General features: G+C 68.7%; 51 protein-coding genes and 1 pseudogene. 29 read left to right on the top strand and 23 right to left on the bottom strand.

Features of this window, described 5'->3' with window-relative positions; translation table 11 throughout:
* Window positions 1–183: 183 nt before the first annotated feature.
* The 7 genes from ACIA77_RS49970 (at window position 184) to ACIA77_RS50000 (ending at window position 5,745) form a co-directional block, all read left to right on the top strand.
* On the top strand, window positions 184–492 hold the full coding sequence (locus ACIA77_RS49970; RefSeq protein ID WP_395893283.1) for a hypothetical protein: 309 nt from the start codon (window positions 184–186) through the stop codon (window positions 490–492).
* 855 nt (window positions 493–1,347) lie between these two features.
* Window positions 1,348–2,334: a ferritin-like domain-containing protein gene (locus tag ACIA77_RS49975; RefSeq protein ID WP_395893284.1), complete on the top strand. Its 987-nt coding sequence runs from the start codon at window positions 1,348–1,350 to the stop codon at window positions 2,332–2,334.
* A gap of 176 nt (window positions 2,335–2,510) precedes the next feature.
* Entirely contained in the window at window positions 2,511–3,110 is a 600-nt protein-coding gene (locus tag ACIA77_RS49980; protein ID WP_395893285.1) for a VOC family protein, read from the top strand.
* A 275-nt stretch (window positions 3,111–3,385) separates the two neighbouring features.
* A complete protein-coding gene (locus tag ACIA77_RS49985; RefSeq protein ID WP_395893286.1) occupies window positions 3,386–3,712 on the top strand; it encodes a hypothetical protein in 327 nt (108 codons plus the stop codon).
* Window positions 3,713–3,809: 97 nt separating this feature from the next.
* A complete protein-coding gene (locus ACIA77_RS49990) occupies window positions 3,810–4,442 on the top strand; it encodes a hypothetical protein (RefSeq protein WP_395893287.1) in 633 nt (210 codons plus the stop codon).
* 512 nt (window positions 4,443–4,954) lie between these two features.
* A complete protein-coding gene (locus ACIA77_RS49995; protein WP_395893288.1) occupies window positions 4,955–5,509 on the top strand; it encodes a hypothetical protein in 555 nt (184 codons plus the stop codon).
* Window positions 5,506–5,745 carry a hypothetical protein gene (locus tag ACIA77_RS50000; protein ID WP_395893289.1) on the top strand — a complete coding sequence of 80 codons (240 nt, stop codon included), beginning with the start codon at window positions 5,506–5,508 and terminating at the stop codon, window positions 5,743–5,745. Before ACIA77_RS49995 ends, ACIA77_RS50000 begins: the two co-directional genes overlap by 4 nt.
* Before the next feature lie 273 nt (window positions 5,746–6,018).
* On the opposite strand, the gene ACIA77_RS50005 is transcribed toward ACIA77_RS50000, so the two are convergent.
* Together ACIA77_RS50005 and ACIA77_RS50010 are read right to left on the bottom strand one after the other, a co-directional pair.
* Entirely contained in the window at window positions 6,019–6,360 is a 342-nt protein-coding gene (locus ACIA77_RS50005) for a hypothetical protein (RefSeq protein WP_395893290.1), read from the bottom strand.
* 511 nt (window positions 6,361–6,871) lie between these two features.
* Entirely contained in the window at window positions 6,872–7,159 is a 288-nt protein-coding gene (locus ACIA77_RS50010; RefSeq protein ID WP_395893291.1) for a hypothetical protein, read from the bottom strand.
* Window positions 7,160–7,438: 279 nt separating this feature from the next.
* Here ACIA77_RS50010 and ACIA77_RS50015 point away from each other — a divergent pair, with 279 nt between their 5' ends.
* Window positions 7,439–8,659, top strand: coding sequence for a pyridoxal phosphate-dependent aminotransferase (locus tag ACIA77_RS50015; protein WP_395893292.1), 1,221 nt, complete (start codon window positions 7,439–7,441; stop codon window positions 8,657–8,659).
* Window positions 8,660–8,964: 305 nt separating this feature from the next.
* On the opposite strand, the gene ACIA77_RS50020 is transcribed toward ACIA77_RS50015, so the two are convergent.
* The gene (locus ACIA77_RS50020; protein WP_395893293.1) at window positions 8,965–9,438 is read right to left on the bottom strand and encodes a helix-turn-helix domain-containing protein; all 474 of its coding nucleotides are present in this window, start codon (window positions 9,436–9,438) and stop codon (window positions 8,965–8,967) included.
* 165 nt (window positions 9,439–9,603) lie between these two features.
* Window positions 9,604–10,401 carry an IclR family transcriptional regulator gene (locus ACIA77_RS50025; RefSeq protein WP_395893294.1) on the bottom strand — a complete coding sequence of 266 codons (798 nt, stop codon included), beginning with the start codon at window positions 10,399–10,401 and terminating at the stop codon, window positions 9,604–9,606.
* Between the two features lie 160 nt (window positions 10,402–10,561).
* On the opposite strand from ACIA77_RS50025, the gene ACIA77_RS50030 reads away from it, so the two are divergent.
* The 10 genes from ACIA77_RS50030 to ACIA77_RS50075 are packed head-to-tail and all read left to right on the top strand — an operon-like array spanning window position 10,562 to window position 18,649.
* Window positions 10,562–11,884 carry an MFS transporter gene (locus tag ACIA77_RS50030; RefSeq protein WP_395893295.1) on the top strand — a complete coding sequence of 441 codons (1,323 nt, stop codon included), beginning with the start codon at window positions 10,562–10,564 and terminating at the stop codon, window positions 11,882–11,884.
* Complete coding sequence (locus tag ACIA77_RS50035) at window positions 11,884–12,693, top strand: N-acyl homoserine lactonase family protein (protein ID WP_395893296.1); 810 nt, start codon at window positions 11,884–11,886, stop codon at window positions 12,691–12,693. The genes ACIA77_RS50030 and ACIA77_RS50035 overlap by 1 nt, the downstream gene beginning before the upstream one ends.
* Entirely contained in the window at window positions 12,694–13,521 is an 828-nt protein-coding gene (locus tag ACIA77_RS50040; protein WP_395893297.1) for an SDR family NAD(P)-dependent oxidoreductase, read from the top strand.
* The gene (locus ACIA77_RS50045; protein WP_395893298.1) at window positions 13,518–14,420 is read left to right on the top strand and encodes an NAD(P)-dependent oxidoreductase; all 903 of its coding nucleotides are present in this window, start codon (window positions 13,518–13,520) and stop codon (window positions 14,418–14,420) included. Before ACIA77_RS50040 ends, ACIA77_RS50045 begins: the two co-directional genes overlap by 4 nt.
* On the top strand, window positions 14,417–14,809 hold the full coding sequence (locus ACIA77_RS50050; RefSeq protein ID WP_395893299.1) for a cupin domain-containing protein: 393 nt from the start codon (window positions 14,417–14,419) through the stop codon (window positions 14,807–14,809). Before ACIA77_RS50045 ends, ACIA77_RS50050 begins: the two co-directional genes overlap by 4 nt.
* A gap of 23 nt (window positions 14,810–14,832) precedes the next feature.
* Window positions 14,833–15,228 carry a 4-carboxymuconolactone decarboxylase gene (pcaC, locus tag ACIA77_RS50055; protein WP_395893300.1) on the top strand — a complete coding sequence of 132 codons (396 nt, stop codon included), beginning with the start codon at window positions 14,833–14,835 and terminating at the stop codon, window positions 15,226–15,228.
* Window positions 15,225–16,112, top strand: a complete 888-nt coding sequence (locus tag ACIA77_RS50060) for an NAD(P)-dependent oxidoreductase (RefSeq protein ID WP_395893301.1) — start codon at window positions 15,225–15,227, stop codon at window positions 16,110–16,112. Before pcaC ends, ACIA77_RS50060 begins: the two co-directional genes overlap by 4 nt.
* A 4-nt stretch (window positions 16,113–16,116) precedes the next feature.
* Window positions 16,117–16,887, top strand: a complete 771-nt coding sequence (locus ACIA77_RS50065) for a carboxymuconolactone decarboxylase family protein (protein ID WP_395893302.1) — start codon at window positions 16,117–16,119, stop codon at window positions 16,885–16,887.
* Window positions 16,884–17,672 (top strand): N-acyl homoserine lactonase family protein, encoded by a 789-nt coding sequence (locus ACIA77_RS50070; RefSeq protein WP_395893303.1) that lies wholly within the window; start codon window positions 16,884–16,886, stop codon window positions 17,670–17,672. The genes ACIA77_RS50065 and ACIA77_RS50070 overlap by 4 nt, the downstream gene beginning before the upstream one ends.
* The gene (locus tag ACIA77_RS50075; protein ID WP_395893304.1) at window positions 17,672–18,649 is read left to right on the top strand and encodes an Ldh family oxidoreductase; all 978 of its coding nucleotides are present in this window, start codon (window positions 17,672–17,674) and stop codon (window positions 18,647–18,649) included. Before ACIA77_RS50070 ends, ACIA77_RS50075 begins: the two co-directional genes overlap by 1 nt.
* Here ACIA77_RS50075 and ACIA77_RS50080 read toward each other — a convergent pair.
* From ACIA77_RS50080 to ACIA77_RS50095, 4 genes are all read right to left on the bottom strand, one after another.
* Window positions 18,646–18,939, bottom strand: a complete 294-nt coding sequence (locus ACIA77_RS50080; RefSeq protein WP_395893305.1) for a hypothetical protein — start codon at window positions 18,937–18,939, stop codon at window positions 18,646–18,648. The two genes, ACIA77_RS50075 and ACIA77_RS50080, sit on opposite strands and share 4 nt — an antisense overlap.
* 839 nt (window positions 18,940–19,778) lie before the next feature.
* Window positions 19,779–20,312 (bottom strand): helix-turn-helix domain-containing protein, encoded by a 534-nt coding sequence (locus ACIA77_RS50085; protein WP_395893306.1) that lies wholly within the window; start codon window positions 20,310–20,312, stop codon window positions 19,779–19,781.
* A 25-nt stretch (window positions 20,313–20,337) separates the two neighbouring features.
* Entirely contained in the window at window positions 20,338–21,846 is a 1,509-nt protein-coding gene (locus ACIA77_RS50090; RefSeq protein ID WP_395893307.1) for a sodium:solute symporter, read from the bottom strand.
* A 9-nt stretch (window positions 21,847–21,855) separates the two neighbouring features.
* Window positions 21,856–22,083, bottom strand: coding sequence for a DUF3311 domain-containing protein (locus ACIA77_RS50095; protein ID WP_395893308.1), 228 nt, complete (start codon window positions 22,081–22,083; stop codon window positions 21,856–21,858).
* A 154-nt stretch (window positions 22,084–22,237) separates the two neighbouring features.
* Here ACIA77_RS50095 and ACIA77_RS50100 point away from each other — a divergent pair, with 154 nt between their 5' ends.
* Both ACIA77_RS50100 and ACIA77_RS50105 read left to right on the top strand, forming a co-directional pair.
* On the top strand, window positions 22,238–23,524 hold the full coding sequence (locus ACIA77_RS50100; protein WP_395893309.1) for an amidohydrolase family protein: 1,287 nt from the start codon (window positions 22,238–22,240) through the stop codon (window positions 23,522–23,524).
* Window position 23,525: 1 nt separating this feature from the next.
* The gene (locus tag ACIA77_RS50105) at window positions 23,526–24,686 is read left to right on the top strand and encodes an aminotransferase class V-fold PLP-dependent enzyme (RefSeq protein WP_395893310.1); all 1,161 of its coding nucleotides are present in this window, start codon (window positions 23,526–23,528) and stop codon (window positions 24,684–24,686) included.
* Window positions 24,687–24,723: 37 nt separating this feature from the next.
* Here ACIA77_RS50105 and ACIA77_RS50110 read toward each other — a convergent pair whose 3' ends face one another.
* Entirely contained in the window at window positions 24,724–24,873 is a 150-nt protein-coding gene (locus tag ACIA77_RS50110; RefSeq protein ID WP_395893311.1) for a hypothetical protein, read from the bottom strand.
* A gap of 388 nt (window positions 24,874–25,261) precedes the next feature.
* Between ACIA77_RS50110 and ACIA77_RS50115 the strand changes: the two genes are divergently transcribed.
* A complete protein-coding gene (locus ACIA77_RS50115) occupies window positions 25,262–26,638 on the top strand; it encodes an amino acid permease (protein ID WP_395893332.1) in 1,377 nt (458 codons plus the stop codon).
* A gap of 1,399 nt (window positions 26,639–28,037) precedes the next feature.
* On the opposite strand, the gene ACIA77_RS50120 is transcribed toward ACIA77_RS50115, so the two are convergent.
* Both ACIA77_RS50120 and ACIA77_RS50125 read right to left on the bottom strand, forming a co-directional pair.
* Window positions 28,038–28,676, bottom strand: a complete 639-nt coding sequence (locus tag ACIA77_RS50120; protein ID WP_395893312.1) for a CE1759 family FMN reductase — start codon at window positions 28,674–28,676, stop codon at window positions 28,038–28,040.
* A 194-nt stretch (window positions 28,677–28,870) separates the two neighbouring features.
* Window positions 28,871–28,993, bottom strand: a complete 123-nt coding sequence (locus ACIA77_RS50125; protein ID WP_395893313.1) for a hypothetical protein — start codon at window positions 28,991–28,993, stop codon at window positions 28,871–28,873.
* Window positions 28,994–29,427: 434 nt separating this feature from the next.
* Between ACIA77_RS50125 and ACIA77_RS50130 the strand changes: the two genes are divergently transcribed.
* Window positions 29,428–30,099 carry an integrase core domain-containing protein gene (locus ACIA77_RS50130; protein WP_395893314.1) on the top strand — a complete coding sequence of 224 codons (672 nt, stop codon included), beginning with the start codon at window positions 29,428–29,430 and terminating at the stop codon, window positions 30,097–30,099.
* On the opposite strand, the gene ACIA77_RS50135 is transcribed toward ACIA77_RS50130, so the two are convergent.
* Both ACIA77_RS50135 and ACIA77_RS50140 read right to left on the bottom strand, forming a co-directional pair.
* On the bottom strand, window positions 30,026–30,649 hold the full coding sequence (locus ACIA77_RS50135) for an NADPH-dependent F420 reductase (protein WP_395893315.1): 624 nt from the start codon (window positions 30,647–30,649) through the stop codon (window positions 30,026–30,028). The two genes, ACIA77_RS50130 and ACIA77_RS50135, sit on opposite strands and share 74 nt — an antisense overlap.
* A gap of 134 nt (window positions 30,650–30,783) precedes the next feature.
* Window positions 30,784–31,518 (bottom strand): SDR family NAD(P)-dependent oxidoreductase, encoded by a 735-nt coding sequence (locus tag ACIA77_RS50140; RefSeq protein ID WP_395893316.1) that lies wholly within the window; start codon window positions 31,516–31,518, stop codon window positions 30,784–30,786.
* Window positions 31,519–31,658: 140 nt separating this feature from the next.
* On the opposite strand from ACIA77_RS50140, the gene ACIA77_RS50145 reads away from it, so the two are divergent.
* The gene (locus ACIA77_RS50145) at window positions 31,659–32,300 is read left to right on the top strand and encodes a TetR/AcrR family transcriptional regulator (protein WP_395893317.1); all 642 of its coding nucleotides are present in this window, start codon (window positions 31,659–31,661) and stop codon (window positions 32,298–32,300) included.
* Window positions 32,301–32,528: 228 nt separating this feature from the next.
* On the opposite strand, the gene ACIA77_RS50150 is transcribed toward ACIA77_RS50145, so the two are convergent.
* Genes ACIA77_RS50150 through ACIA77_RS50160 form a run of 3 tightly spaced genes read right to left on the bottom strand, consistent with a single transcriptional unit; the run spans window position 32,529 to window position 34,793 of the window.
* Window positions 32,529–33,197 carry an NADPH-dependent F420 reductase gene (locus ACIA77_RS50150; protein ID WP_395893319.1) on the bottom strand — a complete coding sequence of 223 codons (669 nt, stop codon included), beginning with the start codon at window positions 33,195–33,197 and terminating at the stop codon, window positions 32,529–32,531.
* 14 nt (window positions 33,198–33,211) lie between these two features.
* Window positions 33,212–34,147 (bottom strand): SDR family oxidoreductase, encoded by a 936-nt coding sequence (locus ACIA77_RS50155; RefSeq protein ID WP_395893320.1) that lies wholly within the window; start codon window positions 34,145–34,147, stop codon window positions 33,212–33,214.
* Between the two features lie 25 nt (window positions 34,148–34,172).
* Window positions 34,173–34,793, bottom strand: a complete 621-nt coding sequence (locus ACIA77_RS50160; protein ID WP_395893321.1) for an NADPH-dependent F420 reductase — start codon at window positions 34,791–34,793, stop codon at window positions 34,173–34,175.
* Window positions 34,794–34,927: 134 nt separating this feature from the next.
* On the opposite strand from ACIA77_RS50160, the gene ACIA77_RS50165 reads away from it, so the two are divergent.
* Window positions 34,928–35,839, top strand: a complete 912-nt coding sequence (locus ACIA77_RS50165) for a LysR family transcriptional regulator (protein ID WP_395893333.1) — start codon at window positions 34,928–34,930, stop codon at window positions 35,837–35,839.
* Window positions 35,840–35,855: 16 nt separating this feature from the next.
* Here the strand turns inward: ACIA77_RS50165 and ACIA77_RS50170 are convergent, their stop codons facing one another.
* Window positions 35,856–36,479: a hypothetical protein gene (locus ACIA77_RS50170; protein ID WP_395893322.1), complete on the bottom strand. Its 624-nt coding sequence runs from the start codon at window positions 36,477–36,479 to the stop codon at window positions 35,856–35,858.
* A gap of 337 nt (window positions 36,480–36,816) precedes the next feature.
* Here ACIA77_RS50170 and ACIA77_RS50175 point away from each other — a divergent pair, with 337 nt between their 5' ends.
* Window positions 36,817–37,614 (top strand): SAM-dependent methyltransferase, encoded by a 798-nt coding sequence (locus tag ACIA77_RS50175; RefSeq protein ID WP_395893334.1) that lies wholly within the window; start codon window positions 36,817–36,819, stop codon window positions 37,612–37,614.
* An 85-nt stretch (window positions 37,615–37,699) separates the two neighbouring features.
* Here ACIA77_RS50175 and ACIA77_RS50180 read toward each other — a convergent pair whose 3' ends face one another.
* The 3 genes from ACIA77_RS50180 to ACIA77_RS50190 form a co-directional block, all read right to left on the bottom strand.
* On the bottom strand, window positions 37,700–38,110 hold the full coding sequence (locus tag ACIA77_RS50180; protein WP_395893323.1) for a 3'-5' exonuclease: 411 nt from the start codon (window positions 38,108–38,110) through the stop codon (window positions 37,700–37,702).
* 247 nt (window positions 38,111–38,357) lie between these two features.
* Entirely contained in the window at window positions 38,358–38,723 is a 366-nt protein-coding gene (locus tag ACIA77_RS50185; protein ID WP_395893324.1) for a DUF4326 domain-containing protein, read from the bottom strand.
* A 211-nt stretch (window positions 38,724–38,934) separates the two neighbouring features.
* Window positions 38,935–39,546, bottom strand: coding sequence for a TetR/AcrR family transcriptional regulator (locus ACIA77_RS50190; RefSeq protein WP_395893325.1), 612 nt, complete (start codon window positions 39,544–39,546; stop codon window positions 38,935–38,937).
* Window positions 39,547–39,620: 74 nt separating this feature from the next.
* Between ACIA77_RS50190 and ACIA77_RS50195 the strand changes: the two genes are divergently transcribed.
* Together ACIA77_RS50195 and ACIA77_RS50200 are read left to right on the top strand one after the other, a co-directional pair.
* Window positions 39,621–40,058: a nuclear transport factor 2 family protein gene (locus tag ACIA77_RS50195; protein WP_395893326.1), complete on the top strand. Its 438-nt coding sequence runs from the start codon at window positions 39,621–39,623 to the stop codon at window positions 40,056–40,058.
* On the top strand, window positions 40,055–40,894 hold the full coding sequence (locus ACIA77_RS50200) for an NAD(P)H-binding protein (protein ID WP_395893327.1): 840 nt from the start codon (window positions 40,055–40,057) through the stop codon (window positions 40,892–40,894). Before ACIA77_RS50195 ends, ACIA77_RS50200 begins: the two co-directional genes overlap by 4 nt.
* A 990-nt stretch (window positions 40,895–41,884) precedes the next feature.
* Here ACIA77_RS50200 and ACIA77_RS50205 read toward each other — a convergent pair.
* Window positions 41,885–42,214 (bottom strand): annotated as a pseudogene (locus ACIA77_RS50205) (dihydrofolate reductase family protein); the annotation flags it as partial.
* Window positions 42,215–43,137: 923 nt separating this feature from the next.
* Here ACIA77_RS50205 and ACIA77_RS50210 point away from each other — a divergent pair.
* Entirely contained in the window at window positions 43,138–44,307 is a 1,170-nt protein-coding gene (locus ACIA77_RS50210) for a molybdopterin-dependent oxidoreductase (RefSeq protein ID WP_395893328.1), read from the top strand.
* A 2-nt stretch (window positions 44,308–44,309) separates the two neighbouring features.
* A complete protein-coding gene (locus tag ACIA77_RS50215) occupies window positions 44,310–45,125 on the top strand; it encodes a hypothetical protein (RefSeq protein ID WP_395893329.1) in 816 nt (271 codons plus the stop codon).
* Between the two features lie 418 nt (window positions 45,126–45,543).
* On the opposite strand, the gene ACIA77_RS50220 is transcribed toward ACIA77_RS50215, so the two are convergent.
* Both ACIA77_RS50220 and ACIA77_RS50225 read right to left on the bottom strand, forming a co-directional pair.
* Complete coding sequence (locus tag ACIA77_RS50220) at window positions 45,544–46,377, bottom strand: LLM class F420-dependent oxidoreductase (protein WP_395893330.1); 834 nt, start codon at window positions 46,375–46,377, stop codon at window positions 45,544–45,546.
* 2 nt (window positions 46,378–46,379) lie between these two features.
* The coding region (locus ACIA77_RS50225; protein WP_395893331.1) for an SDR family oxidoreductase at window positions 46,380–46,563 on the bottom strand (184 nt) is incomplete at its 5' end.

A 46,563-nucleotide genomic window follows, 5' to 3' on the forward strand; every position in this document is an offset into this window, starting at 1 on the left:
TCCGGAATCGCACACTTGCACAACATCCTCCTCGCTGGCTGACCGCAACACCCAGCAACACCAACAACAGCATCAGTTACGAGACATCACTTAGGCCGGCCGCCAACCGGATTCGTTGACGTAGTTCACCTGCCCCGATCCGTCGACCAGTGGCCGGGCATCGGCACTGTTACCGAGTTCGAGGTGGTCCAGCACACCTACCACCAGGTTCGCCTTTGGCCGCTCGACGACGCATTCCGGTCGGACACGGCCGACTTCTGGAGAAGTGAGCCGGAGTGGCAGGCGGTGAAGCACAGGTATCCCGTTGGTTCTGAAGTGATCGCCGAGATCACCGAAGTCTTCACGTCGAACCGTGAATACGTCGTCAGGTTCGGTGGCGTCTGGTCAGTCCTTGAGTGGACGGGCACCCCGCCCGTGGTCGGCGCCAACGCCCGCTTCGTGGTAGATCGCCACCTCGACGCCACCCGGCGGGTGCTGCTGCGCCGAAGCTGACCACTCACCGACCGGCGCATGACACACCCGAGTGAATGCCATAGTGCGGTTAAGCACGAACGTGACCGGCCGCTCGTGCAGGTGTGGCAGCAGGACCGGGGCGACGTGGCTGTAGTCCATCCTGCAAATTGTGTTCGCGGGACGGGGGGACACCACCTGCCCGAGGAGCGTCCCGACCTCGTCGCCGCCAAAATTCGAGACCACCTGAATCGGACCTGACACCCCGGATGTGCCAACCGAACCGATCAGCACCGTTACGGTGACCTCGGGTTCGTCGGCGAGCTCGGCGAACTGGGTCGGCTGGGAACACGTCAGCGCGGGTGACGTAGTAACCGGGATCGACGAACGCCACGTCCGCCGGTGCCACGGTGAAGAACCGGAGCTAGTCCTCCCGGACGATCTCCGGGCACCGCTGCAGCCCCTCCGGCTCGTCGTCCGCGAACACCAAAGCCACCACCGGCAACCTCCCACCAGAACCCCAAGAATCCCCTGGCCAGGAGCCTACTCAGCCACCGCCGACCGGGCGGCCCGTCATCGCCGCGTGACCCCTGTGCCGCTGTCGCCGGGCGAGCGGTGGCTATCGGCACGGTCGTTGGTAAGAACCGCCGTCCGCACGGCGCGAACCAGCCAGCGCGTGTCCCGATCGACGATGAGCACCCCGACGCACCCTGGAGGTTTGGCTGATGATGCGGAGATCACAGGGATGCCGAACAGGTGCTCGTGGACCCGTCGCTGATGCGTGATTGGTAGCCCACTCGACCGCACAACGGTCGTGTCTGCGGCTGCCCCAGCCTTGAACCAGCAATGTCCGTTAAGGACCCGCCTGCCATCCGCGGGCGGGAGAGGAGTTCGCCCGTGTTTGGGAAACGCTATGCCGCGTCGATGATTGCCCGGAGTGCCGAGAACGTCCGGGATCGTCGCCGCTTCCTGCGAGCGGCAGGGATGGCCGGCTTGGGTGTCGTCGGCGCTGGAGCCGTTGGCGGGCTCGCGGCAAGACCGGCGACAGCGGCGGCCGCTGCGGCCGCAGATGGTGCGGTCAGTGACAGTGCGGTGCTCAACTTCGCCCTCAACCTCGAGTATCTCGAGGCCGAGTTCTACTTGCACGCCGTCACAGGCGAAGGACTCGCTGATTCGATGACCACCGGCACCGGGACCCGTGGCGGTGTCACGGGCGGTCGCGCGGTGAAGTTCACGACCAAAACGACCCGCCAGTTCGCCCAGGAGATCGCGTCGGACGAGAAGGCCCACGTCCAGTTCCTGCGGACCGCGCTGGGCTCTGCGGCGGTGAGCCGGCCGCCGATCGATCTGCAGTCCAGCTTCACCGCCGCTGCCCAGGCTGCCGGTCTGGTCAAACCCGGCCACAGCTTCGACGCTTTCGCCTGTGAAGAGAACTTCCTGCTCGCCGCGTTCCTCTTCGAGGACGTCGGCGTCACCGCGTTCAAGGGCGCGGCGCCCCTGATCAGCAACAAGACGTACCTCGAAGCCGCCGCCGGCATCCTCGCAGTCGAGGCGTACCACGCCGCTGGTATCCGCAGCGCGCTTTACCAGCACAGCGGCAGCCTTAGCGGTCCAGGCCACCTCGGCCACGACCTGAAGGAGGCCAGCGTCAAGCTTTCCAACGCCCGTGACAGCCTCGACGGCTCGGTCGACGACGACCAGGGCGTGGTCGACAGCCAGGGCAATGTCAACATCGTCCCGGCCGACGCCAACGGCATCGCCTACAGTCGCTCGCCCGGCCAGGTCCTCAACATCGTCTACCTCACGCCGAAGGCAGCCACCTCAGGCGGGTTCTTCCCCCAGGGCCTCAATGGCGAGGTCAACACCAGCGCCGCCAACGGCTGATCCCAACACCACAAGGCGGGCGTCGGAGCGTCTTGGAGGACGCCCTGGCGCCCGTCGCCTGTTTATGACATCGGAATTGGAAGTCGTTCGGGTCGGCGACCTCGCCGCCGCACCCGGCGAATCGGCAGTAGCGCGGTTCGCGGCTACTGCGGGCGCTCGTCTCACCGGGAGGATGGATGACTACTGAGGACGTGCGGCGCGTCGACATGAAAATCGAGGTGCTGGTGCTTCCCGTCGCCGACGTGGAGCGCACGAAGGAGTTCTACGGGCGGCTCGGCTGGCGGCTGGACGCGACCTCGCCCGGGGTTGTGCGGTTCACGCCGCCCGGATCGGCGTGTTCGGTGCAGTTCGGGGAGGCGCTGACGGATGCCGAGCCGGGATCGGGCAAGGGGTACCTGGTCGTCGCGGACATCGTGGCGGCGCGGGACGCGCTGATGGCCGCGGGGGTCACGGTGGAGGAGATCTTCCACGACGGACCGGGTGGGCGCGAGGCGGGCCTCGATGCGGACCGCGGGATGTACCGGCCGCGCGCGACGTTCGCCGATCCGGACGGCAACCAGTGGCTGCTGCAGGAAAACAGGAGCCGCTTGCCGGGGCGGGTGGACCCGGCGGAGGCGACGTTCTCGTCGGCCGGCGACCTCGCCGCCGCTCTGCGCCGCGCGGAGGCCGCGCACGGTGAACACGAGAAGCGCACCGGCGAGCGAGACATCAACTGGCCCGACTGGTACGCCGAGTACATGATCGCCGAACGGACCGGCACGGAACTGCCGACCTGAGATCGAGACGGAGGCGATCACGACGAAGCGGGAACTCGCGGGCCAGACAGTCGCCCCACGCCGACGCCGCCGGCACCAGCGGCCGGGGGCCGCACCTACAGCTACGACCTCGCCGGCAACATCATCCCCGGCGACGGGCAGACCTACATCCTTGACGACGCCGACCAGATGACCGGGATCGACCCGACCACCGTCACCGCCGCCGGGCAGCATGACGGTGCAGGGCCGGTTGTCCGTAGTGGTGTGCTCGAAGATGTGGGCGCACACGTGCGCGGGTGGGTGGCGACCTCGTCGAAGCCGCGGACGTGGGGCCGGAAGAGCCGGCGCGGCGCCTAACGGGGCCGGTGGGCGTGGCGATCTTCCTCACCGCGCCGGCTGGTCAGAAGGTGCAGACGGTGGTCAAGGACACGAGCGCCCTGGCCGGCGCCTTGGCAGGTGGCGAGATCGGCGCCGAGCGGGGAGCGGCGATCGGAACCTTCATCGAGCCCGGCGGCGGAACGGTGGTCGGCGGGGTCGTCGGCGGAATCGTCGGTGCGGTGGCCGGCAGCGGGATCGGTGACGCCATCAACAGCATCGGTGGCACCATCAGCAGCTGGTTCTAGCCGAAAGGCTGGTGGCCGGGTCCCCGTTGCGGCGCTCGCCGGAGCGGCGACCCGGTACGTGCGTTGGTCAGGGCAGGGACAAGCAGCGGGAGCGCGTGTGGGATCCGAGTCGGTCGACGGTGGGGTGGATCCAGAGTGGTTCGAGTTCTACGACGACACGATCACGGTTGACCCCAGCACCCCTGCCGACCGTGTCTTTTTGTCGGGTTTGCGAGCGCGTGCGGTGTCCTGTAGATGGCCGTGCGAGCCGTATGACACCTGGGCTTATCACGCCATCGACGACGATCAACACGTGCTGAGGGTCGGCGTTTGGTTGGACGACGAGGAAAACGAGCGTCGCCTGCTCACCTGCGGCGTGGAATTCGACGGGACGCACATCGTCGGGGGCGAGTGCTACCACGACATCCCGTTCGATTTCGAGGGGGCGCCTGAGAAAGAGATCGTGTACTCCGGGCCGGTGGAGATCCTGGTGCAGCGGGCCGGTGAATATTTCGAGCGGGTGTTGAGCCGGCCGATCGAGCTGCGCGAGTGGTTCGAGAACGGAGACGAAGTCTACCGGGAGTGGGTTTTGGCTCATACCGAACGGGCACTCACCGCGCAGCTGAAACCGAAGCCGGACCGATCGGCAGACCGGGTCACCCTGGTCCGCGGTGTCCGAGAGCCTGAGGCCCGCAGCGGTGGCGGTCGGAACCGCTGGTGGGAGTTCGGCAACCGAGGGGGCAGTAGTTGAGTGGGGAAGACGAGAATGAGCGACCACCCGCTGCGGGACGACGACGCTGATCCGGCCGAGGTGCTGGCGCTGGCGGACCGGGTCCGGGAAACGCCGGGCGAGGGCACCGTCGCGCTGCTGGCCGAGCGCAGCCGAGGCCGGTCGTGGCTGGGCGAGATCCCGGTTGCCACCGAGGCAACCGTCGGCACGCTGCTGGAGTTCCTGGAGCAGTACCCGACCGGCTCCGACTCACCGATCCAGCTCGTGCCATCCACGATCGAGCCGCCCAGCGCCCAGCTCGCGTTCCACTCGATGTTGCCACAGGCCGAGTTCCATCCGCGGGAAGTGGAGGAGCCCGACGCCCGCGCGCCGCTGTACCCGGGCACGTGCGCGGTGTGGCGGTACGCGGGCACGCTGCCCCGCCCCCGCGGTCGCCCCCCTCCCCGGAGGCCGCGGCTCGAGTGCGGGCTCTCGCCGTACCGGCGTGGCCGCACATTCTCGCCATCCACCGGCGGGCGGGCGCACTGGCCGACGTGCCCCTTGACGACCTCCTCGGCGTGCTGGTGCACCCGCCGGCGCCGCCGGAGGAGCCGCGCTGGTGGCGGCCCGACGTGTGGGTCAGGGCGGTGCAGGTCATGGCCTGCCTCGGCATCTCGTGGCACCGGCTTGACCAGCCGTGGCGTGGGTCGGAACGGGCCCGGGTGCTGTCCGAACTGTGTTTCGGGCCGGAGGACTGGGTCACCGAGGCAGCGGCCTTCGCCATGGTCGCCGCGGCCTGGATGGACCCGCAACTGCGGCAGGACGTGGGTGCGACGGTGGCGGTGCGGTGGTCCCAGGCCGAGAAGGCCAGCCACAGGCGGGCGGTGACCATCCTCAGCTCCCTGACCGAACTGGTCCTCGCCTGCCCCTGGCTCGGCGACCAGGTCGGCGACGTCGCTCGCGCCCTGCGCGCTCACCTCCGGTCCGCGGAGCCAGAACCCGTCCCTGAGGATCGCATCAAGGAGTTCGACGACATCGCCCGCTCCCACGCTCCTGGCCACCTGCCCCGCCGCCTTTTCGGCTTCGGCCACCGCTCACCTCGTGAGTGAGAAGAGTTGATATCGGGCAACGGCACGGTGGTCGCCACTGCGACGAAGCCGAACGGGATGTCTTCGCGACGTCGTTGGCGCCCATCGAGCAGGCGATCGCCGACAGCGCCGCGTTGCCGGGAAAGGAGAACGACGAGGAGCAGCATGCCGCGGAGAACTTGCTGCGGCTCAAGGCCGACCGGGACCGCGTCGAGCAGGTGCGGGCCCTCGGCTTCACCGGCCTGCAGTTGAGGTGACGCGGCCATCCCGCGGGCAAAATCCAGCGTTGAGGCAGGGGTGCTTCACGGCTGTCGGTGCGGCAGACTCAGCCTGACGGAAGCGTCCGTGGCCGGCTACTGGCAGGGTCCCGTATTCGATCGTTGCGTATTCCCCAGGTCTCGGGGGAGATGGAGCGACTGTCTTGCCGTGGCGTAGCGGGGCTCGGGGCAGCACGCGCGGTTTCGTGTAGCACCTCGAGCCCGTGCTTGCTCGCCAACTGACAACGACAGCGCTCTCCAGCGGTGCGGAGTCTAGGACTCCGAACGCAATCCCAGAGCACTGTGCTCCACGACGCCCGAGGGAAGATCACTCCTTCCTGAAGCCCGGCCAGTCAGCTCCCGTAGGCCAGCCCGCAGGTCGGCGGCCGGTTCGCCGAGGACGATCGCGCTGATGACCAGTTCCAGCATCAGACGGTCGTACTCGTCGCCCATGCTCCGATAGCGCTCCGTGTCGCCTTCTACCACAGCGGAGGCGATCTTTCTCCCGCCTTTAGGCACTTGGGCAAAGGACGCCTCATAGATGCCGTGTCCGGTCCAGCTCCGGTGGATGAAAAGCACGTCGCCTTCGCAGAAGACGTTCCACTTCTCGTCCATGTTCCGCGCTCGATATCCGCGCCGGATCCGGTCCCAGTCCTCGTCCGTCCAGACCCGGTCCGGCAGCCGAGGCAGCGGCCTGGGTGTAGTTATTGGTTGGAGACGCCGGAACGAGTCTCCGGTGAGCGGGGTATCGGCAGCCATGACGGTACGACGGCCGTGACGACATCACCGCAGCCGTCCGGGCTCTGCTCGACGACGAAGTTCTCCATGGTCGCACGTTGCACGAGGCAGCCGAACGAGTCTGCGTGGACAGCATCGCCGCCCACTTCTCCACCAACGAGCTGCCCGCCCCCGACCTGATAATCGGGTCGCGACGTAGCGGTTCCAGGTGCCGCCTGCGTTCCGAAACCAGTGGTTTCACCCTGGGCGCGCCAGTGTGAACAGCGCGAACGCAACCGAAGTTGATCTTGAAAACACTTCAGTGACGATGAAGTTACGCAGGAATTTGAGCTTAGGTATCGCAACGCGCTGTGGCCCGAGGGGCGCATGTTCAGCGTGGCGCAGCTGGTCATGCGTCGTGGACGATCCGCAGGTTTGGGCGTGCCGGCCGAAGTGCTCGCCCGGCACGGTCGGCGCATGCGATCTCGTATTGGACCTGCGCGATGCGGAAGAACGCAGGCGGCTCGTCGGGGTCGATGTTCGGGTAGGCGGGGAGCCCGCGGCCGGGCGAGTCTTCTTCGCTGTCGTCGTCTTCGGTCATGAGGTACTGGAGCTGGCCGAGGACCTCTTGCGGATCCATCTCCCACGCCCTGCCGAGCCAGACGCCGGTCACCGTGAGGTTCGCGAGCAGCCTCATCGTTGTCCACCTCCTCGCGCAGGATGGCGAGGCGCTGGCGGATAAGGCTCAGCGCGGTGAGCCGATCGGCGATGAAGTCGGTCGCGGACACGAGCGCAGTGTGCCGGGCTGGGCCGCTGCCGCGATCAGGTGACGTCCGTCACCGAGCGAGCCTGCGGCCCGTGCTCGCAGGCGGCCACACCGTCAAAGGACTGACAAAGGAAATCAACTACTTTCTGCACCTGTTCGGGGAGACCGCGCCGGGAACACCCTCATGAGCCGATCGCAGGCTCTGCGATGATGCGGGCCATGACCGCAGAAACTCGGGTGTCCGATCGCGTAGCCGCCATCTCGGAATCCGTGACGCTCAAGGTCGACGCCAAGGCCAAAGCGCTCAAGTCCGCCGGCCGACCGGTGATCGTCTTCGGGGCGGGCGAGCCGGACTTCCCGACGCCGGACTACATCGTCGAGGCTGCGGCGAAGGCCTGCGCGGACACCCGCAACCACCGCTACACCCCGGCTGGCGGCCTGCCCGAGCTGAAGGCGGCCATCGCGGAGAAGACGCTGCGCGACTCCGGCTACGAGGTCGATGCCGCCCAGGTGCTGGTGACCAACGGTGGCAAGCAGGCCATCTACGAGGCCTTCGCGGCCATCCTGAACCCCGGCGACGAGGTTGTCGTGCCGGCGCCGTACTGGACCACCTACCCGGAGTCGATCAGGCTCGCCGGCGGTGTCCCGGTGCCAGTCGTGGCCGACGAGACCACCGGCTACCGGGTGTCGGTCGAGCAGCTGGAGGCGGCCCGCACCGAGCGCACCAAGGCGCTGCTGTTCGTCTCGCCGAACAACCCCACCGGCTCGGTCTACACCCGCGAGGAGGTCGAGCGGATCGGCCGTTGGGCCGTCGAGCACGGGCTGTGGGTGCTCACCGACGAGATCTACGAGCACCTGGTGTACGAGGGCGCGGAGTTCCACTCGATGCCGGTGGTGGTGCCCGAGGTGCGCGAGCGCTGCATCGTTGTCAACGGGGTCGCCAAGACGTACGCCATGACCGGCTGGCGGGTCGGCTGGGCCATCGGCCCGAAGGACGTCATCAAGGCCGCCGCCAACTACCAGTCGCACGCCACCTCCAATGTCGCCAACGTCTCCCAGGTCGCCGCGCTGGCCGCGGTCTCGGGCGACCTGTCCGCGGTCGCCGAGATGCGGTCCGCCTTCGACCGTCGCCGCCGCACCATCGTGCGGATGCTCAACGAGATCGACGGCTTCGTGTGCCCGAACCCCGAGGGCGCTTTCTACGCCTACCCCGCGGTCAAAGGTGTGCTGGGCAAGGAGATCCGCGGCAAGCGCCCGCAGAGCTCGGCCGAGCTCGCCGAGCTGATCCTGGACGAGGTCGAGGTCGCCGTGGTGCCCGGCGAGGCCTTCGGCACCCCGGGCTACCTGCGCATGTCGTACGCGCTCAGCGACGAGGACTTGGTGGATGGCGTCTCCCGCATCCACAAGCTGATCGCGGAGGCCAAGGACTGACCCTGGGGCGAAGCACTGGCCGCAATCCCAGCAGGCCCTTGTCCAAGCCGCTTACCCCTGCGTGGCCTCGCTGCTCCCGCACGAACGCCGCTACGCCAACGCAGCTACGACAACTTCGAGAATTCCGCGCCGGACGCCGCTGCGGCAGCGGGCACCGGCGGTTCAGCACCGCGCGCTTGTTCATCAGCCGTATCCGCATGCGGGCGGAGCAGAAGCCTGCTTGCTGATGGGCGTCCTTGATCCCGGGGTCGCCGACTGGGGAGCCTTCGCGGTGATGTCGTCTGCCAGCTTGGTCAGCGCGTCGATCATGTCCTGAAACCGTCCCTGGCGCTTGATCCAGGCGCCGGCGCCGGCCTTCTGCTGCCCGATCGCGTCGAGTGCTTTGTGCTTACTGGCACGCGCAGCCGGCTTTCCTGGCCGCAGCGCGAGCAGGTGTAGGACGGCCGGACGCCGGCGTTCTCCGCGGTGATGGCCACCAGGTCGGCCGGGGTGCGGCCGAGGGTGTCGCAGAACGCGGACAGCACCTGCAGAGACAACCGTTCCGGGGTGCCTGGGACCAGGCGGTGGACCTGGGACGCGGACAGGTCGATGCCCCGTTCCTGCAGCAGCGGAACCAGCTCGGCGGCGGTGAAGACCCCGCGGGTGGCCATGATCTCCCGCAGCCGCCAGGTGTAGCCGACTTTTCGCTTCACGAGTGCTGGCCAGGGCCGCGGCGACCACGTTGTCGAGGTGACCGCGAAGCGTGCGCTCGCGTCAGGGGTCCAGTCCCAGACGGTCATCACGCTGCGCTGCTTGGGTGGTGAGCCCTTCTGCGCTTTGCCGAACCGGACCCGGCACAACCCGTACTCACCGAGTTCTGGTCCGGCCACGTTGCGGGCGAAGGCGGCCGCGTCCAGCTCAACCGCGGATTGCTGCGCCGGCTCGGCTGCCGATCCGGAACGTCGTCAGATCGAGGCCGCGCGGGGCACCTGGTGCCCGAGCATCGTGCTCAGCTTCGCGGCGCCGTTCATCACCATCTCCGCGAGCTGCTCCTTCGCCTCCTCGCGAAAGCGCATCTCCGGGATCGTGAGCGTGAGGCTGCCGACGGCGATGCCGTCCGCACCGAGGATCGGAGCCGCGATGCCCCGCGAACCGACGATCTTCTGCCCCCGCGAGAACGCGAACCCCGTCTGCCGGATCGACTCCAGCTCGCGGCGCAGGACGCTCGCGGTGGGCGCCTTCTCTCCCGATACCGGGGCCGGTGCGCGCTCGGCGAGGATCGCCTCGATCTCGTCATCGGAGAGGAACGCCAAGATCGAGCGGCCGGACGCGCCCCAGTTGACCGGCACGGGCGAGTTCAGCTCGATCCGGTAGGACAGCGGGTTGGGCGAAGTGTGCTCGGCCGCGTAAATCATCTCCCGCCGTCGCGGCAGGTACACGCCCAGCAGGCAGGCTTCCTGGCTGCGCCCGACCACCTCCGCCATCACCGGGCGGGCCAGCTTCACCAGATCGCGCCGGGCGGCCAGCAGCGCGCCGAGCCGCTGGCACTCCGCGGTCGGGCCCCAGCGCCGGGTTGCCGGGTCGGGCTCGACCATATCCTCCTTGGCCAGCAGGTCCAGCAGCCGGTGCACGGTCGGTCGGGGCAGTCCGAGCGTCTCGGTGAGCTCGGCGACGCTCACGTCCTCGCGGGCCTCAACCACGGCGCGGAACACCGAGATGACGCGGGCGACCGTGCCCGTGGGGGGTTCCGATCCCTTTCGCATAGTGGATCACTTTATCACTCAGCGGACAGAAGTAGAGGCCCCGGATCATTGACAACCCGTTGTGCCACAGCCTAGCTTGGTCGGCAACACGTCCACTCAACGATTAGTTTGTCCACTCAGTGGACTCTTCTCGAACCCGGTTGATCGTAGGAGTCGAGTGATGACAACGCTGTCGCCAGTCGCAGGCCGGATACGGCATCGTGCGGCGCTCGCCGCCGGTGTCGGCAACTTCATGGAGTGGTTCGACTTCGCCGTCTACGGCTTCTTCGCACCCACCATGGCCGAAGTCTTCTTCCCTGACAGCAGCGCCACGGTCGGCCTGCTGTCGTCGCTCGCCGTGTTCGGCGTCGCGTTCTTCTTCCGCCCCATCGGCGGCCTGGTCCTCGGTTCGCTCGGCGACCGGCGGGGCCGCCGGTTCACGCTGTCGGTCTCGGTGGTGATGATGGGCGCGACCACGACGCTCATCGCCGCACTGCCCAGCTACCACACCGCCGGTGTGCTCGCCCCGGTCCTGCTGACGATCCTGCGCTGCCTGCAGGGCTTCTCCGCGGGCGGCGAATGGACCGGGTCCTCGGCGTTCCTGCTGGAGATGACCCCGGCCCACCGCCGAGGCCTCTACGGCAGCGTCATCTCCTCGACCGCGGCGCTGGCCACGGTCGCGGGCAGCTTCGTCGCGCTGCTCGTGCAGTCGGTGGTGAGCGCCGAGAGCCTGCTCTCGTGGGGCTGGCGGCTCCCGTTCCTCATCGCCGCGCCGCTCGCCCTCATCGGGCTCTACGTGCGGCTGAAGCTGGACGAGACCCCGGTCTTCGAGGAGCTCAAGGCACTGGGCAAGGTTGCCGACAAGCCGCTGCGTGCCGCGGGGAAGCGGGACCTCAAGCCGGTGCTGCTCACCCTCGCCATCGCGGCGGTGCAGGGGCTGGGCTTCTACTATCTGGCAACCTACGTGGTGAACTACCTCTCGCAGACCGTTCACCTGTCACGGATCAGCGCGCTGGTGCTCAGCGCGATCGGGCTGGCCATCTACATGGGACTGTGCCCGGTCGCCGGCATGATCTCCGACCGGTTCGGCCGCCGCCGGGTCAACCTCACCGGCAGCATCGGCTACGTCGTGCTCGGGCTGCCCGCGTTCGTGCTGATGGGCCAGGGCGGCGTGGCGCCGGTGCTGATCGGGATGTTGCTGCTGATCCTGCCGCAGACGCTGGTGAGCGTGACCACCGTGGTCATGCTGGTCGAACTGTTCCCGGCGGCGACCCGTTCCAGCGGCAGCGCCACCGGCTTCAACATCGCGCTGGCCTTCGTGGCCGGGCCGGGGCCGTTCGTCGCCAGTGCGATCGCGAGCGCCACCGGCAGCAGCGTGTGGCCCGCCTCGTACATGGTGCTGGTCGCGCTGGTCGCCACCGCGTTCCTGATCAAGTTCCTGCCCGAGACCGCGGGGCGGAACATCGGCACGCCGGAGCGGGCGGTCGTGGCGGAGGTCGGCTGATGGACACCTGGGAGGTGCTGGCGATCCGGTTCGCCACCAGGCAGACGGTCGCGAGCCAGGTCTACCTCAACTACCACGTCTACGGCGAGCCCGACCGTCCACTCGGGATGGACTACTTCTTCTGGGTCCTGCGCAGCGGCGAGCGCACCATCGTCGTCGACACCGGCTTCACGCCCGAGGTCGGCGCCCGCCGGGGACGCACGACGACGATCCCGGTCCCGGACGCGCTCGCCCGGCTGGGCATCGCTCCCGCGACGATCGAGCAGGTGGTGATCACCCACGCGCATTACGACCACACCGGCCATGTCGATCTTTTCCCGCACGCGGAGATCCTGATTTCGGCCAGGGAGCTGGACTTCTGGACCGGCCCGTACGCCGAGCGCGTCCAGTTCGGGCACTCCGCCGAGCCGCCGGACATCGCCGAGATCGTCAAAGCCGACCGAGACGGGCGGGTTACCCGGCTGCCCGAGCGGCACCAGCTCGCGCCCGGCATCGAGCTGCTCGAGGTCGGCGGGCACACGCCGGGTCAGCTGGTCGCCCTGGTGCGCACCGAAGGCGGCACGGTCGTGCTGGCCTCGGACGCGGTGCACTACTACGAGGAGGTCGAGCTCGACCGCCCGTTCCTGGTGGTCGCCGACCTCGAGGCGATGTACCGAGGCTTCGACGAGCTCTCCACCATCGCCGCACAGCCCGGCACGGTGCTGCTGCCCGGGCACGACCCGCTGGTACTGGAGCGCTTCGAGCCGCTGGACCCCGCCGTCCCCGGCTTCGCCGTGCGGGTCGGGCCCACCACAGAGAGGAAGAGCTGAATGCTGGAAGGCAAGGTCGCCGTGGTCACCGGCGCCGCCGGCGGCATCGGGGCGGCGAGCGCACGCCGCCTCTCGGACGAGGGCGCGAGCGTCGTCGTGGTGGACCTCGACCAGGACGGCGCGGAGAAGGTCGCGGCCGAACTACCCGGGCCGGCGGTCGCCGTGGGCGCGGACGTCTCGCGCGAGGAGGACGTCGAGCGCTACACCCAGGTCGCCCTCGACCGTTTCGGCCGCCTCGACTTGCACCACCTCAACGCCGGCATCACCGGCCCCTTCGCCGAGCTGCCCGACCTGAGCGTCGCCGAGTTCGATCACGTCATGGGCGTCAACCTCCGCGGACCCTTCCTGGGCGTGCGCGCGGCCTTCCGCCGGTTCCAGGTCCAGGGCGGCGGCGGAGCGATCGTCATCACCGCGTCGATCGCCAGCCTGCGCGGCAGCCACGACCTGCTCGCTTACCAGACGTCCAAGCACGGCGTGCTCGGCCTGATGCGCGGCGCGGCGATGTACGGCGGGCCGATGGGTGTGCGGGTCAACGCCGTCGCTCCCGGCCTCGTGCCGACCGGGCTGTTCACCGCCGCGAAGGACGAGTCGGGCGGTGGCAACGACATGCTCCAGCGCGGCACGACAGTTCCGTTGCGCCGCACGGGAACCCCGGACGAGATCGCGTCCGTCGTGGCCTTCCTGCTCAGTGACGGCGCTGCCTACGTGCACGGTGAGGTGGTGTCGGTGGACGGCGGCTCGGCGATCGTCAGCACGGTCCGCCCCTCGGGCGGCGCGGGCGCGTGGGACACCACGGCGGTCGACCGGCGCGGAAAGGAGAACGCATGAGTAAGCCCAGGATCGGGGTGATCGGGCTCGGCAACATGGGTGGCCGGATCACCCGCCGGATCGTCGGCAGCGGGCAGCCGGTCATCGGGTACGACCCGGTGCCGGGGCGCGCCGAGGAGGCGGGCGCGACGGCCGCGGCCTCGATCGCCGAGGTCACCAAAGCCGCCGATCACCTGTTGCTGTCCCTGCCGGACAGCGCCGTCATCGAGAAGGTGGTGCTCGGTGCGGACGGCGTGCTCGCCAACAGCCGGGACGGGCAGATCGTGGTCGACCTGAGCACCGCGGCGCCTTCCTCGACGGTGAAGCTGCACGAGGCGTTCGCCGCGCGCGGGGTCGAGTTCGTCGACGCCGGCATCTCCGGCGGGGCCGCCGCGGCGGACAAGGGCACGCTGACGCTGATGGTCGGTGGCTCGGCCGAGGCGCTGGCCCACCTGGAGCGGACGCTGGAACCGTTCAGCGCCAAGGTGTTCGCGATGGGCGGCACCGGCGCCGGGCACACCACCAAGGTGCTCAACAACTTCCTCAACGCCGTGAGTCTCGCTGCCACCGCCGAGACGCTGGTCGCCGGGAAGAAGGCCGGCCTGGACATGCACCGCTTGCTGGAGGTGCTCAACGCGAGCACCGGCGTCAACTTCGCCACTCTCAACCGGTTCCCGCACATCGTCGACGGCGACTACCTCGAAGGCGGACTGACCAGCACGCTGATGATGAAAGACGTCGTGCTGTACGTGAACCGCCTGCGGGAGCTGGGCGTGCCGACGCTCAATTCCGCCGGGCCGATGGCGAGCTTCGCACTGGCGCAGTCGCTGGGCTACGCCGACCAGATCAGCAATCGTGTCGTCGACGCGATCGGTGACGCCGCCGGCGGGGTCCGGCTGCACGACGAGGAGGCAGGGTGAAGATCGTCCACGGCAGGCCGGACAAGGCCGAGACGGAGGAACGGGGTGCGACGTTCGACGGCACCGTGTGGGCCGACCCGGTGCTGCCCGCCACCGACGGGGTCACGATCAACTCGATCTATTTCACCCCCGGCGCGCGCACGCACTGGCACCGCCACGAGCGCGGTCAGATCCTTCAGGTGACGACCGGCAGCGGCTGGGTGTGCAGCGAAGGCGAAGCACCGCAACGGCTTCAGGCCGGTGACGTGGTGTGGGTGCCGCCCGGCGAGCGGCACTGGCATGGCGCGAGCACCGGCTGCGCGCTCGCACACGTGGCCATCTCGCTCGGCACGACGCAGTGGGAGACACCGGTCGGCGAGGACGAGTACCTCGCCGCGGAACAGCAGTGAACGACGAACGGGGATTGAAGAACATGGATCAGGCAAGGTTCGAAGCGGGACTCGCGACACGGAAGGAAGTCCTGGGCGCCGAACACGTCGAGCGGTCGCTCGCGAAGGTCACCGACTTCTCGAGGCCCGTGCAGGAGCTCGTCACCGAGTACTGCTGGGGCGAGGTGTGGACGCGCGACGGGCTGGAGCACAAGACCCGCAGCATGCTCAACCTGGTGATGCTCACCGCGCTCAACCGCATGCACGAGCTGGCTGTGCACGTGCGGGGCGCCGTGCGCAACGGCTGTACACAGGCCGAGATCCAGGAGGTACTGCTGCAGACGGCTGTCTACTGTGGAGCCCCGGCCGCGCTGGAGTCGTTCCGCGTAGCCGAGCGGGTGCTGACCGAGCTGCAGGCCGAAGGGGCCGAGGTCCCGTGAGTACCCCGCTGGCGCCTGGCGCTGTGCTCGGATTCGTCGGGCTCGGCAACATGGGCACGCCGATGGTCCGTCGGCTCGTGGAAGCCGGTTACACCGTCCGCGGTTTCGACACCGACCCGTCCGCGCGGGAGCGGATCGCGACTCCGGTCGCCGAGCTGACCGCCGTCGCTGAGACCGCGGACGCGATCCTGCTGATGCTGCCGAGCTCCGACGTCGTGGAGCAGGTGCTGTTCAAAGGTGGGCTGCTCGAAGCCGCCCGCCCCGGCACGGTTCTCGTCGACATGGGCTCCTCCCGCCCGCACTCGACGCGGACGGTGGCCGAGTGGTCGGCCAGCCGCGGCGTGCCGATGGTCGACGCGCCGGTGTCCGGCGGGGTCCTCGGCGCCGAGGCCGGCACGCTCGCCGTGATGGCCGGTGGTGCGGCGGAGGACGTCGAGCGTGTCCGCCCGCCGCTGGAATGCCTGGGCAACAAGGTTTCTCACGTGGGCGGGGTCGGCGCCGGGCATGCGCTCAAGGCGCTGAACAACCTCATGTCCGCCACGCACCTGCTGGTCAGCTCCGAGGCGCTGTTGGCGGGGCAGGAGTTCGGGCTCGACCCGGCGGCGATGCTGGAGGTCGTCAACGGCTCCAGCGGGCGCAGCGGGTCCACGGAGGCGAAGTGGCCGAAGTTCGTGCTGCCCGGCACGTTCGACTCCGGGTTCGGCCTGCGTCTGATGCTCAAGGACATGCGCATCGCGGTCGACCTGGCGCGCGAGATCGGGTGGCCCTCGGTGCTCGGCGAGTCGGCGGTGGAGCTGTGGGCCAAGGCAGCGGAGGAGCTGCCGGCCGATGCCGACCACACGGAGATCGTGAGGTGGCTGCAGAACGGACACGGGAAGGGATGAGCAGATGACGACGGTCCTGAGCAGCAGGCAGGAGGAGCTGAAGGCGGAGTTCCAGCGCGTCCGCGGCACCTGGAGCGACGCGTGGGAAGCCATCCTGCGCCACGACCCGGACTTCCTGGCCGCGTACCTGAAGTTCTCCGCCGTGCCGTGGCAGAAGAACCACCTGGACGACAAGGTCAAGGAGTTCGTCTACATCGCCGCCGACTCCGCCGCGACCCACCTGTACTCTCCCGGCACCCGCCAGCACATCCGGGCCGCGCTTGCGTTCGGCGCGACCAAGCAGGAGATCATGGAGGTCATCGAGCTGACCTCCACCCTCGGCATCCACGCCTCGAACATCGGCGTGCCTCTGCTGCTGGAGGTGCTCGAGGAGGAAGGCGTCCGCAAGGGGCCGAAGCCGCTGGATGCGAACCAGGAGCGGATCAAGGCCGAGTTCACCGAGAACCGCGGCTACTGGCACTCGTTCTGGGACGGGCTGCTGGAGGTCGACCCCGAACTGTTCGAGGCATACACGGAGTTCTCCTCCGTGCCGTGGCGGACTGGGGTGCTGGAGCCGAAGGTCAAGGAGCTGATCTACACGGCCTTCGACGCCTCGGCGACACATCTGTACGTACCCGGACTGAAGCTGCACATGCGCAACGCCGTGCGTTACGGCGCCACGCAGGAGGAGATCATGGAGGTGCTGGAGATCGTCAGCGTGATCGGCATCCACGCCGCAACGGTCGCCGTGCCGATCCTGGACGAGGAGCTCGCGCGCGCCGAAGAGGCGAAATGAGCGGGTTCGAGGTCGTCCAGGTCCGCTACGGCGAGCGGGTCACGCGAAAGAGTGCCGTCCTGTACGACTACTCCTCCTACGGCGAGCCGGACGGCGACCTGCACATGGACTACAACTTCTGGGTCCTGCGTGACGTGTCGAAGACCATCTTGCTGGACACCGGGTACGACATCACCGAGCGCGACTGGCTCGGTGAGCAACCGGTCATCCCCACGGCTGACGCGTTGGCGCTGCTGGGCATCGACCCGCTCGAAGTGTCCACAGTGGTCACTTCGCACTTCCACTACGACCACATCGGGCACCTGGGCCTGTTCTCGGGCGCGGAGGTGGTCGCGGGGGCGGCCGAGTACGAACATTGGTTCGGCAAATGGGGCCGTGGCGAGCTCGCGGGGGAGTTCGCCACGGCCGCGCACCTGGAGGCGGTCCGGCTCGCCGAGCGGGAGGGCCGGCTGCGCCTGGTGCGCGAAAAGACGGAAGTGTGCCCGGGCGTGACGGTCCACCCGGTCGGCGGGCACTCTCCCGGTGAGCTGCTGACCGTGGTCGAGGCCCGGTCGGGGCCGCTGATCCTCGCCGCCGACGCGGCGCACTTCTACGAGCAGATCGAGCACGAGTGGCCGTTCTTCGCCTTCACCGACCTCGGCGAGATGCGCCGGGCGCTGTCGCTGATCAACCGCCTCGCGGCCGAGACCGGGGCGGTGGTGATCCCCGGGCACGATGGCCGGGTGCGCGAGAAGTTCCCCGCGGTGGCCGGTTCCGCCGCGGAGATCGCGACGGTGCTCGGCTGATGTTCGTGGCACTGGAGGAGGCCCGGGCCGTCGCGGTGCGCGCGCTGCAACGGCTCGGGCTGGACGCGGCGGAGGCCGACGCCACGGCCGGCCACCTGCTTGACTGCGAGCTGCGCGGCCTGCACTACGCGGGCCTCGCGCGCATCCTCAGCATCGCCGACCGGCTCGCGAAGACGCCGGAGCCCCCGCGGCCGATCGAGGTCGTGCGGGAGACCGGGGTGTCGGCACTGCTCGACGGCGGCGACAAGCTCGGTTACCTGGTGGGCCGCCGGGCGACGGAGCTGGCGATCGACAAAGCGGAAGCCAATGGGATCGCGCTGGTGGGCGCACACAACACGTATTACACCGGGATGCTCTCGTACTACGCCGAGATGGCGACGCGGCGTGACCTGGTCGTGCTGATCGCGTCCAACGCGACGCCGTGGGTGGCGCCGCACGGCGGGAACGAGGCCCGCTTCGGCACGAACCCGATGTGCTTCGGATTCCCCAGCACCGGTTCGCCGGTCATCTGGGACATCGGGACCTCGGAAATCATCCACGCTCAGGCGGTGCTCGCGGGGCGGCTCGGCCAGTCGCTGCCGTCCGGTGTGGCCTACGACGCGGCCGGCGCGCCGACGACGGACCCGGTGGCCGCGCTCGGCGGGGCGTTCACCCCGTGGGGCGGGCACAAGGGCAGCGGGCTGGCGATCGTCGTGCAGCTGCTGGGGACGCTCGCGGGCTCCCCGATCCTGCCCGGCGAACTGACGGATTTCGGGTTCCTGATCATCGCGCTGCGCCCGGATCTCCTCCGGTCCACTGAGGACTTCAAGCGCGATGTCCGCGGTTACGCCGACGCGATCCGTGGCACCCGGCCGGTCAGGGCGGACTCGCCCGTACGGATGCCCTTCGACCGCTCCGCCGCTCAGCGGGAGGAGACCTTGGCGCGCGGAGGTTTCGAAGTTCCGGAACCGGTCCTTGCGGCGGTGCGGGCCCTTTAGGGCGTCATGAGCCGGCGGGCGCTGATCGCCAGCTTCGAGAGCGGACGCGAACTGTCGGCGGCGAGTAGACCGAGCATGTCCCATGCGGGCGCGGTGGCTTCGACCTCGACGGCGGCGGCCAGCCAAGGCAGGTTCAACATCCGCGCAGTGTGGATGCGGTGGTTGCCGTTCAGGTCGGTTCCGCAGCCCGTGAGATCGCCTTCCCGGCACCGCAGCGCCCGCTGCGCGGTCCGGCGCGCGGCCAGGTGCTGGTCGTAGATCGGACCGCGGAGCTCAAGCAGGTCATGCACCCCGGGACCTTCCTGGGACCGATCGGAGTCTGGACCGGTGCTGACCCGGTGTGGCCGTTCCGTAGAGCGGGCCGACCCACCCGGGGGCCCGCATCAACGAGATCTCCTCGCGGAAAGCTCGTGGGTGGAGGCGTTCATGTCGGTGGCGCGGAGCAGTCCTTCTGCGATGTCGAGGGGTACCTCGGGGCGCTGGGAGCCGAACTCGCCCCACCTGGGGTGGCCGGTGTGCACGAGTTGGTCGGTGCGCACCCATTCACGGTGTTGGCGAAACCGCCGTGGTCGTGATTCTTCGGCAGCCCGCTCGGCGAGGTCAGCGTCGCGACGCGGCCGGCGTGCGTGGCCGCGTCGTTTGGTGCGTTCCACACGTACGGCCAATCCGGCGCGCGCCCGCCTGCGGTGTTCTTCGGCGGAGCGGCGGTGACGGTGTCGGGGTTGTGCGAGCCCTCACCGAGTTCGAGGCCCGATCGTTTCGCGTTCGTCCTCCGGAACCAGGCGGGCCAAGACCCGGACAAGCGCCCCGAGCACGCTCACGAAGCGGCCCACACAGTGCCGGCCCTGCCGGCACGCGACGGCCGATGCCGGTGCGCCGGATCGGCAGGTCGAACTCGCCCGGGATGCCGCTCCTGAACCACGTTCCTCGTCACTCAGGCGCGATACGCAGTCAGAGTGACACTCTGGGCTCATCTCCGATCGTCCATCCCCGTGATCTACGAACCAGCTTGTGTGCGGCGGCGTGGGCTGGGCGGTTGCCGTTGGAGGGCCGGCCCTGTCGCTCGCCCATCGACAGGCCGACGGTCCGGGTGATCTCGTCGATCGCCTGAGACGCCTGCCGGAACGGCTCAGTAGCTGGGCGGGGTGATCGAGATGATGAAATCAGAGGCTTTGCGATGGGGGTTGACGTAGCGGTGCGGCAGGCGCGAGTCGAAGTAGCAGCTGTCGCCGACGTCGAGCGCGCGTTCAGTACCGGCCACCTCGACCACGAGCTTGCCCGCGATGACCACCGCGCACTCCTCGCTGGGATGCGACCACGGTTCGTCTGCCGATGCCGTGCCCGGCGCGAGCGTGCCCTGCAGCACTTCCAGCCGTCCGCGTCCAGCCGAGATGCGGGAGTACACGATCCCGCCCGGTGACTGGATCTGCATGCGGGTGTCCCGGCGCACCACGGCGACATCGTCGGTCTCGGACTCCTCGAACAGGCTGAACAACGGCACGTCGAGCGCCTTGGCGATCTTGCGGATGGTGACCAGGCTCGGGTCCGCGAGCTCCCGCTCCACCTGGCTGATCAGCCCGGTGGACACCTCGGCGCGCCGGGCCAGCTCGGTGACCGTCAGGCCGCGCGCCGCCCGCAGTTCTCGAATCCTGCTGCCTACCACCTGGCCATCCTCGCACGCAGCCGGATCAACCGGGCTCGCTGACGGGCTTCGGCGTCGCCGTGTCGGCCGTCTCAGGGGGCAGGCCGACGGCGATCGCGGCCGGGCCCGGCGCCCGGGTGACCAGACTGACGAGCACGGTCACCACGGTGTTGACGACGAGCGCGGGCAGCCCGATCACGGTGCCGGGCGGGCACAGCGACAGCAGCGCAGCGTTCAACGGCGGGAGGACGATGCCGGCGGTGCCCACGATCACCCCGCACAGCGCGCCGAGCGCGGTGATCCGCCGCCACAGCAGCGACAGGAACAAGGCCGGCGCGAGCTGGCCGATCGCGTTGTACACGTTGACCATGACGTTGACCAGCGCACTGTTCTGCGTCGCGGTGACGGCCACGGCCAGCACGGCGAGCACGACGACGGCGATCCGGCTCACCCGCAGCTGCTCGCGGTCGCCGGGCTCCTTGCGCAGCAACGGGTATACGTTGCGGGTGAACAGGCTGCCGCAGGTCAGCAGGAGCACGCCGGTCGGCACGAGCGCGACCAGGATGCCGGCGCCGGCCAGCAGACCGACCAGCCAGCCGGGGGAGTGGTCACGCACGAACAGCAGCAGCGAGCCGTTGGCGGCCGCGCCCTTCAGGCCCGGTTGGGCGAGCAGCGCTGCCAGCGCGATCACGATGATCAGGATGTAGAACAGGGAGTACAGCGGCTGCACGATCTGGTTGCGTCGAATCGTGCCGATGTCCTTGGCCGTGTAGGAGACCTGGAAGGAGTGCGGCAGCACGAACGCGCCGATCGGCGTGAGCAGCAGGAAGCTCATCCACCACCAGGTGTTGGTCGAGGTTCCGCCGGCCAGGCCCGGCAGTGTCGCCGCCGACGGGTGTTTCCGCGCCACCGCGTCGAAGATGCCGCCCCAACCGTCCACATGCGCCGCATTGGCCGCCGTCACCGCGATCACCAGCAGCACGACGAGCAGCAGCAGATCCTTGACCACCGAGCCGAACGCGACGCTGCGCATCCCGCCGGCCAGCACGAACGCGTCGACCGCGGCGCCGGCGACGATCACGTACCAGGTGTTGGACATGCCGTCGCCGAACAAGGTGCGCAAGATCAGGGCCAGCCCGGTGAGCTGCACCTCCGAGTACAACAGCAGCCCGACGATGCCGAACAGCGCCAGCACCGCGCCCAGCCACGGCGCGTCGAAGCGGCTGGTGAAGTAGTCGCCCTCGGTGAGCAGGCCGTGCCGATTGCCGGCGCGCCAGATCCTGGGCACCACCCAGTAGCCGATGGCCGACGTGAGCACAACCGTGCCGAGCACGTAGTAACCCGGCGCGCCGTCGGCGTAAACCGTCTGCGACGCGCCCAATAGCGCGAAGGTGGTGAAGGTTTCGCCCGCGAGCACGAACCAGAACAGGTAGCTGCCGAAGCGGCGGCCACCGACCGCCCACTCGGTGACGTCGACGCGCCTGCCGCGGGCCGCGAGCACGGCGCCGGCCGCGATGGAGCCGACGCTGACCACCAGTGCGATGAGGTACGTCATCGGAATCGCCTACGGCTGATCGAGGACGCCGTGACGGCGGTCGATGAAGTAGACGCCGCCGATGGCGGCGCTTCCGACGATCACTCCGGCCACCATCCACACCAGCAGGAACGGCACGTGGCCGAAGGCGTAGGGCACCGCGCCGGCCCACGGCACCGCGGCGATGCACCACACGAAGGGCACCAGGAGCAGAAGCCGGTGCCGGCGGCGGCCACGGATCGGTGGTTGCTCGGACATTGCCTGCACGGTGGCCTCCCGGGGTGCCCGCGCCGCGCCGATGGGGTACCTCAGGGTGCGGCGCTCGCCCGCCGATGTCAATGGGGTTGAACGCGTTGACCGGTGTTAAAGGCCGCCCTATGCTCGGACGCGAGCTTGGTGCGGGAGGAGCTGAATGCCAGCCGAAAAAGCCGACCTCGTGGTGCGTGCCGGCCGGGTGCTGCCGGACGCGGACGCCGAACTGATCTCCGACGGGACGCTGGCCGTGCACGGCGGAAGGATCGTCGCCGTCGGTCGCTTCGCCGAACTGCCGCGCGAGCTGACCTCGTCCGCGCGCCTGCTCGAACTGGGCGATGTGACGCTCCTGCCCGGCCTCATCGACTGCCACGTGCACCTGGCCATGGACGGTTCGGCCTCGGCCACCGGCAGCGAGCTGACCGGCAGCGACGCCGAACTGGCCTGCCGCATGATCAACAGTGCGCGCAGGCTGCTCGACGCGGGCATCACCACCGCCCGTGATCTCGGCTGCCGGGGCGAGGTCGCGAGCACCGTGCGCGACGCCGTGCGGGCCGGCCTCGTGCCCGGCCCCCGGCTGCTCGTGGCCAACGCACCGATCACCGTGACCGGCGGGCACGCGTGGCGGATGGGCGGCGAAGCCGACGGCGCGCTGGAGGTCGCGCGGCAGGTCCGGATCAGGGCCAAGCAGCGCTCGGACGTCGTCAAGATCATGGCCACGGGCGGTTTCATGACCGCGGGCAGCAGGCCCTGGGAGGCCCGCTACACCGAAGAGGAGCTGCGCACCTGCGTCGAGGAAGCGCACAAACTCGGCTTGCCGGTGACCACCCACGCGCTCGGCGTCGAGGGGATTCGCCGCGCGGTCGACGCGGGCGTCGACATGATCGAGCACTGCGGCTGGGTCACCGAAGAGGGATCGCGGTTCGATCCGGGCATCGCCGCGAAGATCGCGGCCGCCGGCATCGCCGTGTGCCCCACCATGAACACGGCCTGCCTGGCCGACCCGTACTTCTGCCCGTGGGACGAGCGAGACGCGCTGCTCGCGAACCTGCGGGGGATGCTCGCCGCCGGGGTTGAGCTGGTCGCCGGCACCGACGCCGGCATCGGCCTCGTCCCGTTCGAGAACTACGCCGACGGCCTCGACGTGCTGGCCGACGCCGGCATGTCGCCGCGCGCGGTGCTCGCCGCGGCAACGCATCGGGCCGCGACCGCACTCGGCCTCGGCTCGGTCACCGGCCGGCTTGCCGTTGGGCTGGCCGCCGACGTGGTCGCCGTGCGGGGCGATCCCACGGAGGACCTGAGCGCGCTGCACCGGCCCGTCCAGGTCATCACCCGAGGCCGCACCTACGAGTGCGTTACACCGTCCGAAGCCGACCGCGCCGAACAACGCGTTGCGGCACAACACATCCACGACGAACTCACCGTCGGATCGGGGCGCGGTCGCTGACATGAACGACACCTCCACAGGGCTGGGCGAAAGCATTCGTCACCGGTTCCCGATCTTCGAAAACCGCGTCTACCTCAACAGCTGCTCCCAGGGCGCGCTGGCCGACAGCGTCCGCGCCGCCTACACCAGCTACCTGGACAGCCTGGAAGCGGAAGGCTCGCTGTGGAGCCACTGGGTCGAGCAGTCCGAACGCGCGCGAGGCGCGTTCGCGCGGCTGCTGCACACCGACCCGGACTCGGTCGCCGTGACCACTTCGGCCTCGGCCGGCGTCGCCTCGCTGGCTTCGGCCCTGGACTTCGGTGAGCGCGACACCATCGTCACCACCGATCTGGAGTTCCCGACCATCGGCCAGATCTGGCACGCCCAGGCCCGGCGGGGCGCGCGCGTCGTGCACGTTCCGGCCGAGCCCGACAACACGCTTTCGCTCGACCGGCTGGCCGCCGCGATCGACGAGCGCACGGCGATCGTGTCGGTGACGCACGTCTGCTTCCGCAACGGCAGCCGCCTCGACCTGGCCTCGATCGCCGAGCTGGCGCACTCACGTGGCGCGCTCGTGCTGGTCGACGCCTACCAGTCGGCCGGCGCGGTGCCGATCGACGTCGGCGCGCTGGGCGTCGACTTCGTGACCGGAGGCGCGCTCAAGTACCTGCTGGCCTCGCCCGGCATCGGCTACTTCTACGCCAACCCGGCCACCACCGGCCACCTCGTGCCCACCGTGACCGGCTGGTTCGCCGACATCGACGTCAACGCCATGCAGATCAGCGAGTACCGGCCCGCGCCCAACGCGCGGCGGTTCGAGTCGGGTACCCCGCCGATCCCGTCGGTCTACGCAGCGATCGCCGGGGTGGAGCTGATGCTGGAGATCGGCGTCGAACGCACCGCGGACCACGTCGGACGGCTCAACGACCGGCTGATCGACGAGGTCGCCGGCATGGGCGGCATCATCGCAACGCCGAAGGACCGTGCGCACCGCGGCCCACTGATCGCCATCGCGTCCACCGACGCCGAGCAGCTCGTCGACCGGCTCGGTACCGAGGGAATCGTGACCTCCTCGCGTGGCGGCAACCTCCGCGTGTCCCCGCACTGCTACAACACCGACGGGGACATCGACCGGTTGCTCGCCGCGCTGCACACGCACAAGGATCTGGTGCGTACAGCCTGATCAGTGCTCGTGGAACGCTCCCGCGCGCTGGCAGGCGTCACCGCCCGCGGCGTGCCGCGATTCCCGGCCGGCCACTCGCCGACGGGCGCGAGCTCGTCGTCGTGCTGTCGGCGAAATAGTGCACCTCGGACGCGTCGGCGTTGTCGTTGTACACCACCACGACCGTCGTCGAACCCAGCTGTACCACCGTGTCGAGCCTCGGCCACGCCCATCAGGAAGGCGTCCGCGGCGCAGTGTCCACAATGGACTTATCCTCAGGCTGGAACGGGTCGCGGTGGGGAAGGGCTCCGACGACCACGGGACGGGCGTGCTCGACGTGGGTGGCCGTGAGACCGGCGATCTCCGGCCCCATCGCCGCGAGCAGGGCTGTGCGCACTGGCGTGGCCAGCCTCCGGTGTTTAGTGGAGATGAAGGATTTTCAGCACCACTATTGACACCGGCACCCTGACCGCGAATGCTGCCAAGCACCGTTCGACGCAGTCACAGACGATAGCGGCCGGCAGACGGAGGAACGAGTGTCCACGGTGGAGGAGCCCGATTCCGGCGGACTGCGCAGGTCGTTGACGGGCCGGCAGATGTCGATGATCGGCCTCGGCGGCGCGATCGGCACCGGCCTGTTCCTCGGTTCGGGCCTGGCCATCTCCGAGGCCGGCCCGGGCACGATCATCGCCTACGCGATCTGCGCACTGGTCGCGCTCGTCATCGCCTGGGCGCTGGCCGAGATGGTCGTCGTGCACCCGACTGCCGGCGCGTTCGGCGCCATCGCACACACCTACCTCGGCCCCTGGGTGGGCTTCGTGCAACGCTGGACGTACTGGACGATCCAGGTGATCGCGGTCGGTGGCGAGGTCATCGCCGCCGGAATCTACATCCAATTCTGGTGGCCCTCGCTGCCGTTGTGGTTGCCCGTCGTGGTGTTCTCGGTCGTCGTGCTGGCCGCCAACGCCGCCGCGGTCAGCTTCTTCGGCACCGCCGAATACTGGCTGTCCGCGGTCAAGGTGGCCGCGATCATGGTGTTCATCCTGCTCGGCCTGGTGCTCGTGTTCGTCGGCCTGCCCAAGGCCCCACCGACGGGGCTGGCCAACCTCGGCGCACAGGGCGGATTTCTCCCGCACGGCATCGGCGGCCTGTTCCTGGCCATGGTGTTCGTGCTGTTCAGCTACATCGGCACCGAGGTCGTATCGATCACCGCCGCCGAGTCGGCCGATCCCGTGCGCGACGTGCCGCGCGCGGTGCGCAGGATGGTGCTGCGCCTGGTGCTGTTCTACGTGCTGGCCATCGCCATCGTGCTGACCGTGGTGCCGTGGACGGCGATCTCGCAGAACGGCACGGTCACCGCGAGTCCGTTCGTGCGCGTCTTCGCGGGCGCCGGCATCCCCGCTGCCGCCGCGATCACCAACTTCGTCGTGCTCACCGCTGCGCTCTCCAGTGCCAACACCAATCTCTACCTGACCACCCGCATGCTCCACTCACTCGCACAGGACGGCTACGCTCCGGCCAGGGTCGGGAGGCTCAGCCGATCCGGCGTGCCGAGGGACGCGCTGGTCCTGTCCGCGCTCGGCCTCGCCTTGGCCGCGATAGTGTCGGCTGCGGCCGCCGACAGCGCCTACGTGGCCCTGTTCGGCGTGTCGATCTTCGGTGCACTGGTGGTCTGGATCCTGATCCTGGTGACGCACTGGAAGTTCCGCCGCGACCGCCGTGCCCAGGGCCTGCCCGACTCGTCGGTGCGGCTGTGGGGAGCGCGTGTCACAGTCCCGCTGGCCATCCTCTTCCTCGTCGCGGTGACCGTGTCCACGCCGTTCATCGACGGGCTGCAAGCGGCCTGGGAGGCCGGTGTACCGTTCTTCGTCCTGCTCTCCGTTGCCTACCTGGTCGTGCGCCGCCGGCGTGCCGCTGCCTCCGTCGGCGCGAATGACAGCGGTCGCCAGCGGCGCGGCCAGGGCGGGTCCTGAGCCGATCGTCCTCGCTTCGGTTTCGAGGGCCTGGTGTGCGGGCACTGGCGGAAACCATCGATTCTGGCACCTGCCCCGCCCGCGCGCCCGACTCCTCGACCAGGGGGCCGACGATCTGCCGGCCTGCCACAGAATTGGGCCAGCAGTACGACGATGTTGAGGAGCAACTGGAACAGAGACCCCCGCGCCTGCGGCCAAGCGGCGAATGCGCACGACACACCGATGTCGGCCGCCACTCACGGGCGCGGGCTGACCATCGGCTCGGTCGCCGGTCAGCCTCATCCACCCTCGAGCTGTCTTGACCTCAGCCTGATCACCGCCCGGTTCGGCGGGTGGAGGCGGACTGTGCGCCCTCGGGACCGCACAAGCACACCAGCCGAACCGCCCGGGATCGACGCCGTGGAGGCGGATGTACGCCCTGCCGAACTCGTCAAGTCAGCCGCAGCATCCAACGAGAGGTGCCTCGTGAACCACGTCTCGATGACCCGTGCTGACGTCGCCGAGCTGTGGGATCAGTTGTGTCGCATCAACGGACCGCGGTCCAACCCGTTTCCCGATCGGCTCAGCGATGAGCAGTGCAGTGATGCGTGGTGCACCATGGCGCAGCGGTGCGCGTGATCGCGGTTGGCGCGAAGTGACGGCGACGCGGTTGTGAAGTTACACGGAGGTACCCGCGATCGGGAGGCGAGATCAGGAACTTGCCGCCGCACGAGGGGTGAATCGAGAGCTGATCGCCCAGTTCAACACAGGACTTTACTCGACACAATCACTGTTATCGGCCATGAACATGGACGCAGGCACTGAACAGCCCGGTAATCGGTGGAGCTCATACTCGGCCATGCAGGGCGAGAGCGCAGCCAAGGGCTCGTCCTCGCACCGGGCGGGTCGTGGACAACTGAACTTGACGACGCCGGTACCAGTCGACGCGCACGTGGCGCCCGCGCAGATCGACGGTCCGACGGTCACCCGAACGCAGCCAGATGATCGTTTGATCGAGGAGCCCACGGAGTCGAACCGGGCTTGTGATCGGCGGTCGGCATCCGCTGTATCTGATCACCCTGAGGTCGCGCCCTGCGGGCACCGTGCTGCTGCCCGGCAGCGGGTCCAGGCCGCCGTCATGATCAGCAGACGAGCAGCATCGCCGACGCGGACGAGGCCTTGGCCGCGCACCTCCGCGATGCCGAACCGACGGCGACCTGCGCGATGTGATCGGCAGGCGAAGACGGCAACAAGTCCGCTTACGTGATGCGCTGCCGCGCCAGTCACCCGGTCTACACCAAATCCCCGGAGCCGGGACGTCGTCGAGGCGGCCGCGCTCCGGGGATCTTGGTCGCTGGATATGATCATGGTGCGGGCAGGTGATCACCGCGGGCTCGGACGGAGTTGATCACTCCGTTGGTCAACGAGACCCCGCCGCTGCCGGCAGAACGCGACCGCCGCGTCGAGCGTGGACACCAGGGGGACGGGTCCGTCGATGACGTCGGGCCTCGCACGTGCTCGGGCGGCGATCGATGAGGGCCGCGAACTCACCCACCGCGCGCTCGACGAGGTCAGCCGGGGCGCTGCTCTCACCCGCGCAACCCCGATCCTCGGACGCCACGTACACCGCCGTCGGCACCACCTCCGCGCCCAGGTCGCTGAACATGGGGCGGATCCCGCGTTCGAGCGCCCGTGCGTGACGGGGCGCCCCATCGATGGCGCCGATCAGCACCGGCTTGCCGGCCACGGCATCGGTGTCCACCGCGTCGAAGAACCACTTGAACAGGCCACCGGGGGAACTCTGCAAGAGCGGAGTCACGGCGATCACGCCGTCGGCGGCGGCCAACTGGTCGAGCACCGTCCGCAACTCGCCGCCGGGGACGCCGGTGGCCAGCGTGTTCGCCACGTCCGTGGCGTAATCACCGACGGCGAACTCCTCGATGCGTGGCGGCTCGGCCAGCGCGCGCACCGCCGCCGCGGCCAGCTGATCGGCCAGCAGCCGGGTCGAGGACGGCCAGCTCAGCCCAGCCGACAAGACGACCAGATTCCGTTCACTCATGTCGCTACCTCTCCACCTTCGTCGTCTCGGCCACAGCCACGACGTCATCGGCGTTTGAGCAGTAGCTTCCCTCTACACTGTAACGAGTCAAGTTAGACCAAGTCTTCCCCGGACGTCAGTGACCCTGCCCACCGGGGTACTGATGGAGGTGCATCGCTCGCCCCGAAGTCGGGCGGGCCCGGAACTGGGATCCTTCAGCGGAGGGCTTGAGCGTGATCGGTTGACAGTGGGAACTCCAGGTAGGTGAAGTTCTCCGGGCCGCCGCCGATGGTCGTGGCTGGCCAGGAGGTCTCGACCGTCAGCACGTCGTCGTCCACGGATTCAGCGTGCGGCCGCTGGAACCGTCCGCCACGGTGTTCGTGTGTACGTGCGGCTACGTACCGACTTGACCCAGCGTGCACGGACAACATGACCAGGCAGGAGTCAGCCAAGGCTCCGGGAGCCGTGCCGCTCCCGGGGTCTTCAACTGTTCGACGTGCCGGGGTTTACGCCGGGCAGACGAATCGCAGCGCCGCGTCGTAAACGCGCCACGCCCGCTCGGAACGCCGCGGTCGTCACGTGTCCCCACGGGTAGACAGCTTCCACAGTCGCTGTGACTGCGCGCGGATCCTGTCTCGTTCGGCGCGCCCCGCGGGGGTGAGCGTCCACCCGTGCGTGAACCCGCCGCGCCGTAGCCGCGTGAGCTCGTGCAGCGGGCAGCTCGTACGGGTTTCGGGCCGATTGCAAGTCTTGGGCCGCCCTGCGCCGCAAGGTGTTCCACGGACCGCCCACCGAACGCATCCGGGTCTGGCAGACCGACTTCAGCGAGTTCGAGACCACCGGCGGCGGCATCTGGCGCATCTGCGCCGTCATCGACTACGCCACCCAGTACTGCCTCGCCATCACCATCACACCGACCGGCACCGACGCCCTCGCGTGCTTTGACGCCGCCGTCGTCGAGGCCGTAAGCGTGCTCGGCCTCGACGACCTACGAGCGGAGCGTGGTGAGCTCGAACTGGTCGACGAGACCACCGGCGAAATCATCGACGTCGTCCCGGTGCCGACGCCGTCGTCTCTGACGACGGCTCCTGCTTCCGTGGCGAGACCTACCAGACCGCGTTCGCCGGCGAGGACCCACTGCCGCGCCACGTCCACCCGCGTCCGATCACCGCAGACCAACGGCGTCATCGAACGCTTCTTCGGCACCCTGAAATACGAGCATCTGTGCCGAGCGCCGATCCACGACGGCGGGGCCCTGGCGATGGAGACCAGCCGATTCCGCGACATCTACCACCGCATCCGACCCCACCGGTCGCTCGGCGATCGCACTTCTCATGAGGCCTACAGTGCCGGCGACTGGGCGGTCGCGCTCAGCCGGAGAACTCGTTGGCGCCGAGGGCGAAGTCCCAGTGGCCGACCCCGTTGCCGGCGAGGCCCACCGTGATTACGCCTGCGCCTTCCAGCCAGTGCGCCATTTTCAGGCCGCCGACGTCCAGTGGGCGCAGCCCGAGGCTCTTGATGAATGCCGTCACGTCCGCCTTGGCCTGTGCGTTGTCGCCGGAGATGAAGACGTTGGGCCGGCCCTTCTCCAGGACGTTGCGGAAGATGGTGTTGAAGGCCTTCACCACGCTGGCGCCGGCCGGGGCCACCTTGGCGACTTCCTGCGCGATTGAGGTCTCCTCGCTGTGGGCCAGCCCGTCGAACGTGGCGTTGAAGGGGTTGCTGATCTCGACGATGACCTTGCCTGCGAGGGCGTCGCCGAACTGGGTGATGGCCGGAACGACAGCGTCGTACAGCAGGGCCGCGATGACGATGTCCCCGGCCGGGACGGCACCCCACTTTCCCGTCGTGGTGCCGCCGCCGAGAGCCTGGGCCAGGTCGGCGGCCTTGGACTCATCGCGGCCGATGATCTCGACGGTGTTGCCGCCCGCTACCGCCCGGGTGCCGATGGTGCGGGCCATGTTCCCGGTGCCGATGAAGCTGATGCTGCTCATGAGGTGTGCTCTCTTCCTTCTTTTCGCGGCCACGCAACACTTCATCGTTGTTGCGGTGCCCGCGTCCGAGAACGGTTTCGCCCGTGGTGGCTGTGTTCTTGCGGGCGTGCCCGCACATACCGGGGTTTTTCCGCTCAGATCGCCGTGGCGCCGCCGTCGGTGACCAGTTCCAGGCCGTTGACGTAGCTGGAGTCGTCGGAGGCGAGGAACAGCGCGACGGTGGCGATCTCCTCGGGGCGGCCCATCTTTCCGCGCGGGATCAGGGATTCGAACGCGGCCTTGGTGGCCTCGTCGAACAGTTCTTCCTGCTTGGCCGTGGCGACCTGGCCGGGGGTCAGGACGTTCACCCGGATCTTGCGGTCCTTCAGCTCGTTGAGCCACACGCGGGCCCATGCCTGCTGCACGGCCTTGCTACCGGCGTACAGGCTCCATCCGGGGAAGGCCCCGAGTGAGGCGTTGGAGCCGGTCATGAAGATCGAGGCTCCGTCGTTGAGCAGCGGCAGTGCCTTCTGCACGGTGAACAGGGTGCCGCGCGCGTTGAGCCAGAAGGCGCGGTGGAACTGTTCCTCGGTGATCTCGCCGAGGACGGCGGGTTCGCCCATCCCGGCGCTGGCCCACAGCACGTCGATCGAGCCCTTGTCCCGCTTGACGGTGTCGTACAGGCGGTCCAGGTCGGCCAGTTCGGCCGCGTCACCCGGCACGGCGGTCACGTTCCGGCCGATCAGCTTGACGGCATCGTCCAGCGCGTCCTGCCGCCGGGCCTGGATGAAGACGTGAGCTCCCTCGTCCACGAACAGTTTGGCGCCGGCCAGCGCCATGCCGGTTGATCCACCTGTGATCACCGCTACCTTGCCGTCGAGCTTTCCCACGATCATTCCTTCGCATCGCCGAGTGTTCGGAACCAGCCGGTGCGTTATGTACACCGCCCTGTGTGCTTAACGTATCGGGTGACCGGCCGGAGGGCAAGTTATGTACACCGGTCGGTACCCAACTCGGCTATGCTGGCGGCATGACGGAGTTGGAGAAGGGGCCCCAAGGCCGCCGCCGGGGCAGGGGCGCGCGCGAGCGGATCCTCGGCGCGTCACAGCAACTGTTCCGCGAACAGGGCATCAACCGCACCGGTATGGACCAGCTCTGCGCGGTGGCCCAGGTGTCGAAGCGCACGGCCTACCAGCACTTCGCCGGCAAGGACGAAGTGGTCGCCGAATACCTGCGCCGCTTCGATCCCGACGTCTTACCCGGGGTCTTCGACCGCACCGACCTCACACCCCGCGAACGACTCCTCGCCGTCTTCGATGTGCCGGCATCCACCCCGCTGTGCCCCTACATCGGGGCAGCCGTCGAACTCCACGACCCGCATCACCCGGCATCCGAATGCGCACGCGACTACAAGAAGGCCATCGCCGCGCGGCTCGCCGAAACCGCCCGCGAAGCAGGCGCCACCAACCCCGAACAACTCGGCGAACAGCTCGCCCTGCTCATCGATGGCGCCTCCGCCCGCACCCGGGTCCTCGACAGCGAATGCTTCCCCACCGCCGCCGGCATCGCCGCCGTCCTCATCGACAACGCCATCCCTGCGTCATCTCCTCGGCAGCCCACCGATGACCGCGAAACCACCGCGTCTGCTCCCGTTCGGGCGGGAGACCAATGACGGCCCGATCACGCCTCGTCGCCCGGAAGACGGCACCGAGTTCGGCGAGGCCGGATTGTTCCTGGGCTGCCATGCGGCTCGCGCGTTCCACGATCAGCTGCTCAACGTCAGCGACGGCTGCTGCGCTTGCGCGCGTCGGGCACTGAGACGGTCTGGTCGCAGGGGCTGGGCCAAGGCTTGCTGTCCTTTGTGGACCAGACGCTGTCCGCGGCGGCCCCCACCTTGCGGTTACCGCGTCGCGGTGGCCAGGGCCGCGCGGATGGCGTCTTCGCTGACCGGCTGGCCCTTCTCGTTCGAGTACGGCCCGTAGGGGATCCCCCAGACCGGAGTGCCGGTCGCCTGCCGCCAGCTGTCGGCCAGCGGTCCCGCGTCCACGACGTGGTATCCGAGGGAATCGATGAACCCGCTCACCGCCGCCTTCGCCCGCTCGGAATCACCGGCGATCGGCAGGTACGAGCGGTCGGCCGCCCCTGCCGGGCGAGCGAGTGAAAGCAGGTGCTGGTAGTAGATGTTGTTGAACGCCTTCACGAGCATGGCGTCCGGGAGGTATCGCAGCAGCAGTTCGCTTGAGGTGAGCGCGTTGCTATCGAGCTCCGGGATGTGCCCGTCACGCTCGGGGCCGTAGTTGCAGGTGTCGATGATCGTCTTTCCGGCCAATGCCGCGGCGGGCAGGTTGGGGAACGCCTTGACCGGCACGGTGACCACGATGATGTCACCGGCCGCCGCGGCCTGCTCGCTCGTCGCTGCGGCCGCTCGCGGCCCCAGTTGCGCGACCGTGTCCGTGAGCGTTTCGGGGCCGCGTGAGTTGCTGAGCACCACCTGGTGGCCGGCCTCGACGGCGAGCTGCGCGACGGTGGTGCCGATGTGTCCGCTTCCGATGAGTCCCACAGTTGTCACGGGGTTTCCTGTCCTCAGTTGGCGGGGAAGTAGTGGCCGTTGTCCAGACCCTCTAGTAGGCCGGGCTGGGCGGGTTCCCAGCCGAGGGTCTGGCGGGTGATGAGGTTGGACGCCGGGTAGCTCTGCGTGACGATGTTGGCGAGGAACCCGAAGTAGCCCGGCACCATCAGGACGTCGGCGGGGATGCTCACGACGGGCAGGCCGAGTCGGCTGCCGATGGCCTCGGCAATGTCGCGCAGCGGGATCGCGCCGTCCGCGACCGCGTGCCAGTAGCTGCCGGCCGGGCCTCTTTCCCACGCCAGGCGGAACACGGAGGCGGCATCGCGGGCGTGCACGGCGTTCCACTGGTTGGCGCCGTCTCCGGGGTAGCCGACGACCCCTTTTTCCCTCGCGAGCGCGATCAGCTGCTGGAGGAAGCCGGCTTGATCGCTCGTGCTGTGCGCGATGTTGGCGATGCGCACGATCGACGACCGCACTCCGTGCTCGGCCAGGGCGATGACGGTGGTCTCCACCACGTTGCGAGCCCGCAGAGTGCCCGCGTGCTCCTCGCCGCCGGGCAGGGCCGGGTCCTGCTCGGTGGCCGGCCGGCCCAGGTTCCCGGGCGAGCCGATGCTGCCTGCCGCGACCAACGGCTTGCCGGTTCCCGCGAGCGCTTCGCCGTAGGCGAGCATGATCGGGACCTCCGCGGCGGCCACGGCGTCGATTCCGCCGGTGGGGAGCAGGTCCTGTCGGTGCGCGACGTGGATGACGCCGTCGGAGTCCGTGGCTGCCTCCTTCAGCCCGTCGAGATCCTCGAGGTCGCCGCGACGCACCGTCGCGCCGAGCGCGGACAACGCGGCCGCAGCCGTGTCCGAGCGGGCCAGGCCGGTGACATCGTGCCCGGCGGCGATGAGCTCGGGGATGACGTAGGAACCGGTGTGGCCGGTCCCGCCGGTAACGAAAACTCGCACAATGTGTCCTTACGAGAGTGGGTGTTCAGTCCGCGATCGTGACGCCGAGGCTGATGTTGAATCCGGCGCCATGGTTGGCCAGGCCTATCAGCAGCGGACCGACCGCCTCCAGCCAACGCGCCGCGGCGAGATCGCCGGCATCCAGCGGGCGCAGACCGAGGCTCTCGATGAAGGTCGACACGCGTTTCTTGGCGTCCGCGTCGTCGCCTGCGATGAACACGTCCAGCCGGCCGCCCTGGGCCAGAACGTGGCCGAAGACGGTGTTGAACGCTTTCACGACGTGCGCGCCGGCCGGAACGGCCTTGGCGATCTCCTCCGCGCCGGAGGTGCCCGCGGGGGTGAGTACCCCGGTGGCATCGGCGTTGAAGGTGTTGGAGATGTCGATCACGATCTTGTCGGCCAGTGCGTCACCGAACTGGGCGAGGACCCGCGCGGCGCTGGCGTAGGGCACCGCGCAGACCACGATGTCACCGGCTGGAGTGGCGCCGAATGCTCCGGCTGTCGCGCTGCCGCCGAGCTCGGCGGCCAGGGCGCCGGCCTTGGCCGCGTCGCGGCCGATGACCTCGACGGTGTTGCCGCTCTGGACCGCGCGGGTGGCGATGGCGCGGGCCATGCCCCCGAGCCCGATGATGCTGATGCTGCTCATGATGTGCTGCTTTCTGGAGTGGAAATCAGGTGGCCGCTCTCGACATCCATGGTCGCCACCGGTCGGAGTTGATGTCCAAGACCTCTTTGCGCCGCGGCGATACCCTGGTGGCATTGCCGGCCCTGGGAGCCCCGATGGATCTGGACCTGCGCAAGGTGCGCTATTTCGCCGCGGTCGCCGACACGCTGCACTTCGGCCGAGCCGCCGAAGCGCTGCACATCGCGCAGCCGGTGCTGAGCCGGCAGATCCGCGCGCTCGAAAAGGATCTCGGTGCCGCGCTGTTCACCAGGGACAGCCACGGGGTGGCGCTGACCGAGGCCGGCAGGCAACTGCTGACCGACGCCACCCTGTTGCTGGCCTCCGCCGACGCAACCCGCCGCCGAGTGACCGCCGCCGCGCGGGGAAACCAGCGGATGATGGTTGGCTTCCGGGCCGGAATCGCGGTCGCCCCGGCGATCCAACAGTTCGCCATCCGGCACCCGGAGGTAATGGTCGACGTGCAACGCATCGAAGCCGACGAGCAAGCCGGGATGCTGCTCGACGGCCGCATCGACATCGGCTACGTGCGGCTGCCCATCGACGAGGCCGGCCTGCGCGTCGTTCCACTCTACACCGAGCCGCGGGTCGTGGTCCTGCCCGCCGGCCACCGGCTGGCCGGCAAGGAAGAAGTCACCGAGGCCGACCTGGCCGGCGAGCCGTTGCTGTGGTCCGCCGACGCGAGCACGCAGCCCACCAAGCGCCCGCACCTCAACGCCGGGTACCTGGTTCGCGGCGTGGACGAAACGCTCGAGCACGTCGCCGCCGGCCGGGGCATCTCGTTCCTGGCGCGATCGGCGACCGTCTTCTACACGCATCCGGACGTCACCTACGTGCCCGTCCCGGATCTGGCGCCAGACCAGGTATGCCTCGCCGTGGCGGCATCACATCTCTCACCTGTGGTCGACGACTTCTTCACCGCGGCCCAGGCGGCGGCCGAGATCACGGCGGAATGCGGCAACTACGAAATGTGGCAGCTCGGCGGCGGTGCCATCTCAAACCATCGCTAATCAGTTCGACCGACGCTCACTGGTCCGGCGTCTGGTCGATCCGACGGTGCGTCACGGATAGTAACAGTTGTCGTTTTGCAGAGCAGTTGAAATACGCGCCCTCCAACGTTCCCAGAGGATACGCCGGATAACCTGCCGGCGTGAAGCTCCCGTTCACAGCCCCGTAGTATTCATTCGAGTGGTTGAGTCGATTGCTGTAGAGGATGCCGCTGTCCCACCGGGCGCTGACCGCAGGGGACCCGGCGCCGTATACGCCGCAACTGTTGTCGGGTGACAGGTTGACCTCTTCCCAGCAGTTCACCTGTGCATCGGAGAACTGCAGCGAAGGGCCGGTGTCGTGGATCGATGTGACCCGCCACTGCGCTTGACGCCCGTTGAGGTTGGTGCGCAACACCACGTCGAAGCTGCCGATCGCTCCGCTGGAGTTGCCGTACGCGGCGTTGCCCTTCGTCTCTCCGATGTTGTCGCTGATTGTGCGGTCGCAGACGCTCCCGTTCTCGCACCAGGTGTCATAGTCGTCGAGCCCGCGTACTCGACCGTCTGCTCGTGGAGGCACCGTCGGCGGAATTGGCACGATTCCTTGTGCCGGTGTGTTGCCGGCGGCGTCGATGGTGATAGTGAGTCCGGCGGCTGTGCACAACCACGCCTTCGCCCCAGTCTGTCCGGGCGTGGCGTGTATCCGCGCCCGCTGAAGCAGCCGAAGTCGGACGCGCCCACGATCAGCAAGCTGGCGATGGTCGAGAGTGTCACTACGTGAAAGATTCTTATCAGGCCCCCTGAATCATCGATTCCCCAGAACTCATCTACCTGATCATGGTGAACACTGTGGCCCGGTCATCGGCGGCGGTCGTGCCTGGCCGCGGCTGAGCCAGGTTCGGTGATCCGCCGGGGGTCGCTACGCTCGGTATGACTCTCGACACGACCAACTGGAGGCAGCGATGTCATCGGACGCCACGCGGCAGGACCCGAACGCACCGGTGGGGGTTGACCCGAATCGGGCGAGCGTCGCGAGGGTGTACGACGCGTTGCTGGGTGGTAAGGACAACTACGAGGTCGACCGGCAGGTCGTGCGGGAGCTGACCGCGGCGATGCCTGACGTGGTCGATCTCGCGGTCGAGAACCGTGCGTTCCTCATTCGCGTGTGCCGGTTCATCGCGAGCCAGACCGGTGTCCTGCAGTACCTCGACTGTGGTTCGGGGTTGCCGACCGCGGAGAACACGCACCAGGTGGTGCAGCGGATCGCGCCGGAGTCGAAGGTCGTGTACGTGGACAACGACGAGCTGGTGGTCGCGCACGGCCGGGCACTGCTGGAAGAGAACCAGTTCACCCGCTTCATCAGGGGCGACATCTTCGACCCGCGCAGCATCCTCGACGACGAAGTGGTGCGGGGTCACCTCGACTGGAGCGAGCCGATCGCCCTGTTCCAGATGGCGACGCTGCACCACCACAAGGGTGAGCGGCACCGCCCGGCCGAGGTGATGCACGAGTACATCGAGGCGCTGCCGTCCGGTTCCTACGTGGCGCTCACCCACATCCTCGACCCCGAGGGCGAGGACACCGAGGCGATGCGCAACCTCGAGGAGGCGGTGCGCACCGGCTCCCTCGGCGGAGCCACCGCCCGCACGCGCGCCGAGATCACGGAGCTGTTCGACAACCTCGAGCTCGTGCCGCCGGGCCTGGTCGAGCTGGTGAACTGGTGGCCGGACGGGCCACGGCTCAAGCCGCTCAACGTCGCCCAACGGCTCTTCGCCGGCGGCGTCGCCCGCAAGCTCTGAACCTGGTGGGAACCCCGCGCGCTGTGGGCCACCCTGCGCCCGGGTCGATCCGGCCAGGCGCGCGGCCGCCGGCGGACTGGTCTGGTCATGCCGCGAGCAGCCCCGGGTCGGTGGAGTTGCCGTCGGGGTGCTGGTTGATCCAGGACAGCCCGCCGAGGTCGAGGCGGTGGCGGGCGCGGGTGACCGCGACGTAGGCGAGGCGGGCTTCGGCCGGTTCGATCTCGGCCGGGATCGGGTCGCCGTCGAGGGTGGTGTTCTCGGGGTCGACCGGTTCGGGGAAGTCGTCGGCGATGCGCACGGCCGACCACTCGCGGCCTTTCGCGGCGTGGGCGGTGGAGACGGTGACCTCGGCGTGAGCCTCGGTGGTGAGCCGCGACAGAGTCTCCAGGTCGACGTCGACGCCGTGCTCGTCGATGACCTCGACAAAGGGCAACAGGTCGCGCCCGTCGGGATCCCCCTCGGCGTGCTCCTGTACCTCGCCCCAGGTGGCAAACAACAGCAGCTCCCGGTGGGTAGCGCGGCGGCCCGCCTGCAGGTCGCGCGCCGCCTCGGCCAGCCGCCGCGGCGAGCAGGGTGAGGATTTCGGCGATGGCGCCGCCGTTCGTGCGGCACAGGATCGCGTCCGGGTCCTCGACGGTGTCCAGCGAGCTGTGCACGGCGGGGGAGCCGGTGAGGCGGATCGGGGCGTCGGCGATCGCGAGCCTCCGGTTGGCTTCGGTCGCGACCGCGTCGCCCGCGCGACCTCACCGCCGATCGACGGTGCGGCGGCCGCATCCCAGCACGTCTGGCTGGTTGGGAACTGCTCCGGTGATCCACCGCCTGTACTGCTCGCGGCAGACCATCGGCGCCTCGTCTGCGCTGTCGACGTCACCGGCGGCCAGCGCGGCGGCGACAGTGAAAGGGTTGCCCAGTGAGTGGTTTCGGTCGATGATCGCGGCACCCGGAGGTTTCCGCCAACCACGCGTGCGCTGACGGCACACCCTCGTGGGCCTGGACGTACTCGTCGAAACAGAGCTGATCACGATTACCTCTCCGGTGCCGTCGCTCGTCGGGCGCGCCCTCGTCGTACGGGCGCGAGCCGGGAAAACAGGCCGGCGCGTCGCGATCACCGCTGTCCTGTCTTGCTGAAGCTGGCACCGGGCCTGCCAAGACCTGCCTATCGCACGGACGGAGGGCGACGGACATGTGCCAGGCAGGGTTGCGGGCGCGCGAGGGCTTCGAGGTCGGCTTCGTCGACCCGAGCACCGGCGAAAGCCGCGTACCGCTGAGCGAGGTCCTTGTAAGAAGTCCGTGCGCCGAGGCGCCTGCCCGACCCTTTGATCAGTCCGCGGCGGTCAACCCTTCTGTAGCCGGCGGGGGCCCCAGGACTCTGGTCGTGAAGCTCGCTAGTTGCGTCCGCATTCGTTCACGCGGGACGCACTCTTGACCGGCCAGGTGTTCGACGAGGTCGGCTCGGGTGGCCGCGAGTAGCGCATGGGCAGTGAAGTCGCTGTTGGCCAGGCCGGGAATCTGCTCCAGCATGACTCGGAGCAGGCTGTGCCATCGCTCGTAATGCCCTGCCTGGTAAGGGCTGGCGCTCCCGGTTTCCTCCAGGGCCAGCGCGAGAGGGCGGTTATCGAGTTTGAAGCTCAGGATGGCGTCGAGCAGGGCGGGTATGCGCTGAAGTGGTGGGGTGGCGGGCCCCAGAGGCGGCGGACCCGCTTCGACGGCGTCCATGATCGGTTCGAGCCGGACCTCGTACAGCGCGCGGATCAGCCCGGTGCGGTCGCTGAAGGCACGGAAAAGCGTTCCTTTGCCGACGCCGGCCGCAGCCGCGACGTCGGCCATGGTGACGTCCTCCGGGCTCTCGCAGCGAGCGAAGAGGACGTCGGCGGCCGCGAGGACGGCCATCCGGTTACGGACAGCGTCCTTGCGGGGCTTGCGCTCGGGCACGCGGTTCCTCCATTGCGATGCGGACCCCGGGTCCGTATCATCGAATTCCGGACCCATGGTCCGGATATTTCGAGATGGAGGATACCCTGTCCGCACACACCTCTCCGGCGGATCTGTACCGCCACAGCCTGCGACTGCTGCTGGACAAGAACATTCCCGGCTGGGTCGACCTGTGGGCCGAGGACGGCGTCGCGGAGTTCCCCTTCGCCCCTCCGGGCTGGCCCGAGCGGCTGGAGGGCAAAGAGGCTATCGCCGCCTATATGCGGCACTACCCAGATCACATCGATCTGCACGACTTCCCTGACCTGTGCATTCATCAGACCACCGATCCGGGGACCATCGTGGTCGAGATGCGTGGCGTCGGCCGTCTGGTGGAGACCGACGCTCCCTTCGACATGACCTACATCGCCGTCGTCACGGTTCAGGACGGGCGTATCGCCTCCTACCGTGACTACTGGAACCCTCTCGCCGTCATCGAACCCGGCGCCGACTTCGCCGGGAGCAGCCGGTGACCGCGACTGGCACCACTTTGGTCATCGGCGCCACGGGCACCACCGGCAGCCGCACCGCCGCGCGGCTGATGGCCGGCGGTCACCGTGTCAAGGCGGCCAGCCGTCGGGCCACCTCGATCCCCGGCGCTGAGCCGGTCCTGTTCGACTGGTACGACCCCGCCACCCACGCTGCCGCCCTCGACGGAGTCGATCGTGTCTACCTCATACCGCCTGTCGGCGAGTCCGACCCGGCGGTGGTCATGCTGCCTTTCCTCCATCGGGCCCGCACTGCCGGCGTGCAGCGCGCAGTGCTGCTGAGCTCCTCGGCCATACCCGAGGGTGGCCCGGCGGTGGGCACGGTGCACCAGGCCCTGCCCGATCTGTTCCAACAGTGGGCGGTGCTGCGGCCCTCATGGTTCATGCAGAACTTCACCGACACGCACGCGCACGCCCTCAGCATCCGTGAGGACGGCATCATCTGGACCGCGACCGACAGCGGCCGGGTCGGCTTCGTCGACGCCGAGGACATCGCCGCCGTCGCCGTCCACGCCCTGACCGACGAACACGCCCCCAATACCGACCTCGTCCTCACCGGACCTGAAGCCCTCAGCTACGACGATGTCGCCACGATCCTCACCGAGGTCACCGGCCGACCAGTCGTTCATCGCAAGCTGTCCTACGAGCAGTTGCGCGACCGCCTCACAGCGCTGGTCCCGGTGGAGTTCGCCGCCATCCTGGCCGGTCTGGACCGTGCCATTGCCGAAGGGGCGGAGGACCGCCTCACCGACACAGTCCAGCGCCTCATCGGCCGGCCCGCGCGGACCTTGCGGGCCCTCTGCGAAAGGGAGATGCGATGAAGCGACTGATGTTCCAGGACGATCAGAGCTACGACGTCGGCCAGTACCAGTAGGTCCGCTCGAAGCAATGCCCGTCACCGGAATTCCGGTGACGGGGCCCCTTTCAGATTCCAGGGTCGGACCACTGGCCTCCGCGCAGCCGCGACGCGGCTGCCGCTGACCCTTCCCGTGACCACGGAGTACGCACTCGCCGACCTAAGGATCTCTAAAACGATCGTTTTCGGAACCCATGTGCACGGCGCGGGGTCGCCAGGTCGCCTGGGTTCCAATTTCGTGTATCGAAATCGACGTTCTCCTTAGGGCCTCGGGGATTGGAGACTCATCGCATGCGGTTCGGGTGGGCCCGGGTGTCCACCCGAGACCAGAGCACCGACCACCAGATCAACGCGCTCGCGCCGGCGGGGGTGGCCGAGGCGAACATGTTCATCGAAAAGGTCTTCGGCCCGCGGCCGTGTCGGTGGCCCCCGGCGCTGACGCGGCGTCTTGAGCCTTGATCTCGCAGACGACGTTGCCAGTTCGGTCGGGGGAGTTCAGCGCGTCCCAGAGGTCCTCGGCTTCGGTCTTGGCGACTGTGACGTCGGCGTCGTCAGCTTTGATTTTCCTGCGCGGACTATCCACTGAAGAGCGGTCACGCCAATACGCCGGACACCCTCAACACTGGTACGACTGGCCAGCGGCCGGTGAGTAACCCCGCCCATACGTGCTGGGGCGCATGACTGATTAGATCGTGATGTTCTCGGTTTCGGCCGCACCGATACCGCGGTACGCCGTCACCTCGATCTCGACCAAGTACTGGGGTGCGCCCAGCGGGCTGCCGCTGCGTGCTCGACGGCCGGGACGATGACCATTCGTCGCACCACGTCGCCGAGCGATGCGCCGACAGCCGAGAGTGCTCGAGTGACATTGTCGAGCCCTCGACAGTCGCGGGAAGCTCCTGCGTGTCGTATTTGACGCCCGCGCACTGGGAAACGTAGGCCCAGTCACCGACAACTACACCCGCGCAAAAACTCTCTCCCCAGTACTCCAGCCGGACTTCGTGATGGCCGGTGTGGTGCGCACGCAGTCGGCTACATGCCTGGCCGGCCGCCTGCAGAGTCCCTCACGGCGGCACTGTCTCGTTCGAGCACACCGAGGTGTATGTCGGCTTGCCTGCCGGTCGGACGGTGTGAGCACGACGCCGCCACTGGTTGTCTTGGTGTCTACGAGCTTGAGGGCCGTTGGCACAGTCCCCTGGCTGAAGAAGCGCTGGCCCGCTCCCAGGATGACCGGGTGGAAATACAGTCGGTCCTCATCGATCAAGTCGTACGGCATCAGCGAGCGGACGAGCGTCGCGTGCCATGGATCTGGCGTTCACGGCCAGGCCGGCGCTCGAGCCTGGTCGCGAACGGATCCTTCTCATCGGCGATATGCGGCCGATGACCCGCGGACAGTTCGTAGGTCCGCCGCCCCAACAGGAAGGCGTCCACTGACGCGACCAACTGCGGATCTCGGCCAGCTCGGCGCGCGGTGCGGCCCCTTCTGCTGGCGTCCCAGCCTCGAGGAGGAGGTTGACGAGCCCCGTGGGCGAGGTAGCGAGCCGAGTTTCATGCATCTTCCGGTCCTGGGTGAGTCCCCGCCGCTCTCCACCAACGCACGGACGAGAACCCGAAGCGCAGAGGCGCGAAGACCGGAGGCGTCGGTGGTTGCCAAGCTTCGGTCAGCAACCGAGCCGTCTACACGGGGTAAGACGGGGGTGGGTCTGTGCCACCAATGTGGCATGAGCTCATTGAGCACGCCGGCGAAGGGCGTGGGGCGCTTGCGGGGTGGCGGGGAAGAGCCGCGGACACGGTGGATCAGCGGTACAAGCTCGCCCAGAGCCTGGGGCACCAGATGAACAAGGTGTTCCGACCCACTGTTCGCACCTGATCGGTGAGGTTTCGCTGTCGAGTGCACCGGACAGCGCCAAGGCCCGCCGAGGGTGATCGATGTCGGAAACCGGTGATCAGCTCAATCCAACGAGGGAGGTGCAGGCGGCGGCGGTGTGACGCCTCTGCCTGTCGTTCATGGCAAATGGCTCGCCTCATCCTCCGGGCTCTCGCGAAGTCGACCGGTTCGCGACCGAGCCGTCTGGAGAGGATGTCGAGTATGGCTTCCCCGCGGCCTTCTGGCGGGCCGTCGGAAAGCGCCGGCCGCCTGGTCTCGGCCGGACTCGCGCGTGGCGCAGTCCGCTGCGTGGGCCGTGGCTGACATCGGTCTTCGGTGCGGTGCTGCTGGCGATGCTGCCGGTGGTGATCCTCACGGGGCTGCTGGACTACATCGCCTACGGCCCCCAGTTCAGGCAGGCGTTCCCCGTCGATGTCGGCTGGCTGCACCTGCCGTTCTTCGACTGGCCGACCCGGCCGTCGTGGTTGTTCCGGCTGACCGAGGGCCTGCATGTCGGCCTCGGTCTCGTGATGATCCCGGTGGTGCTGGCGAAGCTTTGGTCGGTGGTGCCGAAGCTGTTCGCGTGGCCGCCGTCGCGGTCGATCGCCCAGCTGCTGGAGCGGTTGTCGCTGGTGCTGCTGGTCGGTGGCATCCTGTTCGAGATCGCCACGGGTGTGCTGAACATCCAGTACGACTACATCTTCGGGTTCAGCTTCTACCGCGCGCACTACGTCGGGGCGTGGGTGTTCATCGGGGCATTCGTCTCCCACGTCGTGATCAAGTTGCCGAAGATGGGCAGGGCGCTGCGTTCGAGGTCGTTGCGGACGGAACTGCGCACGTCTCGCGGCGAGACCCGGCCTGAATCCGTCGACAGCGATCTGGTCGCCATCGCGCCCAAAGCGGCGACGATCAGCCGCAGGGGCGCGCTGGGGCTCGTCGGTGGTGGGGCGCTGCTGGTCGGTGTACTCACCGCCGGGCAGACCATCGGCGGGTTCACCCGAAGCTGGGCGTTGCTGTTGCCGCGCGGGCGGTCCTACGGTGACGGGCCCAACGACTTCCAGGTCAACAAGACCGCCGCCGCCGCGCAGATCACAGCCAGGGACACCGGCCCGTCGTGGCGGTTGTCGCTGCTGGGCGGTCCACGTCCCGTTCAGTTCGACCGCGCGCAGCTCCTCGCGATGCCCCAGCACGCCGCCACGCTGCCGATCGCCTGTGTGGAAGGGTGGTCCGCGACGCAGGACTGGTCGGGGATTCGCCTTCGCGACCTTGCTGCGGCGGCGGGCGTGCCGGATCCGGAGCGGGCGATGGTCGTGTCCTTCGACACCGGCTCGTTCGGCCGTGCCACGCTGCAGGGCAACCAGGTGCTGGACCCCGACGCCTTGCTGGCCTTGCGGGTCAACGGCACCGACTTGTCACTGGACCACGGCTTCCCGGCCCGGGTCATCGTGCCGGCCCTGCCGGGGGTGCACTGCACCAAGTGGGTCCGCTCCATCGAGTTCAGGAGCCGCTGACGATGCGTACCGTCCTGTCCCGCATCCGCGGGTTCTACGGCGAGAACCCCTTGCACCTGCTGGTACTTGTCGTCTGCTTCGCGCTGGCCGGCTTCGCCGCAACGCACGAAGTGACCGACCGCCTCTGGCCGTTGGCGCTGACCTGGTTCCTCGCGGCCGTCCTGGCCCACGACCTCGTCTTGTTCCCGGTGTACGCGCTGCTGGACATTTCGTCCACGTCCGTGCTGAGCGCCGTGCGCAGACATCGGCGCAGTTCAGCGCCGCCACGGGTGCCCGCGCTGAACTACATCCGCATTCCGGTCCTCGGCACCGCGCTCACGTTCTTGTTGTTCCTGCCGGGCATCATCGAGCAGGGCGCGATCGCGTATCAGGCGGCCACCGGTCAAACGCAAGAGCCCTACCTCGCTCGTTGGCTGCTGGTGGTCGCGGTCATGTTCGCAGCCAGTGCGGTGGCATACGGGATCCGGTGGTACGTCAGCGGTATTGCCGTTCGCGCGGCATTGGCGCCTGTCCGAGCCATGTTCGAAGAGGGAGAACGCCTCCTTCTCGTCGCGGCGGGACCCACCGCACCGGTCACTGCCGTCGCAACATCGGCGGCCCTGTACCACCGGGCCGGCGACCGACCGGGAGAGTGGCTGCGCACCCGGTGGTGCGACCTGGCCGACGTCGAATGGCGAGCCGATGGCGGCCTGCTCGACCTCGTGCCCAGGGCCCGGGTAGAGGGCCCGCCCCGCCAGGTTTCCCTCACGTCTCCCGAAGCGTTGATCGACCTGGCGAAGAAATACGTCGCTGAGGGAGCGCGCAGTCCTCACCAGTAGATCTCGCCGGTGCGAACGGCGCGTTCTCCAGGTAGATGACCGCCTCGACTATGTCGGTGATCTCGCCCGTGCGGCCGACGGGCTGCAGGCCGGCGAGGAACTCGTGGATCTGCGGGTCGTGCACCGGGGTGCGCACAGGGGAGCGACTTCGCCGCGCAGGGCAATCGTGTCGCGCCGCGCGAGAAGGGCGACCCGATCGCCCAGTGGCAACGTCGAGGTGACCGAGGCCGCGGCCGCGAGCGCCAAGAACGGGTCGAACACCCGTAGTACATCCGCGGTAGCTCACCACCAGCCGGGCACGGAGACTGCCGGTCGGCAGGATGTGCGAGCGCTCCCCGACGAACAACGCGTCGGGCCGGATGCCCTCGTCCGCGGCGAACTGAAGGTCCCGAACCACATGCGCTCATCGAGCCGCGGTTCACCGGTGATCTGCCGCCAGCCGAGCAAGGTCGTCGAGTGCGGTGAGCGTCTCGGCCTCGGGCAGCGTGGGCAGCAGGAACGTGTAGCGCTCCACGCCGGCTTCGGCGAAGCGCTTGATCGCGTCGGCGTCGGCGGATCCGTCGCCGAACACGCTGAACGGCACCGCGGTGCGACCGTGCTCGGCGAGCCAGTCGCGGACGCGGCGGATCTCGTCGGCGGAGGTCTGCTGGGTTGGCAGCCAGGCGTCACCGTGGCGGGCGAGCCGGCGCAGCGCGGCCGGACTCCCGCCGCCGACGTAGATCGGTGGGTGCGGGGTCTGCACAGGCTTGGGCCACGCGAAGATCGGGTCGAAGTCCACGTGCTTGCCGTGGTACTCGGCCTGCTCCTGCGTCCAGATCGCCTTGAGCGCCTCGATCTGCTCATCGATCCGCTCACCGCGGGTGCGCGGGTCGATGCCGTGGTTCTCCGTCTCCTCGCGGTTCCAGCCCACACCGACGCCGAACGCCACCCGTCCGCGCGACACCACGTCGAGTGAGGCGACCTCCTTGGCCGTGTAGATCACGTCACGCTGGACGAGCAGCGCGATGCCCGTGCCCAGCACCAGGTTCGACGTGTTCACCGCGGCCGCCGTGAGCGCGACGAACGGGTCCAGCGTGCGGTAGTACCAGCGCGGAAGGCTGTCGTAACGGGGGTGGGGGCTCTTCCTGCTCACCGGGATGTGCGAGTGCTCGGCCAGGAACAGCGAGTCGAACCCGCGCTCCTCAAGCGCCTCTCCCAGTACGTCGGGGCGGATACCTTCATCGGTCACGAACGTGGAGACCCCAAAGTCCATGGTCAGTGGCCGGCGCTCATGCCGCCGTCGACGTGGAGGATTTCGCCGGTGACGAACGGCGCGTTCTCCAGGTAGGTGACGGCGTCGACGGTGTCGGTGATCTCGCCCATGCGGCCGATGGGTTGCAGGCCGGCGAGGAATTGGTGGGTCTGTGGGTCGTGCATGGGGGTGCGGGTGGTGCCTGGG

The organism is Amycolatopsis sp. NPDC051903 (assembly GCF_044452505.1).
In the GTDB taxonomy this organism is placed as follows: Bacteria; Actinomycetota; Actinomycetes; order Mycobacteriales; family Pseudonocardiaceae; genus Amycolatopsis.

Bases quoted from the DNA above. Each gene is read 5' to 3' on its own strand.
- ACIA77_RS49980 (WP_395893285.1), top strand. From the start codon at position 2,511: ATGACTACTGAGGACGTGCGGCGCGTCGACATGAAAATCGAGGTGCTG.
- ACIA77_RS50005 (WP_395893290.1), bottom strand. From the start codon at position 6,360: ATGGACGAGAAGTGGAACGTCTTCTGCGAAGGCGACGTGCTTTTCATC.
- ACIA77_RS50010 (WP_395893291.1), bottom strand. From the start codon at position 7,159: ATGAGGCTGCTCGCGAACCTCACGGTGACCGGCGTCTGGCTCGGCAGG.
- ACIA77_RS50015 (WP_395893292.1), top strand. From the start codon at position 7,439: ATGCGGGCCATGACCGCAGAAACTCGGGTGTCCGATCGCGTAGCCGCC.
- ACIA77_RS50020 (WP_395893293.1), bottom strand. From the start codon at position 9,438: ATGACCGTCTGGGACTGGACCCCTGACGCGAGCGCACGCTTCGCGGTC.
- ACIA77_RS50025 (WP_395893294.1), bottom strand. From the start codon at position 10,401: ATGCGAAAGGGATCGGAACCCCCCACGGGCACGGTCGCCCGCGTCATC.
- ACIA77_RS50030 (WP_395893295.1), top strand. From the start codon at position 10,562: ATGACAACGCTGTCGCCAGTCGCAGGCCGGATACGGCATCGTGCGGCG.
- ACIA77_RS50035 (WP_395893296.1), top strand. From the start codon at position 11,884: ATGGACACCTGGGAGGTGCTGGCGATCCGGTTCGCCACCAGGCAGACG.
- ACIA77_RS50040 (WP_395893297.1), top strand. From the start codon at position 12,694: ATGCTGGAAGGCAAGGTCGCCGTGGTCACCGGCGCCGCCGGCGGCATC.
- ACIA77_RS50045 (WP_395893298.1), top strand. From the start codon at position 13,518: ATGAGTAAGCCCAGGATCGGGGTGATCGGGCTCGGCAACATGGGTGGC.
- pcaC (WP_395893300.1), top strand. From the start codon at position 14,833: ATGGATCAGGCAAGGTTCGAAGCGGGACTCGCGACACGGAAGGAAGTC.
- ACIA77_RS50065 (WP_395893302.1), top strand. From the start codon at position 16,117: ATGACGACGGTCCTGAGCAGCAGGCAGGAGGAGCTGAAGGCGGAGTTC.
- ACIA77_RS50070 (WP_395893303.1), top strand. From the start codon at position 16,884: ATGAGCGGGTTCGAGGTCGTCCAGGTCCGCTACGGCGAGCGGGTCACG.
- ACIA77_RS50075 (WP_395893304.1), top strand. From the start codon at position 17,672: ATGTTCGTGGCACTGGAGGAGGCCCGGGCCGTCGCGGTGCGCGCGCTG.
- ACIA77_RS50090 (WP_395893307.1), bottom strand. From the start codon at position 21,846: ATGACGTACCTCATCGCACTGGTGGTCAGCGTCGGCTCCATCGCGGCC.
- ACIA77_RS50095 (WP_395893308.1), bottom strand. From the start codon at position 22,083: ATGTCCGAGCAACCACCGATCCGTGGCCGCCGCCGGCACCGGCTTCTG.
- ACIA77_RS50100 (WP_395893309.1), top strand. From the start codon at position 22,238: ATGCCAGCCGAAAAAGCCGACCTCGTGGTGCGTGCCGGCCGGGTGCTG.
- ACIA77_RS50105 (WP_395893310.1), top strand. From the start codon at position 23,526: ATGAACGACACCTCCACAGGGCTGGGCGAAAGCATTCGTCACCGGTTC.
- ACIA77_RS50115 (WP_395893332.1), top strand. From the start codon at position 25,262: ATGTCGATGATCGGCCTCGGCGGCGCGATCGGCACCGGCCTGTTCCTC.
- ACIA77_RS50120 (WP_395893312.1), bottom strand. From the start codon at position 28,676: ATGAGTGAACGGAATCTGGTCGTCTTGTCGGCTGGGCTGAGCTGGCCG.
- ACIA77_RS50135 (WP_395893315.1), bottom strand. From the start codon at position 30,649: ATGAGCAGCATCAGCTTCATCGGCACCGGGAACATGGCCCGCACCATC.
- ACIA77_RS50145 (WP_395893317.1), top strand. From the start codon at position 31,659: ATGACGGAGTTGGAGAAGGGGCCCCAAGGCCGCCGCCGGGGCAGGGGC.
- ACIA77_RS50160 (WP_395893321.1), bottom strand. From the start codon at position 34,793: ATGAGCAGCATCAGCATCATCGGGCTCGGGGGCATGGCCCGCGCCATC.
- ACIA77_RS50165 (WP_395893333.1), top strand. From the start codon at position 34,928: ATGGATCTGGACCTGCGCAAGGTGCGCTATTTCGCCGCGGTCGCCGAC.
- ACIA77_RS50195 (WP_395893326.1), top strand. From the start codon at position 39,621: ATGGAGGATACCCTGTCCGCACACACCTCTCCGGCGGATCTGTACCGC.
- ACIA77_RS50215 (WP_395893329.1), top strand. From the start codon at position 44,310: ATGCGTACCGTCCTGTCCCGCATCCGCGGGTTCTACGGCGAGAACCCC.
- ACIA77_RS50220 (WP_395893330.1), bottom strand. From the start codon at position 46,377: ATGGACTTTGGGGTCTCCACGTTCGTGACCGATGAAGGTATCCGCCCC.